Below are 57,341 nucleotides of genomic sequence, written 5' to 3' on the forward strand. Positions count from 1 at the left end.
CCTGGTACCTGGTCGCCCGCGAGGACACCGACATCCGCTCCTACCGCGCGAGCCGCATCGTCTCGGCCACGCCTACCGGCGAATCCTTCACCCGCCCTGCGGATTTCGATCTCACCGCGCACTGGGCGGCGGCGGCGGACGAGTTCGCCCGCTCCATCCTGCGCGTTCATGCGCGGTGCCGCGTCTCGGCCGACCATCTGAGCCTGCTGCGCTTGATGAACGACGCGGCCGCAGTCCGCGACGCACTGGCGTCGGCGAGCCCGCCGGACGACACCGGCTGGGTCGACATCACCATCCCCGGCGAGTCCTACGACATCCTCGCCCACGCCCTCCTCCCCCTCGGCGAACACCTCGAAGTCCTCGCCCCACCCGAACTCCGCACCGCGCTGGCCACCACGGCGGCCGCCATGCACGCGCGCTACCAAGCATCGATCTGAGACCCTCGTCGCCCCCGCATCGGCCACCGAATCGCGCTGACGCGAAGCACCCGAGCGAAGAAGGAGCGTGCGCGCGACGACATGGCGCGCCGCCCGCCGAGACCGAGCGCAGTCGACGCCCCGCTGTCCACGTAGCGCCGTCCGAACTCGATCGGCCGACGGCCGTGCGGCCGATCACGGGTGGTCGGGCCGGTCAGCACGTCCAGTCGAGAATCTCGCCCATCGCCCGCAGCGAAACGGAGGCGGGCGTGAGCCGCAACGCGGTGTCTCGCAGCGCGACCACAGGCGCCGCCGAGAGCTGGGCGACGGTGCCGATGCGGGCGGAGCGGGCGGCGATCATCCGGGTCCGGGGGCGGCGCTCCCGGTCGTAGCGGGTCAGGCCGTCGGGTTCGCCGGCCAGACGGGCCAGCACCACCGCGTCCTCGAGTGCCTGGCAGCCGCCTTGGCCGAGGTTCGGCGTCATCGCGTGGGCCGCGTCGCCGATCAGGGCGATGCGACCCGCGGTGAATGCCGGGAGTGCGGGGATGTCGTAGATGTCGTTGTGCAGCACCGTGTCCGCGTCGGCGGCGGCCAGCAGCGCGGGGATCGGGTGATGCCAGTCGGCGAAGCGGGCACGAACCTCGGCAAAGGTGCCCGGCGCGTGTTCGGGCGCGTTGTAGACGGCGAAGCAGTAGACGCGACCGTCGGCGAGCGGAGCCATCCCGAACCGCGCTCCGCGACCCCAGGTCTCACCGAACTCGGTCAGCCGCTCCGGCAGGTCGACCACGGCGCGCCAGGCGGTGTACCCGGCGTACCGGGCCCGCACCTCACCACAGACCGCGTGCCGGACCACGCTGTGGATACCGTCCGCGCCGACGACCAGATCCGCGCGCGACACCCCCGCGGAGTGGACCACCGTTCCGCCGGGCTCGGCCGCCGACACCGAGACGCCCGTCCGCACGGCGTCCCCGGGCAGCGCGTCGCGCAGGATGTCGAGCAGTGCGGCGCGGTGGATCATCACCGGAGCGCCGAAACGCTCGCGCAGGGTCGCCGCGTCGGTGCGCGAGAGCCGGCGGCCCCGCGCATCGCGAATTCCGGCCGAGACGTCCCCGATCGCCTGCGCCCGCACGACCGACCCGATGCCGAGCGCGTCGAGCGCGCGCAAAGCGTTGGACCACAACGAGATTCCCGAGCCGACCTCGGCGATCTCCGGCGCGCGTTCCAGCACCTCCACCGACCAGCCCCGCCGCGTCAACGCCAGCGCGGTGGCCAGTCCCCCGATTCCACCCCCGACGACGATTGCCGTGGACATCGCCTTCTCCCCTCGTTGCAGGTACCGGATCACCGTACTACTGCCGTAGTGACTTCGACTACCGATGTAGTGTTCATCACTACGGGTGTAGTCTCTCCGGGTGGCCACGAAACGCGAACAGATACTCGACGCCGCGATCGAGGTGCTGGGGACCCGGGGGCCGCGAGCACTCACCCACCGCGCGGCCGACGAAGCGGCGGGCGTCCCCAGCGGATCGGCGTCGAACTACTTCCGCACCCGCGAAGCGCTGCTGGTCGGGGTCGCCGAACGGCTCGAGGAACGCGACCGCACCGACTGGACGACGCTGAACCGCCTGCTCGGCCCCGCCACGATCGAGCACCTCGTCGAGGGCCTCGCCCTGTTCATCCTGCACGCCACCGGCCCCGATCGGACCCGCACCCTGGCCAGGTTCGCACTGTTCGGCGAGGCGCAGACGATGCCCGCACTGCACGCATCACTGCAGCGCGGGCATCACCGGCTCCGGGAATGGGCGATCGGGATGGCGGCGCAGGTCGGGATCGACCCCGGGGACACGTCGATCCTGGTCGACTATCTCGACGGAGTCGTCGTGCACCGGCTCGGCGGCGCGGGAACCGAGACCGATCCCCGCGCCGCGCTGCGCCGACTGGTCGGCGCCCTGACCGTCAGCTGACGACGGCGAACAGCACCGCCGCCACCGCGAAACTCACCACCGAGAGGATGGTCTCGAGGACGGTCCAGGTCTGCAACGTCTGCTTCACGGTCATGTTGAAGTACTTCGAGATGATCCAGAAGCCGCCGTCGTTGACGTGGCTGGCGATGATCGAGCCCGCCGCGATCGCCATGGCGATCAACGCGATCGACATCTGCGAGTAGCCCTGCTCGGTCACCAGGGGCGCGACGATGCCACCGGTGGTGACGATCGCGACCGTCGCCGACCCCTGGGCGATCCGCAGACCGCAGCTGATCAGGTAGGACAGCACGATCACCGGCAACCCGGCCGCGGACATGGTGTCGGCGAGCGCGGTGCCGATCCCGGTGGCGGAGATGACCTTGCCGAAGAAGGCGCCCGCGCCGACCACCAGCAGCACCATGCCCACCGGCTTGAGCGATTCGGCGGTGATGGTGCTCAGTTCCTGCACGGTCGAGCCGCGCCGGATACCGAGCAGATAGAACGCCACCAGCACGGTGATGAGCAGCGCGACCGCCGGCGTGCCGAAGAAGGTGAGGACCTGCAGCAGCGCCGAATCCTTGTCCAGCAGTTGGTAACCGAAGGTGGCGCCGAGGATCAGTACCAGCGGGATCGCGATGATCGACCCGATCAGGGCGACCGAGGGCGGCGACTTGGTCAGCACGGCCGTGCCGCCGGATCCGCCGACGGAATCGGCGCCGATGGCACCGTCGGCACCGTCGCCGGTGCCCGCGCCGGGCGGCTCGAGCGGCAGGAACTCGGCGGGCACGTCGACCTGCACGCGCTTTCCGATCCAGGTGCCCCACACGATGCCGGCGGCGAGGAAACCCGGGATGCCACAGACGAATCCCATCACGATCAGCCAGCCCAGGCTCACCCCGAGCAGACCGCCCAGCGCGACCGGACCGGGGTGCGGCGGCAGAAAGGCGTGCGTCATCGACAGACCGGCCAGCATCGGCATGGCGTAGAGCACCAGCGAGCGCCCGCCACGCTTGGCGGCGACGTAGACCAGCGGCGCGAGCACGAAGATGCCGATGTCGAAGAAGACGGGGATGCCGAAGATGAGGCCGAGCAGACCCATCGCGACGGGAGCGCCCTTCTCGCCGAAGGTCTTCAGCAGCTTGTCGGTGAGCACGTCGGCGCCACCGGATCGTTCGAGGATCGCGCCGAGCACGGTGCCCAGACCGATGATGACGGCGATGTGCCCGAGGATGCCGCCGAAGCCGGTTTCCAGCAGTGACTCACCGGCTTTCAGCGGTGTGCCGACGATCTGGGAAACCGGGAGTCCGGCGGCCAGTGCCAGCAACAGACCGGTCAGCAGCAGCGCGACGAACGGCTCCAGTTTGACCTTGATGATGGCGATGAGTAGCACGGCGATCGCGAGACCGCACAGCACCAGCAACCCGGGGGTGGTGGTGCGCAACCAGTCGACAGTGGCGCCCATGGGGATACCTCTCAATCAAGCGAATGGACGAAGCGAGCGGCCTTGGAGCCGATGTGGGACCAGCGCGAACTCGCGACGTCCAGCGGGGCGACCACTTCGGTGCCCGCGGTGACGGCGATCGCTCCCGCCCGCAGGAAATCGCGGGCGTTGTGGGAGTTGACGCCACCGGAGGGGATCAGGAACACGTGCGGGAACGGACCGAGCAGATCCTTCAGATAGGCGGGGCCGAGCGCGCGTGCCGGGAAGATCTTGACCGCGGCCGCACCCATCTCGACGGCCGCGAGCACCTCCGACGGGGTGAACGCACCCATCACGACCGGAATGCCGTGCGCGATGGCGACCTCGGCCACCTCGGGGCGCAGCGCGGGCGTCACCAGGAACTTCGCCCCCACCTCGATCGCGGCTTCGGCCTGATCGCGGGTGGTCACGGTGCCGACGCCGATCACGGCGGCGCTCACCGCCGAGGCCTTGCGCACGGCGTCGAGCACACCGAGGGTGGTGAAGGTGAGCTCGACCGCGCGGATGCCCGCACCGGCCAGGGCTTCGGCGAGCGCGACCGGGTCGGGGATGGCCGGTGCGCGCACCACGGTGAGCGCGCGGTCGGCGCGGATCACCGCCAGCGCTTCGGACGACGAGCTCTGCAGCGGGTTCATCGGGTCTCCTCTCGGGTGGCGTCCATCCGCAGCGCGCGACCGGCACGCACTCCGGTCGCGCTGCCGTTCTCCAGCGCGAATTCGCCGTTGACCAGCACATGCTGGATGCCACGTGCCTGTTGTCGGGGATGGTCGAAGGTCGCAGTGTCGTGGATCGTCGCCGGGTCGAAGACGACCAGGTCGGCGGCGTGCCCGGGACGGATCAGCCCGCGTTCGGCCAGTCGCAGCCGGGCGGCGGGCCTGCCGGTGAGGTGGTGCACACACTCCTCCAGCCCGAGCACGCCGAGCTCGCGGACGTAGCGGGACAGGTAGCGCGGGAAGGTACCCCAGGCGCGCGGGTGCGGCCGGGCGCCGACGAGCAGGCCGTCGCTGCCGCCCATGTGGCCCGCGTCGACCATGATCGCGCGCACGTTCTCCTCGTGGCCGACGTGCTGCAGGATCGTGGTCGCCAGCTGGTCGCGGCGCAACAGATCGAAGAAGACCTCGACCGGCGCCCGGTTCTCGTCGGCGGCGATCCGGTCGACGGTGCGTCCGACGTAGGCCGACAGCGCGTCGTCGCCGACGCCGCTGATCTGGATGGTCTCCCATTCGACGGTGACGCCGTGGCATCCGTCGGACCCGTGGACGTTCACGTCCGCGGTGATCCTCGCGCGTTCGGCGGGGTCGTCGAGCCGGGCCAGCGCGGCATCCGGCCCGCCCGACATCGCCCAGCTCGGCAGCAGCGCCGACAGCGTGGTCGAGCCGGGCAGGTAGGGATAGGTGTCGAGGGTGACGTCGCAGCCGTCGGCCCGGGCCCGGGCGACCAGCGCGAGGAATTCCGGTGCGCGGCCGCGGTTCACGCCGAAGTTCATCGTGGCGTGGGTCAGGTGCAGCGCGCAGCCGGTGGCCTTCGCCAGTCCCATCATCTCCGCGTAGGCCTCCAGCGCGCCGGCGCCGTAGGAGCGGGTGTGCGGGGCGTAGAAGCCGCCGTAGGAGGCGACGACCGCGCACAGCGCGGCGAGTTCGCCGGTGTCGGCGTACATGCCGGGGGTGTAGGTGAGCCCGCTGGACATGCCGACCGCGCCCTCGTCGAGGCTCTGGGCCAGCAGCGCGCACATCCGGTCGATCTCGGCGGTGGTGGCCGGACGCCGGTCGCTGCCGACGACGAGCAGGCGCAGCGTGCCCTGCGGCACCAGGTAGGCGGCATTGGGCGTGATGCCCTGATCGAGCCGGTCCAGGTACTCCCCGACCGTGCGCCAGGAGAAATCGAAGTCGGCTGGGTTGCCGTTCCACCCGGCGATCTGCTTGCGCACCACCGCGAGCGCGGCGTCGTCGATCGGGGCGTAGGACAGGCCGTCCTGGCCGATCACCTCGGTGGTGACGCCCTGGGTGATCTTCGGGAAGTGCTCGGGGTGGGTCAGCAGGTAGAGGTCCGAATGCGCGTGCATGTCGATGAATCCGGGGCTCAGCACCGAGCCAGGCCGCACCGCGATCACTCGCGCGGTGGTGGCATCGATCGATCCCGGCGCCGCCACCTCGGCGATGCGCCCGGCCCGGACCAGGACGTCGCCGCGGCGGTGCGGGTCGCCGGTGCCGTCGACGATGTCGATGTCGCGAAACAGCAAGTCGGTCATGGTCATCGGTCAGAAGAAGGTACGGATCAGGTCGACCACACGCGGGCGCTGCGCGGCGGCGTCGTCGATCACCGGGATGAGCCGCCACTTGTCGAACGCGGTGCACGGATGCGACAGCCCGAGCCGCACGATGCTGCCGACCGGCAGATCGGCGGCATCGGCGCCGGGCAGGCGCAGGAAGGTGTGCTGATCGTTGAGCGCGCTGACGTGCGCGCCCGCGGGCAGCGCCCCGCCGACCACCAGCTGCGGGACCGGCAGGCCCTCGTCGAAGGGGAAGTCGCGTTTGCCGCCGTCGAGCAGCGCCAGTTCCGGTTCCGGCCGGGAGACCACGCGGGCCCAGCCGTGCATCGCGGCCCGCAGGCCGGGGTCGACGGCGGGCGCGGCCAGCGGGGAGATGCCGGCGTAGAAGCCGTCGTCGTGGACGAGGTAGGCGCCGCTGCGCAGGACGACCGTGGTGGTCGCGTCGGCCAGTCCGGCCAGTTCCTCGACGACGAGTTCGGGATAGGCGCTGCCACCCGCGGTCACGATCGCCGGGCCGGGGTAGGCCCCGGCGGCGACGAGTTCGGTGTGCAGGGCGGCCAGTTCGCCGAGATAGCCGCGCACGGCGGCGATGCCCGCACTGCTGCGATCGTGGGCCAGCGCGCCCTCGTATCCCCCGACGCCGGCGAGCGCGAGCCGGTCACTGGCCCGCAGCGCGGCCGCGACGGCGTGCGCTTCGGCACGGGACCGCGCGCCGGTGCGCCCGTGCGGGCCGCCGAGTTCGACCAGCACCCGGACCCGCGGGCTGGGCGGGGTGTCGCGCAGGAGCTTGTCCATCAGTTCGACGGTGGCGACACTGTCGGCCCAGCAGTAGAACTCGAACCCGGCATCGCGCGCGGATTCGGCGGCGACCCAGGTCAGGGCGGCCGGATCGACGAGCGCGTTGGCCAGCATGATCCTCCCGACCCCGAACGAGCGCGCGAGCTGAGCCTGCCAGCCGGTGGCCAGCGTGATCGCCCAGGATCCCGCTGTGAGCTGGGCGCGCCAGAGCTGGGGCGCCATCGTGGTCTTGCCGTGCGGCGCCAGCGCGACGCCCGCGGCCGCGGTCCAGCGCGCCATCAGCGCGATGTTGTCCGCCAGCAGACCGCGGTCGAGGGTGAGCAGTGGCGTTTCCCAACGATCCAGTTCCGGTGCGTCCGCGAGGTATTCGCGCACGGTCCGACCCCAGGCCGCGGGCGGCACGCTCTTGTCGCGCGGGCCGATCGCCTCGTCGGCGAGCGCGTCCACGACGGCGTTGTCGATCGTCACAGCATCCCTTTCCGTCGATCGCCCGCGGGTTTCCCGGCCGGCCGGTCATATCGGGTAGACATTGCATAATGCGCAACGCTGGTTGCACTGAATGTTTCCGCTCGTTATTGTGCATCCCAGAGGCAGTGACCGCAACCACGGAAGGGCAGAAAAGGTGACCCAGGCAACATCAGCGCCACCCAGGGCGGTCACCGTGGGCGAGGGGTTGGCCGTGCTCGTGGCCCGGCCCGGCCCGCTGGAGCAGTCCCCGTCTTTCGACCGGAGCGCCGGCGGCGCCGAGGCCAATGTGGCCACCGTGCTCACCCAGCTCGGGGTCGCGGCGGCGTGGCTCTCGCGCGTGGGTGACGACGGCTTCGGCCGCTATCTGGTCGCGCAGCTGGCGAGCCAGGGGGTCGATGTCGGCGCGGTCGCCGTCGATCCGGGCCGGCCGACCGGCCTCTACGTCAAGGAGCGCGGCAGCGGGTCGGGCGCCACCCACGACCTGCCCGCCCACGCCAGCCGGATGCACTACTACCGCGCTGGGTCCGCCGCCAGCGCCCTGTCCCCCGCCGATCTCGCGACCCGGGCGGCGGCCGGCCTGCTCGACAGCACCGACCTGGTGCACTTCACCGGCATCACCCCGGCGCTGTCGGAGTCGGCGAACCAGTTGACCCGCACGTTGATCGCGCTGCCCCGGCGCGGGCGGCTGGTGAGCTTCGACCTGAATTACCGCCCGGCGCTGTGGGGTTCGCGGATCGCCGAGGCCGCCGACGAACTCGCCGCGCACGTCCGCGGCGCCGACGTGGCGCTGCTCGGCGCCGACGAGGCCGAGGAGATCTTCGGCACCGGCGATCCGGGCGCACTGCGCGCGCTGTTTCCCGAACCGGCCCAGCTGATCGTCAAGAACGACAAGCACACCGTCACCGGATTCGACGGCGACGCCGTCGTCGAGGTACCCGCGCTGGCACTCGAGATCACCGAGAGAATCGGCGCCGGTGACGCTTTCGCCGGCGGCTACCTCGCCGCGCTCCTGCACGAGGCGGATCTGCGCACCCGGCTGCGCTACGGCCACCTGTGTGCCGCCGCCGCCCTCACCGCCACCGGTGACGCGGCGAAAATTCCTCCGGTACACGACATTCGGCGACTCGCGCAGCTGCCGGCGGCGGCGTGGGCCGGGCTGCGCTATCCGGACGCACTGGATGGGACGATCAGGCCATGAGTCAAAGCGTGTCGCGGGCCCTGTCCATTCTCATCGCCCTCGGCGAGGACTCGCAGTCCCTCGACGAGCTGGCCGGGCGGCTCGGCGTGCACAAGTCCACGGTGCTGCGACTGCTCCAGACGATGCAGGCCGAGCGCTTCGTCGTGCGCGACAACGCCCACCGGTACTCGCTCGGCACCCGCATGTTCGAACTGGCCAGTCACGCGCTGGAGAACCGCGATGTCCGCACCGTGGCCCGGCCGCATCTGAGCGCGCTCGGCGCCGCCACCGGACAGACCGTCCACCTGGCCGCCTACGAATCCGGTGACGCCGTCTACATCGACAAGGTCGACGCCGAACAGGCCGTCCGGATGTACTCCCGGATCGGCCGACCCGCGCCGCTGCACTGCACGGCGGTCGGCAAGGTCCTGGTCGCGGCCCTGCCCCGGGCCGAGTGGCGCGCCGTCGCCGCGCGGCTGGACTACCACCCCTTCACCACCCGCACCCTGCGCACGCCCGAGCAGTATCTGGCCGAGCTGGAACTGGTCGCCGCGCAGGGCTATGCCGAGGACCACGAGGAACACGAGAGCTTCGTCAATTGCATCGGCGTGCCGGTGCGCGACGGAATCGGCGCGGTGGTGGCCGCCGTGTCGGTCTCGGTACCCGACGTGCTGCTCGACCACGATCAGGTGCTGGCGCTGTTGCCGCAGGTCAGGGCGACCGCCGACGCCATCTCCACCGAACTCGGCTGGGCCCCCCACCGAGACGTCACCGCGAGGAAAGGCTGAACTGCCATGGGTACCGACAAGTCCGAGAAGATCGCCGTGCGCACCGCCGACGCCCCCGCGCCCGCGCACACCTTCTCCCAGGGTGTCCGCAAGGGCCCGTTCGTGCAGGTCTCGGGCCAGGGACCCGTCGACCCGGAGACCAACGAGTACCTGCACCCCGGCGACGTCGCCGCCCAGACCACCCGCACGCTGATGAACGTCAAGGCCATCGTCGATGCCTCCGGCGCCACCTTCGACGACGTGGTGATGCTGCGCGTCTACCTCACCCGAAGGGAGGATTTCGCCGTCATGAACCAGGCGTATGGTGAATTCGTCACCAAGCACACGACCGGTGACGTGCTGCCGGCGCGGACCACCGTCTTCACCGGCTTGCCGCGGGCGGAGATGCTGGTCGAGATCGACGCCATCGCCGTCGTAACAGACTGAGCCACAGCGTTTCCGGTGATGTCTCCGACATCACGCAGCACCCCGTGTTGAGATGGGGCGGCCCCTGCGGGGGCTGTTCCGCCCGTTCTACCCGAGGATCCGCCATGTTCGCCAAGATCGCCCGCCCGCTCGCTGTCGCCGCACTCGCCCTGTCCGTGATCACCGTCGGCGCTGGTACCGCCTCGGCCGCCGCCGCCGAGCCCGTCGTCGGCTCGGTCGCCGTCTGCGTCGGTATCCCGGTCGGCCCGGTCACCGTCACCGTCTGCCTCTAGCGGCTAGCCCGAGTTGCGCAAGGCGGTGGCCAGTCCGTTCATGGTGAGCAGGATGCCCCGCTTCACCAGTTCGGAATCGTCACCGCCGCGCAGCCTGCGCAACAGATCCACCTGGAGCTGATTGAGCGGTTCCAGGTAGGGGAAGCGATTGTGGATCGATTCCGCCAGTGACGGGTTGTCGCTGAGCAGTTCCTCGTGGCCGGTCACGGCCAGGTACATGCGGATGGTGCGGGCGTGCTCGTCGCGGATCATCCCGAAGATCTGCGCGCGCAGCGCCGGATCCTCGACCAGGTCGGCGTAGCGGGCGGCGATGTCGAGATCGCTCTTGGCCATCACCTGCGCCAGGTTCGACAGCACCGTCCGGAAGAACGGCCAGCGCCGGTAGAGATCGGTGAGCCGGGCCAGCCGCTGCGGGTCCTCGCCGACCCAGTCCGCGAGCGCGGTGCCCGTGCCGTACCAGCCCGGCAGCATGACGCGCGCCTGGCTCCAGGCCATCACCCACGGGATCGCGCGCAGATCGGCCACCGAGTTGGTGGGTTTGCGCGAGGCCGGGCGGCTGCCGATATTGAGGTCGCCGACCTCGGCGACCGGGGTGGACTGCCGGAAGTACTCGACGAAGCCCGGCGTGTCGTGCACCAGCCGCCCGTAGGCGGCGCGGGCCCGGGCCGCCAGATCGTCGAGCAGTTCGTAGGCAGGCTCGGCGTCCTCGCCGAGGCCCTCCACGTCCAGCAGGGTCGATTCCAGGGTGCCGGCGATCAGCGACTCCAGATTGCGGTGGGCCGCGCCCTGTTCGGAGTACTTCGCGGCGATCACCTCGCCCTGTTCGGTCAGCCGCAGCGAGCCCTGCACCGCGCCAGCGGGCTGGGCCAGGATGGCGTCGTAACTGCGGCCGCCACCTCGGCCGACGGTGCCGCCGCGACCGTGGAACAGCCGCAAGCGGATGCCCGACTTGCGCGCCACCTCCACCAGATCCAGCTCCGCCCGGTACAGCGCCCAGTTCGCGGCCAGGTAGCCGCCGTCCTTGTTCGAATCCGAGTACCCGAGCATCACCTCCTGCCGCATCCCCGCCGCGGCGACCAGCTCGCGATACACCGGAACGTCCAGCACCGCCGCCAACGTCGCCGCGCCCGCGCCCAGGTCCTCGATGGTCTCGAACAGCGGGACGATGCCGACCGGGCTGCTCGGTGTGCCCTCGGCGGTGCCCGGATCCAGGATGCCCGCTTCCTTGAGCAACAGCGCCGCCTCGAGCATGTCGCTGACCGAGGTGCACATGCTGATGATGTAGTTCGGGATGGCGGCGGCGCCGAAGGTATCGATCACCTCTTTGCCCGCGCGCAGCACGCCCAGTTCCTTGGCGGCGAGCTCGCTCAGCTGCGCGTGCGGGCCGAGCAGCGGTCGGCGGGTGCGCAATTCGTTCGACAGCAGCTCCACGCGCTGCGCCTCGGACAGACTCGGGTAGTCGGCGTGCACGCCCGACCAGGCCAGCAGCTCGGTGACGACCTGCTCGTGCACCTCGGAGTTCTGCCGCAGGTCCAGGGCTTGCAGATGGAAGCCGAAGGTCTCGACGGCGTGGCGCAGCGCGGCGAGGCGGTCGTCGGCGAGCAGGGCGTCACCGCCGGCGCGCAGCGAGAGGTCGACCGCGTCGAGGTCGTCGAGGACCGCCTGCGGGGTGACGTACGGCGGGGCACCCGCGGCCAGACCGTTGTCGGGCAGCGTGCCCAGCGCCAGCTCGGCGGTGGCACTGAGCCGGGCCCGGATCGCGTGCAGCGCACGGCGGTACGGCTCGTCGGCGAAGACGGCCGGGTCGGGGTAGCCGGCCTCGGCGAGCGCGGCGACCGCCGGGCTCACCTGGACCAGCCGGGCCGACAGCGACAGCGTCTTCTCCAGTTCGACCAGCTCGTCCAGGTACCGGCCGAAGGCGTAGGCGGCGGCCTGCTGGGCCGCGGTGTGCACGACTTCCGCTGTCACGAACGGGTTTCCGTCCCGGTCGCCGCCGATCCACGAGCCGGGGCGCAGGATCGGGCGGGGCAGCAGGTCGGCCTCGGGCCAGCGCGAGCGCAGCGCGGCACGCACCTGCGCGTTGATCGCCGGGATGACGTCGTAGAGGGTCAGGTCGTAGTAGCGCAGGCCGACCGAGATCTCGTCCTGGATTCGCAGGCGCGCCAGGCGGATCAGCGCCGTGCGCCACAGCGTGAGGACTTCGCGACGGATCCGCAGTTCGGAATCGTCGAAGCCGGGGTCGCCGGGTTCGAGCCTGCGCCGCAGCCGCATCAGTTCGGTGATCTTGGCCTGCACGTCGAAGACGGTGCGCCTGCGGGTCTCGGTCGGATGCGCGGTGATCACCGGGGAGACCAGCGCGTCGGTGAGCAGCTCGGCCACCGTCGTGCCGTCGAGCGCGGCCGCGTCGAGCTTGGCGTAGGTGGCCGCCAGCGAGGAGTCCTGCGGCGGCTCGCCCGCCGAGACGTGCGCGGCGCGGCGCCGGTCGCGCTGGATGTCCTCGGCGAGATTGGCCAGCAGCACGAAGTAGCTGAATGCCCGGATCAGCGGAATCGCGGTCTCGGTGGGCGTGCCGTCGAGCATGTCGGCGACCGCGCTGCGTTCGACCTCCTCGCGACGCACCCGGAACGCCTCGGTGCGCACCCGCTCGATCAGGTCGAACACCTCCGGCCCTTCGTGGTCGCGGATGGTGTCACCCAGGATGCCGCCGAGAAACCGGATGTCCTCGCGCAGCGGCCGGGTGGCTTCCTGCTCCTGCACGATTCGCGATTCGCCCATGGAAAGACAGTATTGCCGCCGTCGCCGTCTCGCGACCCGGCGACGCGCCCCGCCCGGCCACGACGCCCGTGGTGCTCGGCCGCGCCGAGCACCACGCGGCCTCGATCAGCCCTTCCGGCGACCGGTGAAGCGGATCTGGTTGCCCCAGGGGTCGACGAAGGCGCAGTCGCGGCCGTACTGCTGGTCGACCGGGGGCTGGGCGACGGTGCCGCCGAGGTCTCGGATCCGGGTGAAGGTGGCGTCGACGTCGTCGGTGGCGAAGATGATCGTCGACTGCATCCCGCCGTCGAGCCGGGCCCCAGCGGCGGCGCGGCGGGCCTCGTCGGGCGCCATCTGCGGAACCTCGAGGACGAATTCGATGGTGGGCTGGCCGACCGGACCCACCGACAGCCAGCGCGCGTCGTCGACGAACGGCATATCGGTGCGGACCTCGAGGCCGATCACGTCCTCATAGAACGTCTTGGCCTCGTCCTGGTCGCCGACCAGCAGCATGACGTGGGTGAGCGCGAGATCTTCTCCGTGGCGCATGGGTGTCTCCTTCGATGCCGAGATCGTGTGCGTGCGGTTCAGCGTATCCAGCACCCCTACAGCGACCGGATGACCCGCGCCGGATTGCCCGCCGCGAACACCCGGTCGGGCAGGTCCCGGGTGACCACGCTGCCCGCGCCGACCACGACGTCGTCACCGATGGTCACCCCGGGGCACACGATCACCCCGCCGCCGAACCACGCGTTGTCACCGATCCGGATCGGTGCCGCGGATTCCCAACGCTGCCTGCGTTTTTCGTGGTCGTCCATCGGGTGCAGGGCGGTCAGCAGCTGACAGCGCGGCCCGATCGAGCAGTCGTCGCCGATGACGATCGGCGCGCAGTCGAGCAGGATCGCGTCGTAGTTGAGGAAGCTGTTCGAGCCGATCTCGACGAGATAGCCGTAGTCGCACTGGAACCGGGGCATGATCCACGATCCCTCGCCCAGTTTGCCCAGCAGGTCACCCAGCAACCGGGTGCGGCGCTCGGTCTCGTCGGGTCCGGTCCGGTTGAACTCGTCGCACAGCCGCTGCGCCCGCTGCCGTTCGCCCACCAGTTCCGGATCGCTGTCCTTGTACCACTGCCCGCTCAGCATCCGTTGCTTCTGCTCGCCCATGGCGGCGAGTGTAGGTGTGGTCGGTGTCGTGCCATTGCCTGCCGGGAGCCGGATCGTTAGCGTTGATCAGCATGGTGTCGATGACGCATCTCGCGTCCTTCGCGGGGTTGGCCTTGCTGCTCGTCGTGGTTCCGGGGCCGAGTGTGCTGTTCACGATCAGCCGGGCCCTCACGGTCGGCAGGCGGGCGGCGATACTGACCGTGGTCGGCAATTCGGCCGGGGTGTACGTGCAGGTCGTAGCGGTCGCGGTCGGGCTCGGCGCACTCGTGGCGACCTCGGTGGCGGTGTTCACGGCCGTCAAACTGGTCGGCGCGCTGTATCTGGTCTATCTGGGAATCCAGGCGATCCGGCACCGGAGCGACCTGGCCAGGGCGCTACAGCCCGGCCAGGCCGGGCCCGGCTATTCCACCGTCGCGGTGCTGCGTGACGGGTTCGTCGTCGGCTTCGCCAATCCGAAGACCATCGTGTTCCTGGCGGCGCTGCTGCCGCAGTTCGTCGATACCGCCCGCGGTGGCGTCCCGCAGCAGATGCTGGTGCTCGGCATCTGCATCCCGTTGTTCGGGCTGATCTTCGACACGCTGTGGGCGCTCGCGGCGGATTCCGTGCGCGGCTGGCTGGCCCGCACGCCGCGCCGGCTGGCCGCGGTCGGCGGCACCAGCGGGCTGATGATGATCGGACTCGGCACCTCGCTGGCCTTCACGGGGCGCAAGGACTGACCTCCGTGGATGCCGCGGCGTCGCCGCGAACGTAGGGTCGATGTCGTGACGACAGCGCGCACCCGACACAACTACACCGGTACCTCGGTCGCCGAGCGGCAGATCGAGCGCCGCGCGCTGTTCATCGAGGCGGGGCTGACCGTGTTCGCGGAGAAGTCGTACGCCAACAGTTCGCTGACCGACGTGTGCGCGGCGGCCGGACTGTCGCGGCGGCAGTTCTACGAGCAGTTCGCCGGACGCGAGGAACTCCTCGTCGCGGTCTACGACTCGGTGCAGGGCAAGGCCAGGGACGCGGTCGCCGCGGCGCTGGCCGCGGCCGACACCGACGACCTGCGCGCGCTCATCGACGCCGCCGTGCGCGCCTACACGAAGGCGATCACCGACGATATCCGCTGCGTCACCGTGGCTTTCGTGGAGATCGTCGGGGTGAGCCCCGCGATCGAGGCCCATCGCGCGCAGGTCCGCGACCAGTGGGGCGAGGTGGTCGCCGCGATCGCGCAGGGACGCGACGGGGTGCGGATACCGCCGGGTGGCTGGCGCGTCGCGATGGCCGCGTTCATCGGCGCCGTCAACGGCGCGGTGCATCAGTGGAGTCTGGACGACCCGCGCCCACCCGTGGACGAGCTCGTCGACGTGTTCTCCACGCTGCTCAATGCCTTGACCGCGGCCTAGTCACCCGACCGCTGATTGCGATCTACGCCACACCCGTGCCATAGTAGCCGTCATTGAGACGAAGGCGTCTCAATTCACGTGAGGACTGTGCACGATGAGATCTCCCTTCGCTCTGCGATGGATGGCCCTGGCCACGGGCGTACTCGCGGCCGCCACGGTCGTGGTGGCCGGACCGGTCGCGGCCGAACCGGCCGCCGTGGCCCCCGCCCCGGTGATTCCGCTCCCGCCCGAACTGGATCCGGGCTTCTACCTGCCGCCCGCCGAGGTCGTGGCGGCCACGGCGCCGGGCGCGATCATCGCCGCCCGGCAGGTGCGCATCGCCGATTTCGGCGTGCTGCCGATCGACGTCGACGCCTGGCAGGTGTCCTACCGCTCCAACAACAGCCGCGACGAGGCGATCCCCGCGGTCGCCACCGTGATCAAGCCGCGCGGCCAGGCGCCGCAACCGCGCAAGCTGCTCTCGGTGCAGCTCGCCGAGGACTCGACCGCGGGCTACTGCGCGCCCTCCTATGCGCTGCAACATCTTTCGGTGGCCCCACTGGCGGGCCAGATCGTCGTGCCCGCCGAGTTCCTGTTCGCCCAGGCCGCGCTGGCGCAGGGCTGGGCCGTCGTCGTTCCCGACCACCAGGGCCCGAATTCGGCGTACGCGGCCGGACCACTGGCCGGGCGGATCACCCTCGACGGCATTCGCGCGGCGACCTCCTTCGCACCGCTCGAGGTGGGGCCGACCGCACCGGTCGGGCTCTACGGCTACTCCGGCGGCTCGATCGCGACCGGTCACGCCGCCGAACTGAAGGCCACCTATGCCCCCGAACTGAACATCGTGGGCGCGGCCGAGGGCGGGGTGGGCGCCGATCTGGGCGCCGCGCTGAGCATGGCGAACAACCAGCTCACCTCGGGCCTGGTCTTCGCCGCGGTCCTCGGCCTCACCCGCGAGTACCCGGACTTCGCCGCCTATCTCGAGCAGCGGCTCGATCCACTCGGCAGGGGCCTGTCCGCGATCAAGTCGCCGCTGTGCGTGCAGTACCAGTCGGCGCTGCTGCCGTTCCTCAACCTGACCGGCATGATCGGCTCCGACGGCAACCCGCTGGACGACCCGCCGGTCGCGACGATGCTCGAGGCCACCCGCATGGGCAAGTCCACCCCCGATATGCCGATGTTCCTGTGGCACTCCGCGTGGGACGAGATCCTGCCGCTGGGCGCGACCGACACCTTGGTCGACACGTACTGCCGGGACCCGAAGGCCTCGGTCACCTACACCCGCGACCACGCCAGCGAGCACATCGTCGCCGAGGTGGTCGGCGGCCCCGCAGCGCTGCTGTGGCTGCGCGAGCGACTCGACGGCATCCCCGCCACCACCGGCTGCACCACCTCCGACGCGGGCACCATGGCCGCCACACCGGGCGCGCTCGACTTCCTCGGCGACACCCTCGCGGCGAAGTTCGCCACCCTCTTCGGCACGCCACTGGGCAGCCGCTGAACACCCGCCGGGGTGCGGCCGAGACCCGCACCCCGGCGAAACCTCTTGCGGCGAAGGAACCTTCGCCGACACTCCGCCCACCGACCAACTCGGCGATACATATTGACGTTCGATGTTGATTTGTATCATACTCGCCGAATTCGTCGCTCATGAGCAGGAGGTGCCCGGTGACCGACAACGCACGGGCCGCGCTGGAGATACTCCGCGATGCGGGTCAGTTCACGTGGTATGTCATTCCGCTCTTGCTGATGGTCATCTACATCTACGCGGTCGAGGTCGAGCGCCGGAACTGGAACGTACTGTTCGCCGGGCTGGCGCTGTGGGGCATGGACTGGTTCAACGAGATCTGGAACTCGCTGGTCTTCCACCTCACCGACCGTGCGCCGGTCTGGGGCGCGAGCGGGCCGACGGCGTATCAGATCCTGATCGGGCTCAATATCGAGATCTGCTTCATGTTCGCGATCATGGGCGTCGCGGCAGCGAAGATGCTGCCGCCCAGGCAGACCCGGATCTTCGGGCTGCCGAACCGGCCGGTGCTCATCGCGGTGAACTCCGCCGCCGCGGTCGGCGTCGAGGTGCTGCTGAACAAGGCGGGTGTGCTCACCTGGGATTGGTCGTGGTGGCAGCCGGGCTTCCCGTTCCTCATCTGGATCATCGGCTACGTGCCGTTCTTCGCCGTCTGCTTCTCCGTGTACGACCTGCCCAACGTGCGGACCAAGGCGCTGGTGGTCGGCACCATCTTCGGCATCGACGCGATCGCCCTGATCGCCTTCGGCGCGGCGGGGTGGCTGTGAGGCGCGGGCGCGCCGTCCGGCGTGGTGTGCTGCTCGCGACGGCCGGACTGGTATTCGCCGGGGTGACGACCCCCTCGGCGACGGTCGCCGATCCGGGCTGTCTGCCGGTCGGCACGGTCGGCACACCGGAGGTGACGGTCGACGAATCCACCGCCGGCCTGGCCGATCTCGCCCCCGCGACGGTCGCCCTGCCCGAGCAGGTGCACCTGCGCTCGACCACCGAGTCGTTCAACCGGCGCTGGAGCTTCGCCACCCGCGACGGCAACGTCTACGTGAAAGAGGCCACGGCCCTGGGTGGCTGGCGCACCGTGGCGCTGCCGGGCTGCCTGGCGGGCACGATCGCCGGCGTCTCGGCCGACGACGACGAGGTGATGCTGATCGACCACGACGGCCGGTTCATCACCATGGATCACGCGCTCAGCGCGCCCAGGGACTGGAATTGGAGCAGCCGCTACGGCACGCCACTGTGGACCGGGCCGGGCAACACCCTGCCGCCGGGGACGCTGACCTGGTCGTGGTCGGTGTTGTCCCCCACCGAGGACCACGTCTGGACCGACACGGCGGGCAACCAACATCCGGTCGGCGGGGCGAAGGTGTCGCACGTGTTCGCGCTGACCCACGGTGGTCAGCGGATCCAGTACGTCGATCCGTGGCTGCCGGTGGATCACAGCTACGAGATGGGCACGCCACTGGGCGGGCGCTTCCAGGCGGTGGCCCTGTCGACCAGCGCGTCGACCTCGCTGGTCGTCAACCGGTTCGGCGACTTCTACACGCGCCTCTACGATTTCGACATCTCCGGCGCGGACAAGGTGTTCTTCCGCTACTCCTACCAGGATCAGCGCGGGCTGCCCGAAGCGCCGGACATGCCGGCCGAACGTGTCGACAGCCGCTACGCCGCTATCCAGCTGCCCGCACCGGACTGGGTCGCCCAGCCGAAGGTGCCCGGCGAGATCACCGACCGCATCTCGGTGCACCGGACCGCGCCCGGGTCGGCCGCCCGCGAGCTGCGGGTCGAGGGGCGCGACGGCGGGCGCACCGGCTACTGGCGCAAGATGCTCAGCGATCCCGCGTGGAGCTTCGTGCCCACCGATCAGCCACTCGCCGGTGCGGCACTGCAGAACTCACCGGCGAATCGGTCCGGGGAGACACTGGGACCGCCGTCGCCGTACGACTATCAGGGCGCGTCCGCGCTGGGCTGGACCGCCCGGGTGCGCTCCTTCGACCAGGCCGTCTCCGCCACTCCCCTGCGCATCGACTTCGCCGACGGCACCGGGCTCGACCTCGTCCTGCACACCGTCGACGGGTTGCGTCAGACCCCGCAGCAGCCCGGCATCACCGGCCAACCGCGCGTCTTCGACGGCACCGTCGAGGTACCCCAGCGGCTGCTCGACACCCTCGACGCCCAGCCGGTCGCGGTGCGCGAGTTCGTCGGCAACGCCCTCGGCGGCCATCGCTTCACCGACACCTCGGTCGACGTCACCGACAGCCGATTCCACGTCGCGATGTGGGACCTCACCCTGCATCGACGCTGATGTCGCGGCACCGGGCGGCGGGTTCAGCTCACCTCCCGGTGCCGGGGCTGGACGCGATGCAGCAGGACCTGTTCGAGCAGGGCCACCAGGACGTCGCGCACGGAGTCGCGGTCGCGGGCGTCGCAGTCCAGGACCGGGATCCAGTCGTCGAGGCCCAGGGCCTCGCGGACCTCGGCGAGATCGAAATGGGTGGCGTCGTCGAAGCGGTTGACCACGACGACGAACGGGGTGTTGTGCTCCTCGAAGTAGTCCAGCACCGGGTAACAGTCCTCGACGCGGCCGGTGTCGACGACGATGACCGCGCCGAGCGCACCGTCGACCAGGTCGTCCCACAGGAACACGAAACGGTCCTGGCCCGGGGTGCCGAACAGGTAGAGGATCAGCGACTGGTCCAGCGTGATCCGGCCGAAGTCCAGCGCGACCGTGGTGGCGGTCTTGTCGGCGCGACGGCCCGGGTCGTCGACGCCGATCGACACCTCGGTCATCGACGCCTCGGTGACCAGCGGCTCGATCTCGGAGATCGCGCCGATGAAGGTGGTCTTGCCGACGCCGAAGCCGCCGCTGACCACGATCTTCACCGACGACGGCATCGCCGGTGCGGCGGTGCGGAATTCAGAGTGCCCGAACAAGATCCCTGATCCTCTCGATGGCGGCGGTCGACAGTTCCGGGGCGTCGCGGACCGACACGTGGCCCGCCGCGGCCAGGTCGCTGACGATCACCTTGGCGATGCCTACCGGAACCCGCAGGGCGGCACCGATTTCGGCGATGGAGTGCGGTCGCAGGCACAACTGCACGACGGTGCGTTCCTCGAACCGCAGCGGTGCCGACAGCGCGGACGGCGGTGCCTGAACGAGGGTTTCGATGCGCAGCCCGTCCAGCACCGGGACAGTGCGGCCCGCGGTGACCACGAACGGACGGACGAAGCGGTCGTCGACGTCGTCGCTGTCGGTGGGCGTCACCGGGACCGGCGGCGGCAACTGATCGCGCCAGCCGATGGGACGGTTCATCGGGATCATGCGCGGGTCGGGCAGCCGGGGACGATCGGGATCTCTCATCTGCGCAACGTCTCTCGCAGTTCACCGATGAGCCGTGGGTCGAGCAGCACGCCCGCGCGTTCGGCCAGCACCGCCATCTCGTAGCCGACCAGGCCCACGTCGCAGCCGCCGTCGGCGATCACGCCGAGGCAGCTGCCGTCGCCGAGCGCCGAGACCAGCAGGAAGCCGCGCTTCATCTCGATCATGATCAGCTTCAGGCCGTCGAAGTCGTAACTGCGCGAAGCACTGCGGGCGAGGCTGGCCAGGCCCGACACCATGGCCGCGAGCCGGTCGGCGCCGGTGCGGTCCAGGCCGTCGGACATGGCGATGAGCAGCCCGTCGGAGGACACGGCGACGGTGTCGCGCACCCCGTCGGTGTTGTGGACGAAGTTGCCGAGCAGCCAGTTGAAGGTGTGCGGGTCGGCGGTCGGTAGATGGGTGGTCACCGGGAGCTCCTGTGGTCGGGTCCGAACGGTCAGTGGGTCGGATCGTGCGGGGTGGGGCCGGGTCGGGTGTCGCCACCGCGTTCGTGGCCGGTGCGGAACGACGACAGCATGTTGCGCGTCTGGTCGGGGGTCCGGTCGGCGACCGGCGGCCGGTCCTGGCGGGTCACCGGTTCGCGGCGCGGACGGTCGGGCGAGCCGGTGATCTTGGCACGCTTGCTGCGCTTCACCAGTCCGTTGCGGGTGCGTTCGACGGCGGCGGGGCCGGTCGGGTCGACGGCCGACAGATCGTGCGCGGTCGGCGACGCGGTGTGCGCGGTCGCCGCGGAATCACCGTGGGCCGCGCCGTTTCGGCCGCGGTCGACGGTGGGTGTTTCCGGTGGGGTGCCGTTGCGGACCGGGTGCACGCCGGGCACCGGCGCCCGGCCGTTGCGCGCGCGGTCGGCGCCGGCCGATGGCGGTGCCACGCCGTTGCGCGCGCCGTTCGTGTCGGCCGGTGCCACGCCGTTGCGAGGGTGATCACCCGCCCCGGAGATCGCCGGGGCCGGATCGTTCGGCGAGCCGTGGCAGGCGATGGCATTGGTGGTGCTGCTGAGGAACTGCGCGTAGACCGAATCGCCGGGCGCGGCGGGAACGGAGTCGTCGGCCGCAGCGGATTCGGGGTCCCGGGTGTGCCGCGCCCGGCCGGGTGCGTCGAACTGCCGCGGCGCCGTCGCTCCGCTCATCGACTGTGCTCCGGAATCATCGTGTACGACAACGGCTCTGGCGACGTCGAGCGCGACCGCGGTGCCGTTGCGGCCGGGTGCCGCTCGGCCGGGCTCCGGCGCGGCGGAGCGGTTCCTGGCCTCGGCCGGTTCGGCCGGTCGGGCGCTGTCGTCGACGATAATGCTCGCGGGCAGCAGCAGACGGGCGACGATGCCGCTGACCGGGGAGGTGTTGAGTTCCACGTCGATGCCGAGGCGGCCCGCGAGCCGGCCGACCACGTAGTGACCGAGGTAGCGGGTGGAGGCGACGATGAAGTCCTGCTCCCCGCGCAGGCGCGCGTTGGCCTCGGCGAGCTGGTCGGCGGGCATGCCGACGCCGTGGTCGACGACCGCGAGCAGATACCCACCGGCCACCTTGCGGCCGTAGACCTCGACCTCGAGGTCGGGCGGGGAGAAGGCCAGCCCGTTCTCGATGAGTTCGGCCAGCACGTGGGCGAGTTCGCTGACCACCGCGCCGGCGATGGCGATGTCGTCGACCCGGCGCAACACCACGCGGCGATAGTCGTCGACCTCCGACAGGCCGGCCCGGATGACATCGGTGAGCGCGATCGGCTCGGCCCACCGGCGCGGGCTCGCCTCGCCGACGAGCACCAGCAGGCTTTCGGCGTTGCGCCGCATGCGGGTCGCGAGATGGTCGAGTTCGAACAGGTTCGACAGCGCCTTCGGATCGAGTTCCTCGCGCTCGAACTCGCTGATCAGCCCGAGCTGCCTGCGCACGAGGTTCTGATTGCGGCGAGCCAGATTGGCCATCGACTCGGTGGTGTTGCGCCGCACCAGGGCCTGTTCGGACGCCAGGTCGAAGGCGGTGGTCTGCACCCGGTCCAGCGCCCCGGCGACCGCGCCGATCTCGACGCCGGCGCCCGGCGGCGTGCGCACGGGCGCGGGTGGCTCGGGGCGCCTGTCGGCGGCACCGCGCCAGGCGGCGATCACCTCGGGCAGCCGACTCGACGCGACGTCGTCGGCCTCGGCGGCGAGCCGGGCCAGCGGCCGGACGATGGCCCGGATGCTCGCGAACACCAGCGCCACCTCGGCGGCGATCGCCAGCAGCGCGGCCAGCGCGAACCCGGCGAGGATCAGCGCGGCGTCGCGGCGCAGGTCCGCGGCGCGGGCGCGCACATCGTCGCCCACCGTCTGCTGCACGGCGCGCTGTGCGTCGATCACCTCGGTCATCCGCGACCACCAGACCGCCGGGTCGACGGGCTCGACCAGCGGACCCGCCGTCGAGGCGATCGCGACATTCTCCGATTCGGCTGCCCGCGTGGCGCTCTCCCCGGCCAGGACCGCGTCGAGCCGATCCCGCTGGACCGGGGTGGCGTCGCGGTCGAACTGGGTCAGCGCGGCGTTGCGGGCCGCGCGGATGTCGAGGAACTGCACGTACTCCCCCGCCGCGAACTCCCCGGCGGCGAACACCCCGTTGAGGAAGCCGCGTTCCCGCGCCGTGAACTCCTTCGCGTCACCGAGGGCGTAGAGCGCCTGCAGACCGTGGCGCACCGCCGGATCGCGGGCCTGGTCCAGACCCAGCGCCAGCCGGTTCATCGCGTCGATGCTGTCGGAGTAGAACTGGAAGGCCGCCTGCCGCGAGACCGTGCGGGTGTCGATCTGCGAGCGGACGCCGGGCAGTCCGGCCAGATGCCCCAGCGCCGAGCGCACCTCGCCCGCGCCGGGCGGATCGGCCTCGACGATGCCCGCCAGGTTCCGCAGGGCCGCGTCGGTGCCGGCCCGCTGGTCGGTGACCGGCTGCACGAGCCGCTGATCGCCGCCGAGCAGGCCGTTGCTCAGGCCACGTTCGCGCTGCACCTGATGCACCAGATCCTGGGCCGCCAACGCCACCGCGACCGCGTCCACCGTCTCGCCACTGCGCCGGTAGGCGCTGATCTGCCCGGCCATCGTCAGCCCGAGCAGGGCGAGCACCAGCACCAGCGAGACCGCCAGGATCCGGGCGAGCTGACCGGAGATGGTGCGCGGCCGGATCAGCCTGCCGCCCGCGGCCTGCCGACGGGAATGTGAACGCACCACCTGCTCCTTTGAAACACCGGCGGGTGGAATTCCCGGCGGCCCAGCGAAAGTCAGGTGCCAACTTGCACTGCCCGGCGAGCACGGTCAATCCGGGACGGCGTAAGAACGTGTTTCGTGCACTGATCTCAACATGCCGGAAATCAACGGGGCTTTCTGTGTCCGAAAGCTCACAGCCCCCACGGCAATTGCGTGACCGATCCGTCGAACGCGCGACACAGAGCGAGAAATTGCGGACGTGACGTCGCCCACAATCTTTCGGCGGCGCGAATTCCGAATGCGACACCGGCGAACGCGCGCGAGTCAACCGATCCGAAATGAACGATAGCGAGACGATGCGCGAATTCCCGGGATATTCGGGTAATTCGAAACCGAACGGTGATTACTCGCCGGCGAGAATGCCGAGCACCTGCTCGGAGTAGAAGAACGGCTCTAGCCGCTCCCGGATCAGCCCGGCCAGCACGCCGTTGCGCTTGGCCGCCTCGATGACGGCGGGACCGTAGCGCAGGATCTCGGTGCTGATGTCCTCGGCGGTCAGGCCGAGTTCGGGCAGCATGGCCGAGAGCGTGTGCTTGCCGTACTTGGCGTAGAACACCTCGACGCACTCGCGCACGAGCATCCCGAAGTATTCCTTCTCCCTGGTCGTCACGGCGATCTCGTAGCAGATCTGGACCAGTTCGTTGAGGTCCTTCTGGGTCAGGTACTCACGCAGCCCTGCCACCGGCTCGTCGGCGTGCAGGTCCCAGAACTCCATGGCCGCCGAGTGCACCGGGGCGTCGCGCAGCATGTCGCGGATGGCGTTGTTGGTGCGCTTGAGCGCGAACAGCGCGCCCTTGCCCGCGAGGTCGCCGACAAAGGTGCTGTCGGCGACCTTCTTGGCACGGTTGGCGGCCGACTGACCCAGCGACATCAGCGAGGAGACACCGGGGATCTTCTCGGCGCGCTCGCGATTGGCCTGCATGAAGTCGCCGATCAGCTTGTCGACGAAGCGGGCCGCGACGGTGGCGACGAGCGGGCTCTCGGTGAGCCGGTCCAGGATGCGCTCCTGGGCCTGGTGCATGCCGAAGATCTTCTCCAGCAGCGCCTCCACCGGCTCCCGGTCGACGACGTCGCCGAGGGTGTATTCGGTGTTGGCGGCGATGTGGTCGTAGATCGCGTCGGAGAAGATGCCGACGGTGTCGGCGATGACCGGGCTGCCGCCGATGCGGTCGAAGACCGTGGCGACGGTCTCCGCACCCTGCTCGAGCGAGACGACGTCACCGAAGACGATGGTGTCGCCGACGGCGAGCACCGCGGCCACGTCGCGCGCGATCACCTCGGCGAACCGTTCGCCGGTCACCTCGGCGAGCAGGAACTCCACCTGCGCGTCGAGTAGTCGGTCGGCGATCTGGCGCGCCTGCGTCATCTGGGTCCACCCATCACGGTCGTTGCATCGGACGGGAGACCTTGCGGCTACTTGTCGTCGGCTCCGGAATCGTTGCGCTGCATCGATTTCCGGATCTGGTCCAGACGCTCGCGCGCGGCCTTCTCCCGCGCCTCCCATTGTTCGTCGGCACTGCGACCCGCGGGGGTCTGCCGGTCGAGCTCATCCCTACCCTGCGCGGTGCCGAAGCGCCGCTCGACCTTATCGCGAACCGCGTCGAAAGTCGGCACTCCGGAAGTGGAATAGCCGCCGGTCACAGTGGGTGCGGCCGTTCCGGACAGGCCATGCGGTACCGGCGGTACCGGCATGACGCCTCCGACCTGCTCGGATGCGACGGAGACCACATCGGCGTCCACGACCTCCGTGTCCAGAGTCACAGGCGAACCGGTGTCGGCATGACCGGCTTCGACCTGGGCGAGCACGGCGGCGACGGCACCGAGGCCGGGTCGTCCGGCGACGGCGGCCCGCAGCACCGACACCAGTTCGGCGTCCGGCAGCGCGGCCAGGTGGCCGAGGATCTCGCTCGTTTCGCTCATACCGCCAGGCTACGCAGACCGGGCCGACAGGCCCAGGAGATCAGCGCAGGAAGGTGTCGGTCCACTCGACGATGCGCCGCGGCCAGGCCGGCCCCAGCGCGTCGATGACGTCGTTGTGGCCTGCGCCGGGCACGACGACCAACTCCTTCGGCTCCCCGGCCGCGGCGAACAGGCGCTCGGCGTGGCGCAGCGGGAGCAGCTCGTCGCGGTCGCCGTGGAACATCAGCACCGGCACCCGGAGCCGGGCGATCCGGCGCAGGCTCGGGTAGGCGTTCGGGATCAGCGGTGCGGGCAGGAACGGATAGACCGACCGGGCCGCCGCGCGCATGCTGCTGAAGGTCGACATGAGCAGCATGCCCGCCGGCGGATACTCGGTGGCCAGCTCGAGCAGGACACCGCCGCCGAGCGACTTGCCCAGATACAGCACCCGCCGCGCGTCGACGCCGGGCTGGTCGAGCAGCGCGGTGCGCGCGGCTCGGGCATCGAGATAGGTGCCCTGCTCCCCCGGCCTGCCCGTGCTGTGGCCGAAACCGCGGTAGTCGAAGGCGAGCACGTCGAAACCGGCCTGGACCAGTAGCGCGATGATCGGCACCCGGTCGCCGACGGTGCCCGCGTTGCCGTGCGCGTAGAGGATGTGCCCGCGCGGGCGCTCGGCGCGCACGAACCAGCCGTGCAGGTCGACGCCGTCGGCGGTGCGCATCGTGAGGTCGCGGTAGTCGAGGCCGAAGGCGGCCGGGGTCTGGGCCACATGCTTGTCCGGGTGATAGACCAGCGCGTTCAGGACCCGGGTCGCGGGATGACGGATCACTTGCCGCGGCCCGCCTGGAAACCGAAGTCCCAGTGGTAGAGCCGGGCGATCTCGATGACACCGCCGCCCGGCCGGCCGGCCGGCGGCCGGACGAAGGTGCCCTCACGCCGGACCACCAGCTCACCGTCGACGTTCTCCAGGACGGCGAGCGCGGCGTCGCGGGAATTGTCGGTGCAGCCGTCGAGGGTCATCTCGATCGGGGCCGAGTTCACCGGATGCAGGGTGACGGTGGCGTGCACGCCACGGAAATCGCTCGCGCCGTCATAGATCGAGGCGAACACCAGAATGCGGCGGAAGGACTGGGTGTAGTCCAGGTTGATCGACAGGTTCTCGCCGGTGACGCCGGCGCCGGTGCGGTCGTCTCGGTCGAGGTGGACGAACGGCGGCTCGTACAGCGCGCCGAAGCGGCGATCCAGCGCCCGCACCGACCCGATCGCGCCGTTGACCAGCTCGAAGAAGCAGCACAGGTCGAGGTCGATGTTCTTGCCACGCAGTTTGCCGAACAAGCGGCCGGACGCCGCCATCGAGGTCCAGTTGAGATTCACCCGCATGACGCCCCCGGTGGCGCCGTGCTTGGTGAGCGAGACCGAGGGGGCGTCCTTGGTGAGCGAAACCTTGGCCGGGTTCACCGGGGGTTGGGCGGGCGGGGCCGCATTCTGGCCCTGCTGCGGCGGGGTCGGCGAGGAAGGCTGCGGCTGGTGCGGCTGACCCGCGAGGTTTGACTGTGGCTGATTCGGCTGTCCGACAGGCCCATACGGCTGCGGATAGCTAGATTGCCCACCGGGCGGAGTGGGTGGCGGCGCGTACGGCTGCGGCTGGATCTGCTCGGACGGAGCAGACGGCTGTGCCGGTGGCGGGTAGGACTGCTGCCGGCCTGGAATGGCCGCCGCAGGGGGCGGCGTGTACGCCTGCTGGTTCGGGTGCGGGGCCGAGGATTGAGTCGGCGGCGGTGGGTAGGAGTGTGGCGATTGCGGTGCCGGCGCGAATTGTGGTGCGGGCGAGGTGTGCTGGTGCGGCTGCGACGGTGGCGTGATGAGTTGCGACGGGGTGGCGGGTGCGTCGTCGACGGAGATCCCGAAGTCGGTGGCCAGGCCGGCGAGCCCGGAGTCGTAGCCCTGACCGACCGCGCGGAACTTCCACGCGCCCTGGCGGCGATACAGCTCGCCGAGGACGAGGGCGGTCTCGGTGGTGGCGCCGGTGCTGTCGAAGCGGGCGACCTCGGCGCCGGTGGCCGCGTCGAGCACCCGGATGTAGAGGCCGTGGAACTGGGCGAAAGTGCCCCCGTCGGCGGAGGCGGCGAGCACGATCGTCTCGATCTGCGGCTCCACCCGGACCAGATCCACCGACAACGTGTCGACGACGATCTGACCGTGCCGCTTTCCCTCGTGGCGGACCGTGCCCGAGGGGTGCACGGACTGGTTGTAGAAGACGAAGTCGTCATCGGAGCGCACCTTCGCGCCGGCCAGCAGCAGCGCGGACGCGTCGGCGTCGGGCACCCCCGCGCCTGATTGCCACCCCAGCTCGACTCGGACCGCGGCAGCAGGCACCGCGACATTGGCGCCTTTCATCATCGACACAGGTGCCAACCTATCCCGCCCGCGCACCGAGCCCAAGCCACGTCGCCCGTCGACATCGACCAGCTCACGCCCGCCGACATCGACCGAGTCACCTCGGTGAAGGCAGCCCGCCTCGCCGACGGAGCAGTCGGCACGATCGAGACGATGCTGCGGGCCGGAGCCCCGGCTGTACCGACCGCGATCGCTCTCGACGTGCCGTCGGCTGGATCGATCACGCCTTCGAAAGCTCGGCGGCGCGTTCGCCACCTTCCCGAGCACGCTCCTGGTGACGCCCCGGCGCCGATAGACGCGGCGGCACGATCGAGACGATGTTCGCCAGGGATGACCGGGGGCGTAGCTGGATCGCGCACGGCGTGCTGTCGGCCGAGAGGGTCGCCTGCGCCTTCGGCACACTGGGCGACACGGCGGCTCGACCGCTCGACGTCCCAGCTGCGAGAGTCCCCCTGCAGCTCAGCAGCTCGACCGCCAGACGGTCCAACGACTCAACGACTCTGCGGCCCAACGGCCCAACGGCTCAGCGGCTCAGCGGCTCAGCGGCTCAGCGGCTCAGCGGCTCAGCGGCTCAGCGGCTCAGCGGCTCAGCGGCTCAGCGGCGAGGATGCGTGGCGGGTGATGATCGGGGCGCAGTTCATGAACGTGGCACTGCATCCGAGGCAGGTCGATCACGCTGTGGAGCAACGGTATTCAGCACAGGGAAGAACAGTCGATCCCGGTGACCGGGTCGCGAGTCCTGGTGGGCGGTGCGCCGATCGGGAACCGGTGGATGGGCAGCGGCCCGGTTCTAGCGTCTCGCGGATGAGTAATTCACTTGTTTCGCGGAAGCGGAAGTCGCTGTTGTCGTTGGTGTCCGTCCCGCTGCTGGCTGTGGGGTTGGTGGCGGCGGGGTTGGCGGGCCCCGCCCAGGCCTTCCCCGGCACGGGCGGTCCCACCCGGATCGATCTGCAGGGCGCCGCCAATGTCCGGGACCTGGGCGGCTACGTCACCTACGACGGAGCGAAGGTCAAGTCGGGCAAGCTTGTTCGGGCCGACGCGCTCGCCAAGCTGACCGATGCCGACCTGCAGAAGCTGGCGGCGCTGAAGCTCCAGAAGGTGATCGACTTGCGGACCCCGGCCGAGGTGCAGTCGATGGGCGCGGACAAGCTGCCCGCGGGGGTTGCGCTGGTGGCGCGCCCGATCGACGACGGCGGCATGTTCGTGAAGATGTACCAGGCCATCTCGTCGAAAGATCCGGTGCAGCAGCAGAACATGCTGGGCGACGGCAAAGCCGAGCAGATCATGCAGAACGTGTACCTCAACTTCTTCACCCCCGACGCGCTGGGAAAGTTCGGCCAGTCGGTTCGGGATCTCGCGGACACCGCGAACGCCACCCTGTACCACTGCACCGCCGGGAAGGACCGGACGGGATGGCTGTCCTACGTGACGCTGCGGGCCGTCGGCGTGCCGGAGTCGGTGGCGCGACAGGACTACTTGCTGTCGAACCAGTATCGGGCGGCGGCCGATGCCGCCCTGCGGGCTCAGCTGCAGCAGGCGGGCATCATGCAGAACCCGGACCTGTTGATTCCCCTGCAGGAGGTGCGCGACGCCTATCTCGACGTGGCGCTACAGCAGATCGACGAGAAGTTCGGCGACTTCGGCAAATACCTCACCGACGGACTCGGGCTCGACGGCTGGACCCTGATGAAACTGCGCAAGAACCTGGTCTCCTGACCGCGGGTACGACGAAGGCCGCCCGGCACCATGCCGGGCGGCCTTCGGTCGGTAAATCAGCCGCGCAGTTCGGCGCCGACCGCGGTGCCCGCCGCGGCGACGGCGGCATCGCGCGCGGCGCTGGCCTCGTCCTCGGTGAGGGTGCGGTCGGTCGCGCGGAAGCGCAGCGCGTAGGTGAGGGACTTGCGGCCCGCACCGGCCTGGGCGCCCTCGTAGACGTCGAACAGCGCGATGTCCTCGAGCAGGTCGCCACCGCCGGTGCGCAGCGCCGATTCGACGCTCGCGGCGGGCACGGCCTTGTCGACGCTGATCGACACGTCCTGCAGGACGGCGGGGAACGCCGACACCGTGGGCGCCGGACGGGCCTCGGTCAGCGGCAGCGCGTCGAGGTCGAGCTCCAGCGCGCAGGTGCGCGGCGGCAGGCCGGCGCGCTCGAGCACGGCCGGGTGCAGCTCACCCGCGTGACCCACCACGACGCCGTCGACGACCAGTTCCGCGCAGCGGCCCGGATGCCACGGCAGGTGCACCGCGGCCCGGCGCTCGACGGTGACACCGGCGGCGTCGGCGACGGCGTCGACCAGGGCGAAGGTGTCGGCGGCCTCGGCCTGGCGACCGGGCCCCCAGGGTCCGCGCGGGTCCCGCTTGCCGCTGAGCACCGCGGCCACGTGCACCGGCTGCGCGGGCAGCGACGCGTTGAGCTCGGCGATCTGCTCGTCGGTGGGACGACGATCCACCGGCAGCGCCTGGACCGCGTGGGTCTCGGCGCCGGGCAGCACGACCTGGGCGATGCCGTAGATCGTGAGGTCACGGGCGCCGCGGGAGATGTTGCGGGCGGCCACTTCCAGCAGACCGGGCAGCAGCGTGGTCGCCAGCTCGGGACGCTCGGTGTCGAGCGGGTTCAGCACCCGGGTGGTGTGCCTGCGCGGATCGTCGGCGTCCAGACCCCACACGTCGAACACTCCGGCGGGCAGGAACACCGGCGCGGGCACCTCGACGCCACCGGCGAAGGCCAGGGCCCGGCTCACGGCCCGGCGGCGCTTCTGCGCGGCGGTCAGGCCGCGACCGGCGGGCGCGGACGGCAGCACCGACGGGATCTGCTCGAGACCCTCCAGGCGCAGCACCTCCTCGACCAGGTCGGCGGGCTGGGCCAGGTCGGGCCGCCAGCTCGGCGGCGTCACCAGCAGCTGGGTCTTGCCCGCGTCGTTGACCTCGATCTCGACCCCGGCGCCGATCTGGGCGAGCCTGCGCACGGCGGTACCCGCCGGGTAGGTGACGCCGGCGACGCGGTCGGGCAGGTCGATGTCCATCGCGATCGGCGCGACCGGCGCCAGCGGCACCCGGATGTCGGTGAGCGTGGATTCGATGGTGCCGCCGGTGATCTCGGCCAGCAGCGTCGCCGCCCGGTCGAGCGCGACGATATTGATCTCCGGATCGACGACGCGCTCGTAGCGCTTGCCCGCCTCCGAGACCAGCTTGTGCCTGCGCGCCGTGCGGTACACCCGCAGCGGGTTCCAGGTCGCCGCCTCGAGCACCACGTCGGTGGTCTCCGGGCCGACCTCGGTGCTCGCGCCGCCCATCACCCCGGCCAGCGAGACGACACCGGAATCGTCGGCGATCACCACGTCCTCGGCGTCGAGGGTGCGCTCGGTGTCGTCGAGGGTGCGCAGGGTCTCGCCGGTGTTGGCCGAGCGAACGACCAAGCCGCCGTGGAGTTTCGCCGCGTCGAACGCGTGCAGCGGCTGGCCCAGCTCGAGCATCACGTAGTTGGTGACGTCGACGGCGGGCGAGATCGGGCGCATGCCGGACAGCATCAGCCTGCGCTGCAGCCACAGCGGGCTCACCGCGTTCGGATCGATCCCGGTGACCCGCCGCGCGCCGAAGCGGGTGCACTCGGCGTCGGCCTCGAGCCGCACCGGCCACGCCACCGCGTCGCCGTCGGGCAGGGTCCGCACGGCGGGGTCGGCGTATTCGAGGTCGAAGCCGCAGGCCAGTTCGCGGGCCAGGCCGCGCACCGAGAAGCAATAGCCGCGGTCGGGGGTGATGTTGAGTTCGATGATCGTGTCGTCGGTGCCCAGCAGCACGTTCGCGTCGTCACCGGGCTGCGCCGAGCCGGGCTCGAGCACCAGGATGCCGTCGTGATCCTTGCCGATGCCGAGTTCGGCGACCGAGCAGATCATGCCGTTGGAGGTATGCCCGTAGGTCTTGCGCGACGAGATCTTGAACCCGCCGGGCAGCTCGCCACCGGGCAGCACGACCACCACGAGGTCGCCGACCGCGAAATTGCGGGCGCCGCAGACGATCTCCTGCAGCTCGGGGTTGCCGACATCGACCTTGCAGAAGCGGATCGGCTTCTTGAACTCGGTCAGTTCGGTGATCTCGGCGACCCGGCCGACGACCAGCGGCTTGTCGATGTCACCACCGATCGGCTCGAGCTTGTCGACCTCCTCGACCTCCAGGCCGACGCGGACGAAACCGGCATCGAGCTCTTCGGCGGACACCGACCATTCCGGGGTGGTGCGCTGCAGGATCTCGGTCAGCCAGGACTGCGCTACTCGCACGTGACTTTTCGCTCTCTCTCAGGACCGGATACCGAAGGGCAGGGTGAACCGCACGTCACCCTCGACGATGTCGCGCATGTCGGGGATGCCGTTGCGGAACTGCAGCGTGCGCTCCATACCCATGCCGAACGCGAACCCGGAATACACCTCGGGATCGATGCCGCTGGCGATCAGGACCTTCGGGTTGACCATGCCGCAGCCACCCCACTCGACCCAGCCCGCGCCGCCCTTCTTGTCCGGGAACCAGACGTCGACCTCGGCCGAGGGCTCGGTGAACGGGAAGTAGTTGGGGCGCATCCGGGTTCGGGTGTCGGGGCCGAACAGGGCGCGCGCGAACGCGTCCAGCGTGCCGCGCAGGTGGGCCATGGTCAGGCCCTTGTCGATGGCCAGTCCCTCCACCTGGGAGAACACCGGGGTGTGGGTGGCGTCGAGCTCGTCGGTGCGGAAGGTACGGCCCGGGCACACGACGTAGATCGGCAGCTCGCGTTCCAGCATCGAGCGCACCTGCACCGGGGAGGTGTGCGTGCGCAGCACCTGGCGCGAACCCTCCGGGGCGATGTGGAAGGTGTCCTGCATGGTGCGCGCCGGGTGGTCGGGCAGGAAGTTCAGCGCGTCGAAGTTGAAGTGCTCGGTCTCGACCTCGGGCCCCTCGGCGACCTCCCAGCCCATGCCGACGAAGACGTCGGCGATCTGCTCGGAGATGACGGTGATGGGGTGGCGGGCGCCGACCGGCTGACGGCGCGCGGGCAGGGTGACGTCGATCTTCTCGGCCACCAGCACGGCCTGATCGCGCTCTTCCAGCAGCGCGGCGCGGCGGGCCTCGAACGCGTCGGACACGCGCTTGCGGGCGACGTTGACCCGCTTGCCCGCGTCGGCCTTCTCCTCCTTGGGCAGCGTGCCCAGCCCGCGCTGAGCCAGCGCGATCGGCGACTTGCCGCCGATGTACTCGGTCTTGGCGACCGCCAGCGCATCCAGATCAGCCGCAGCGGCGAACGCCTTCTCGGCCTCCGCTGCCGCTGCCGCGAGTGCCTCCTCGGTCAGCAAGGCGTTCTGCTCGACTCCACTGTTGTCGTCGGCCACGATCGTTCGACTCTCCCCTGGGGATCGGTTCACGGGTGCGTCATTGCCTACCCGTATCGGTGCTGCATAAATCCTATGGGATCGGCTTCCCGCGATTCATCCGGATTACCGGCGGTGCGGTGGCGACCGTGCCAGCGCCCGCCGGAAGGTCCCGATCCGGACCGACAAGTCCAGGTCAGGCCGGTCTTCCCGACACGCGGACCACGATCGGCGCCACCCCCGAATTCGTGGGAACCGAAACGCCGTGAGTTCCGTCCAACCGTTCAAACACATCAGCGTGTTCGACTCGAGAACAGGACGACTCGATGCCGGAACAGACTTGCGATTCGACGCCGCCCCCCGGCCCTCGTACCCGCCGCACGGCCCCGGGTAGCGGCCTGGCCCTGTGCGGCCTTGGCATCCGGGGCCCTCGCCACCGTCCCTTCCCTCGCTCGGCGAGCCCCTGCTCGCATCGACCGGTCGAGCCACGGAAGACCGAGCCTGACCAGGACACCCCCCGACCGGAGGACATCAATTGACGCCACGATGCGCAGTCAGCGCGACCCTCGGGGTCGTCGCCGACGAGGTCGGTGCTTGTCGTAGAGCGGCAGGCAGGCAGGCGTCGAGTGACATCGAAAACGGCGCCGACAGTGCGATGGGGGCACCGAAATCACCTTCGACCGGATCCGGGTATGCGCCGGAATGCATCGTGGGAAGGGTCATGCGGTCGCTCCATTCGTGGAGACTGCCGTGCTCACCGATAGCGCGACCGGAGAGACGGACGAGGCGTCATCGTCTACGACGATCCACAACAGGTCGTGGCCGTGCCGGCCGGGTCGGCCGCCGCCGCTCAGCCGTGACCAGGCGGAAACGGCGATGGTCCGCGGACCGAGCGGCCCGCGGACGATCGCCTCCGGGATCAGGCCGCCGGTGCGGTGTGCCGGGGCAGGAAGGCCGCGATGACGGCGGCGACGGCGACCAGGCCCGCGCCGACCCAGACGGCGGGCACGAGACCGTCGACATAGGACTGGGGGTCGGTGTAGGCGCCGTAGGAGGCGAAGACCGAGGCCAGGACGGCGATGCCCATGGCGACGCCGACTTCGCGCACGGTGCTGTTGATGCCGGAGGCCATGCCCTGATCGTCCGGGGCGGCGCTGTCCATCACGATCGTGGAGGACGGGGCGAAGGTGAGGCCCATGCCGATGCCACCGAGGACGAAGGGCGCCACAAAATTGACGTAGGGCAGGTCGACGGTGATGATCAGCGCCATCCACGCCAGCGAGATCGCCAGGCAGACCTGCCCGGCGGCGATGAGCAGCCGCGGTCCGACCCGGTCGATCACCAGACCGGCCAGCGGCGCGACGACCATCGGCACCATCGTCCACGGCATGGTGCGCACGCCCGATTCCAGCGGCGAGTAGCCCTGGACCACCTGAAAGTACTGCGCCAGCAGGAAGATCGCGCCGAACACGCCTGCCGAGAACGCGAACGAGATCAGGTAGCTCAGACTCAGACCACGGGCGGCGAACATGTGCAGCGGGAGCATCGGGTCGGCGGTCCGGTTCTCCCAGACCACGAAGGCGGCCAGCAGCGCGCCGCCACCGATCAGGGCGGCGAGCACGGCCGGTGCGGTCCAGCCGTCGTCGGCGCCGTGGATGACGCCCCACACCAGCGCCAGCACACCGCCGGCCGAGAGCACCAGGCCGAGGAGATCGAGTTTGCGGGCGGCACCGAAGGATTCGCCGAGCATGCGGGCCGCGAACGGCAGCGCCAGCAGGCCGACCGGGACGTTCAGCCAGAAGATCCACTGCCAGTTCAGCCCGTCGACGACCGCGCCGCCGACCACCGGACCGACCGCGATACCGAGCCCGGCGATACCACCCCAGATGCCGATCGCGGCGCTGCGCATCCGCTCGGGCACCGCCGCGGCGAGCAGCGTCAGCGACAGCGGCATCACCGCAGCGCCACCCGCGCCCTGCACGGCACGTGCCGCGATGAGCATCCACGGTTCGGTAGCCATGGCGCACGCCGCCGAGGCGACGACGAACAGGGCGATACCGGCCAGGAAGACCCGGCGCCGCCCGATCCGATCGCCGAGCGCCGAGGCCGTCAGCAGCAGCGAGGCGAACGAGAGCGTGTAGGCGTTGACGAACCATTGCAGGTCCGAAAGCGACGCTCCCAGTTCGGCTTTGATCACCGGCAGTGCGTTCGTCACGACGAGGTTGTCCAGCGTGACCATGAACATCGGCACGGCGACCGCGGCGATGACCGCGCCGAGCGGCTTGGCCTTCGCGACTGTCTCGCGCGGCGTCTCGGCGGTCGAGGTACCACCTGGATCGAGTGTCTGCGTCATCTCCGAGCCCTTTGGTTGTTATTCACTGATAACTAGCAATCATCGTTATGCATCGGCTGATAACATGTCAAGTGAAAGGGGGCTGACCAGGAGGTGGACTACCGGATGGACGGCACGACCAGAACGCGCATGACCGCGTCGCAGCGCAGTGCCCAGGTGCTCGCGGCCGCCGTCCAAGCGTTTGCCGAATCTGGTTATGCCGCAACGAAAACCGATGAGATCGCCCGGCTGGCCGGAGTGTCCCAACCCTATGTGATCCGGCTGTTCGGCACCAAGCAGCAGCTGTTCGTCGCGGTCCTGCACGAGGTGTGCGCCCGCATCGAGCAGGTCTTCCGCAGCGCCGAGATCGAGCCCGGCGCCGACACCGCCGCGGCCCTGCAGGCACTCGGCAAGGCCTACGAGGTCTTCCTGGCGGAGCGCGAGCTCCCGCTCAACCTGTTGCACGGCGCCGCCGCGAGCGCCGATCCGGCGATCGGCGACCACATGCGGGAACGCTTCGGCCGGATCTACCGACTGGTCGGCGAGCTCACCGGCGCGGATACGACGGAATCACGCCGCTTCGTCGCCAGCGGCATGCTGCTGACGATCATGACGGCCATGCAGGTGGCGGGCGCGGCGGCGATCCCGCTCCCCTGGGCCACCGAAATCCTCGACGACCTGCGCAACAGCGTCGATCCGCACTGCTGAGGCGGCGCTAGCGCGCGTGCTGGACGCGCGCGCTCGCGTAGAGGCAGATCGCCGCGGCGGCAGCGAGATTCAGGCTTTCGGCACGGCCGTGGATGGGGATCCGGATGCGATGGTCGGCCCGCGCCGCGACGGCGGGGTCGAGTCCGTGGGCCTCGTTACCGAACAGCCAGGCGACCGGGCCCGCCAGGATCTCGTCGGCGGAATCGAGGTCGACCTCGCCGTTCGCGGCGGTGGCCAGGATGGTCACGCCCGCCGCGGAGAGGGCGTCCAGGGTCGCGCCGACATCGCGGCTGCGCGCGATCGGCACGTGGAACAGGCTGCCCGCGCTGGCGCGGACACACTTGCCGTTGTGCGGGTCGACGGTCTCGCCCGCCAGCACCACACCGTCGGCGCCGACCGCGTCGGCGACCCGGATCAGGGTGCCCGCATTGCCGGGTTCGGCGATCTCGACCGGCACGGCGAGCATCCGCGGCCCGCGCTCGAGGATGTCGGGCAGCGGCACGTCGACCAGCTCGCACACGGCGACCAGGCCGGGCGCGGTGACGGTCTCGCCGAGATGCTCGGCGGCGCGATCGCTGACCAGGGTGGTGCGCACGCCGTCGGCGGCGGCACCGGCGATCAGCGCGGTCTCGCGACTCGCGGCCGCGACCGAATAGAACAGTTCACGGACGCGGCCGGTCTCCAGCGCGGCGGTCACGGCATTGGCGCCCTCGGCCAGGAACTGGCCGGACTTGCGGCGCTGCGCGGCGCGCTGGAGCTTGACAGCCGAAACGACCCGCGGATTGCGCTCGGAGAGCGCGTCCACGGGTCGTTCCGACAGATCGCTGTGTGTCGTCAAGCTCAGGCAGCGGTGGCCGGGGCGTTGACGTCGGCGGGCAGCGCGGCCTTGGCGACCGCGACGAGGCCGGCGAAGGCCTCGGCGTCGGAGACGGCGAGCTCGGCCAGGATCTTGCGGTCCACCTCGACACCGGCGGCCTTGAGGCCCTGGATGAAGCGGTTGTAGGTGATGTCGTTCAGACGCGCGGCGGCGTTGATACGAGCGATCCACAGCTTGCGGAAGTCACCCTTACGCGCCTTGCGGTCGCGGTAGGCGTAGGTCAGCGAGTGGAGCTGCTGTTCCTTGGCCTTGCGGTACAGGCGCGAGCGCTGGCCCCGGTAGCCCTTGGAGGCCTCGAGGATGGAACGGCGCTTCTTCTGAGCGTTGACAGCCCTTTTGACGCGTGCCACTTTTCAGTCCTTGATCATCTGGGGGGCGCGGCGGCGCCCGAGTTCGGTAGTTGTCGGCGTCCGGTTATCCCGGCCGCGGAATCGTCAGGGTGCGACGGTCTGTGGTGCCTGAGAAATCAGGCGAGACCGAGCAGCCGCTTCACGCGGGGGGCGTCGACGGCAGCGACGGACTCCGTGCCTTCCAGACGACGAGTCCGGCGGGTGGCCTTGTGCTCCAGGAGGTGGCGACGGTTCGCCTGCTCGCGAAGCAGCTTGCCACTGCCGGTCACCTTGAATCGCTTCTTGGCGCCGCTGTGGGTCTTGTTCTTCGGCATGGATTCCTCTATCTGTGTCGTTGAAATCGGTGTTACTGCGGGTCGGCCTGCGCGGCCTGCTCGGCGGGCGCCGGCGTGTCGACCAGCGCAGCCGGTTCGGCACTCGCGGGACCGGTCGGCAACGGACGCGCTGCCGGAGCCGATTCCTGCTGTGCCTTCACCCGCGTCTTCGCGCCCTTGTGGGGAGCGAGGACCATGGTCATGTTGCGGCCGTCCTGCTTGGCCGAGGTCTCGACGAAACCGAGTTCGGCGACGTCGGAGGCCAGACGCTGAAGCAGCCGGAAACCGAGCTCGGGTCGCGACTGCTCACGACCACGGAACATGATCGTGACCTTGACCTTGGACCCGGCCTCGAGGAAGCGAACGACGTTGCGCTTCTTGGTCTCGTAGTCGTGGTCGTCGATCTTCGGGCGGAGCTTCTGCTCCTTGATCACGGTCTGGACCTGGTTCTTCCGGGACTCGCGCGCCTTCTGCGCCGTCTCGTACTTGAACTTGCCGTAGTCCATGATCTTGCAGACCGGCGGACGGGCATCGGGTGCCACCTCGACCAGGTCGAGATCGGCTTCGAGCGCGACGCGTAGTGCATCTTCAACACGCACGATCCCAACCTGTTCGCCGCCGGGTCCGATGAGTCGAACCTCGGGAACACGGATGCGATCGTTGATGCGGGTCTCAGTGCTGATGGGGCCTCCTAGGTCAAGCGGTGTCGTCATAACGACCGCATGCAATAACTGCAACCCCTGTTTCAACACGAAAGCCCCGCTGCGGTATTTCTCCGCGACGGGGCCCGATGTCGACCGATCGCCCACAGTCGATGCCCTCACGAGCTCGCTGTCGACCCCTGCGTGCCAGGCACACAGGAAACCCGCCACATCGGGCGGGTGACCGGGACCGTTTGTCCAGTACGATCGCTCGCCGGTAACGGTGGGAGTCGGGCTCCACTTATCTGCCCCAGAGCTGCATGACACAACCAGGGGCGGTCGTCAGCGGAAAGTCTAGCATCGCATTCCGCTATCGCCGAATCGGCCTGGCGCGGACGAGCCCCACCGGGGCCGCTATAGCCTTGTCGGCATGACTGACGAGCTCGATCCCCCCGTGCGCGACCTGGCCGACATCCCCGCCGTCGAAGTTATCAGCCGGGCCGCCGTGATGCTGATGAGTTCGGCCGCGGAGAAGCTGGGGCTCGCCGCCGACGACCCGGACTCCGGGGCGCACGTCGATCTCGACGAGGCCCGCCGGGTGATCACCGCGCTGGCCGGCCTGGTCACCGCGTCGGTGGAGTACCTCGGCCCGCACGCCGGTCCGATCCGCGACGGCCTGCAGGCGCTGCAGCGCGCGTTCCGCGAGGCCTCCTCGGCGCCGGACGCGCCGGGCGCGGGGCCGGGCGAGAAGTACACCGGCCCCGTGTACTGAGCCGTCCGGGAACAGCGCAACGAAAAGATCCGCCGGCGCGGGTGCGCCGGCGGATCTTCGTCTACAGAGGCTTACGAGGTCGCGCTCAGACCGTGGGGGTCGGAGCGGGCGGCGTGCCCGGGGTCACGGCGATGGCCGAGCCCGAGGCGATCGCGTTGGCGAGAGCGGTGAAGATGCTGGCGAGGCCTGCGCTTCCGGTTTCCATGCTCAGTGGTTCCTTTCGATTCCGCCCGACTCAGGCAGTCGGCTTGGTGGGCGTGTAGGCCAGCGAGGACCCGCCACTGAGGAAAGACAGAATCTGGCCGATGAGCGCCGTGGTGGCTTCATCCATGGGGACGTTCCTTTCGTACTGCACGACACCCGCGATCGCGCCGCCCACGGGCGCGAGACACCACTGGATGCCGGTTCGACTGACCGTTACTGTCCGGTATTCCGGCAACGGTGAGGCGAATGCTACCCACAGGTGTTTCACTTTGTCGCGTTTTCGGAAAGTCCCCGCGCGCGAGGATATCCGGCCTCAGCGCAGGGCGGCCGCCTTTCGCGCCAGACGCTTGGCCGCGGCGGTCTCGGCGGGGGCCTTCTTCGCGGCGGGAGCCGCCTTCTTGGCCGCCGCCTTCTTCGCCGCGGGCTTGGCCGGTGCCGGCGCCGCGAGCACCTCCTTGAGGAACTGCCCGGTGTAGCTGCCCGAGACCTGCGCCACGTCCTCCGGCGTGCCCGTCGCGACCACGGTGCCACCACCGGAACCGCCCTCGGGACCCATGTCGACGACCCAGTCCGAGGTCTTGATGACATCGAGGTTGTGCTCGATGACGATCACCGTGTTGCCCTTGTCGACCAGCCCGTTGATCACCTTGAGCAGCTTGCGGATGTCCTCGAAGTGCAGGCCGGTGGTCGGCTCGTCGAGGATGTAGACCGTGCGCCCGGTCGAGCGCTTCTGCAGTTCGGCGGCCAGCTTCACGCGCTGGGCCTCGCCGCCGGACAGGGTCGGCGCGCTCTGGCCGAGCCGCACGTACCCGAGCCCGACCTCGACCAGGGTCTTGAGATACCGGTGGATCGAGGTGACCGGCTCGAAGAACTCCGCCGCCTCGTCGATCGGCATGTCCAGCACCTCGGCGATGGTCTTGCCCTTGTAGTGCACCTCGAGGGTCTCGCGGTTGTAGCGGGCGCCGTGGCACACCTCGCACGGGACGTAGACGTCCGGCAGGAAGTTCATCTCGATCTTGAGGGTGCCGTCGCCCGAGCACGCCTCGCAGCGGCCGCCCTTGACATTGAAGGAGAACCGGCCCGGCTGGTACCCGCGGACCTTGGCCTCGGTGGTCGAGGCGAACAGGGTGCGGATCTTGTCGAAGACACCGGTGTAGGTGGCCGGGTTCGAGCGCGGGGTGCGCCCGATCGGCGACTGGTCGACCTGCACCAGCTTGTCCAGGTGGTCCAGGCCGTTGATCCTGGTGTGCCTGCCGGGCACCTGGCGGGCGCCGTTGAGCTTGTTCGCCAGCACCGTCGCCAGGATGTCGTTGACCAGGGTCGACTTGCCCGAGCCGGAGACACCGGTGACCGCGGTGAGCACGCCCAGCGGGAACGCCACGTCGATCCCGGTCAGATTGTGCTCGGTGGCGCCGACGACGGTGAGCCTGCGCTTCTTGTCGATCGGGCGGCGCACCATCGGCACCTCGATCTGCTCCCGGCCGGAAAGGTAAGCGCCGGTGAGTGATTCGGGTTCGGTGAGCAGGTCGGTGTAGGGACCGCTGTGCACCACCCGGCCACCGTGCTCACCGGCCAGCGGGCCGATGTCGACGACCCAGTCCGAGGCACGGATCGTGTCCTCGTCGTGCTCGACGACGATCAGGGTGTTGCCCAGGTTCTTCAGCCGCAGCAGCGTCTCGATGAGCCTGCGGTTGTCGCGCTGGTGCAGACCGATCGACGGCTCGTCGAGCACGTAGAGCACGCCGACCAGGCCGGAGCCGATCTGGGTGGCCAGGCGGATGCGCTGGGCCTCGCCGCCGGACAGCGTCGCCGCGGCGCGCGAGAGCGTGAGGTACTCCAGACCGACGTCGAGCAGGAAGCCCAGGCGCGCCTGGATCTCCTTGAGCACCTGACCGGCGATCGCGGCCTCGCGCTCCCCCAGCGTCAGCGAGTTCAGGAAGTGCGCGCACTCGCCGATCGACAGATCGCTGACATCGGCGATCGACTTGTCGGTGCCGTCGGCGGCCAGCGTGACGGCCAGGATCTCCGGGCGCAGGCGGGCGCCGTGGCACACCGGGCACGGCACATCGCGCATGTAGCCGTCGTAGTGCTCCTTCATCTGCTCGGACTCGGTGTTGTCCATCCGCCGGTGCAGGAACGGCATCACGCCTTCGAAGTCGGCGTAGTAGGAGCGCTTGCGGCCGTAGCGGTTGACGTAGGACACGTGCACCTGGTCGGAGCTGCCCTCGAGCACCGCCTTGCGGGCCTTGGCGGGCAGGTCCTGCCACGGGGTGTCCATCGAGAAGCCGATCGACTCGGCCAGGCCCGACAGCAGCCGGTTGAAGTACTCGGCGGTCTGCCCGCGCGACCACGGCGCGATGGCGCCGTCGGCCAGACTCAGCTCCGGATCGGGCACCACCAGCTCCGGGTCGACCTCCTTGCGGATGCCCAGGCCGGTGCAGTCGGGGCAGGCGCCGTAGGGCGAGTTGAAGGAGAACGAGCGCGGCTCGAGGTCCTCGATGTCGAGCGCGTGGCCGTTCGGGCAGGCCAGACGCTCGGAGAAGCGGCGCTCCCGGTCGTGCGCGTGCTCGTCGCGGTCGACGAAGTCGAGCACCACGATGCCGTCGGCCAGCCGCAGCGCCGTCTCGATCGAGTCGGTGAGGCGCTGCTTGGACGCGGTCTTGACCGCGAGCCGGTCGACGACGACCTCGACGTCGTGCTTCTCCTGCTTCTTCAGCTTCGGCGGATCGGTCAGCGGATAGACCACGCCGTCGACCCGCACCCGCGAGTAGCCCTGGGTCTTGAGCTGGTCGAACAGGTCGACGAACTCGCCCTTGCGGGTCCGCACCACCGGCGCGAGGACCTGGAACTTGAGCCCCTCCTCCATCGCCAGCACCTGGTCGACGATCTGCTGCGGGGTCTGCTTGGCGATCAGCTCGCCACACACCGGGCAGTGCGGGGTGCCCGCGCGGGCGTAGAGCAGGCGCAGGTAGTCGTAGACCTCGGTGATGGTGCCGACCGTCGACCGCGGATTGCGGTTGGTCGACTTCTGGTCGATCGACACCGCGGGCGAGAGGCCTTCGATGAAGTCGACATCGGGCTTGTCCATCTGTCCGAGGAACTGCCGCGCGTAGGCCGACAACGACTCGACGTAGCGACGCTGCCCCTCGGCGAAGATCGTGTCGAACGCCAAGCTCGACTTCCCGGAACCGGACAGACCGGTGAACACGATCAGGCTGTCACGAGGCAGATCGAGGTCGACACCTTTCAGGTTGTGTTCCCGAGCTCCGCGCACAGTGAGGCGTTCCGCCACCTGGTGAATCCCTTCTCCATCGTCATCCGCCGACCGGACATGAACCCCCGCTCGCCATGCTAGGCGGACCCACCGACAGAAACTTTGGAGCGCTGGCGCGCTCGAGGTCGCGGCCCCTCCTGTCCCGCCGATCGGGCGCCGTTGCTTGCTCCTTCGTCGCTTGCGCAACGGCGCCCGATCGGCGGGACGGCCGCGACGGCCGCTGCGCGGCCTGCCCCTCCTCGGGGTCGGGGCGTGGTGGTCGAGTTCCCGGTCTGCGCCCACTATTTCGGCATACGGATTATGTTTGACGGCAGGGGTGGGGCGATCGACATGATGAAGGAGCCGGCGTGCTCGAGGTTTTCCTGGTCGACGACCATGAGATCGTCCGGCGCGGGCTGATCGATCTGCTCGAGGGTGATCCAGAACTCAGGGTGATCGGGCAGGCCGGTGGCGTGGCCGAGGCGATGGCGCGCATTCGCGAGGCGCGGCCGGACGTGGCGGTGCTCGATGTCCGCCTGCCCGACGGCAACGGCATCGAGCTGTGCCGCAATCTGCTCGCCGAGTTCGAGGACCTGCGCTGCCTGATCCTCACCTCGTTCTCCGACGAGCACGCCATGCTCGACGCGATCCTGGCCGGTGCCAGCGGCTATGTGGTGAAGAACATCGACGGGATGAAGCTGGCCGACGCGATCAAACAGGTCGGCGCCGGCCACTCGCTGCTCGACACCCGCGCGGCCGACGCCCTGCGCGCCCGGCTGCGCCGCAGCACCGAGCCCTCCGGCGCGCTGGCCGGGCTCACCGAGCAGGAACGCCGATTACTCGAGCTGCTCGGCGAGGGGCTCACCAACCGGCAGATCGCCGCGCGGATGTTCCTGGCCGAGAAGACGGTGAAGAACTACGTCTCCCGGCTGCTGGCCAAGCTCGGCGTCGAACGCCGCACCCAGGCCGCCGTGCTGGCGACCAAGCTGCGCGAACCGTAAGAAATCAGGAGGGGACGACGATCGTCAGGTCGCCGTCGTAGCGGCGGTAGAGCAGGTTGCCGCGGCCGGTGTGGCTGTCGGTGAAGAACAGGTACGGTAGGCCGCCGGTGCACAGCACGTCGGAGGCTTCGTCCTCGGCGTAGACCGGCGCGGCGTCCTGGACGACGCGGACCGGCATGGCGCTGGCGGTCAGCGGCAGCTCGGCCGACTCCCCCGCCGCGGCCGTGTGCCGCTGCCTGGCCAGGCTGACGCCGTGCGGATCGGCCCAGGTGACGATCGCGTCCTCGCCCGTCTGGGCGTCGGTGAACAGGTAGGCGTCGTAATCCATCGCGTCCAGCACGGTGCTGGCTTCCAGCGGCGTGCCCGTCATCAGCGCACAGTCCTTGCGGCGGATGATCGGACGGGTCTCGGTGATCTGAGCCAGCGGGCGCCGGGCCGGATCCGGCCACGCGCCGCGGGATTCCTTGCCCGCGCGCCGGGCCAGCTGACGATCCAGCCGCTCGGCGGCGAAGGTGACGGCGAAGCCGCCGGGACCGGTGACCTGCACGCGCGTGAGCGTGTCGTTGGTTCGGATGTTGGCCTGCACCAGCGTCGGCTCGTCGGAACCCTGCGGCGCGGTGACGCGCACGCGGGCCGGACTGTCGAGGTGATGCCTGCGCATCACGCGGGTGATGGCGCGGACAGCGCGGGTGACGTCCTGGGGTGGTACCTCGCCGCAGGTGGTCACCGCGAGCTCCGGGTCCGCGGCGGTCGTCCAGTGCTGGGTAGTCGACAACGAATTCATCTCTTGCCCCACTTCTCGATCCCTTTTCCCGGTGCCCTATGCCACCATGGGGGCCCTTGTGGGTGAAGGGCCGAAAGTCCCCACCTTGCGGACTAGACTTTGCGTTCGACGGTTGGGGTGGCGCGGCGAACGGATACGGCGATGACGAATGACGGTCGGGGTGGCCGCTATTCGGTGGGCCGGACGGTCTCCCAGCAGCGATTGCGCGCACTGCTCGGCGAGGTGGCCGATCGCGTCGAGGTGATGATCGGTTCCCGCGACCGGATGGACGGCCTGGTCGAGGCCATGTTGACGGTCACCGCGGGCCTGGATCTCGACGAGACCCTGCGCACGATCGTGCGCACCGCGATGAACCTGGTCGACGCCCGCTACGGCGCGCTCGCGGTCCGCGGCCACGACCAGCAGGTCTCGCAGTTCATCGACGAGGGCATGCCGGACCAGATCCGGGACCGGATCGGGCGATTACCCGCGGGCCACGGCGTGCTCGGCGCGGTGTTCGCCGAGAAGGCGCCACTGCGCCTGGACGATCTCACCGAACATTCCTCCTCGATCGGCTTCCCGGCGGGTCATCCGCCGATGCACACGTTTCTCGGTGTGCCGGTGCGTATCCGGGACGAGGTCTTCGGCAGTCTCTATCTGACCGAGAAGTCCGACGGCCAGCCGTTCACCGAGGAGGACGAGGTCCTGGTGCTGGCGCTGGCGGCCGCGGCGGGCATCGCGGTCGACAACGCCCGGCTCTACGAACAGGCGCGGACCCGGCAGGCCTGGATCGAAGCGACCCGCGACATCGCCACCGAGTTCCTCGCCGGCACCGAATCCGACCGCGTGCTGGCGCATGTCGTCGACCACGCCCGGGGCCTCACCGGCTCGCATCAGGCATTCCTGGCCTCGGTGCCGGTGCCGGACGAACTACCCGGCGAGATCTCGGAATTGGTGATCACCCAGTGGACCGGCCCCGACGCCGGGCAGGACTGGCAGACCGTCCCGATCGCCGGCACCGCCCTGGGCGACGCGTTCAGCAGGCGCACGCCCCTGCGCTTCGACGACGTCTCGACGGTGACCCTGGGCGTCGAGTTCCCCGGCGCCGAATTGCCCGGCGCCGGACCGGCACTCGTGCTGCCTCTGTGCACCCCCGATGCCACGCTCGGTGTGCTGGTGACGATCCGCCCGCCCGGCTTCGCCCCCTATTCCGACGAGATGCTGGAACTGACCGCGGCCTTCTGCGATCAGGCCGCGCTGGCGGTCCGGCTGGCCGACGCGCAGCGCCGGATGCGCGAACTCGACATCGTCGCCGACCGCGACCGCATCGCCCGCGACCTGCACGACCACGTGATCCAGCGACTGTTCGCCATCGGCCTGACCGTGCAGGCCACCCTGCCCAAGGCAGTGGTTCCCGAAGTGCGGCAACGTCTTTCGACGGTGATCATGGACCTGCAGGAAGTCGTGCAGGAGATCAGGACCTCCATCTTCGACCTGCACGCCAGCGGCCCCGACCACAGCGCGGGCCTGCAGCAGCGGCTCGAGGTGGCGATCCGGCGCCAGACCGCCGACATCGCGTTGCGGGCCACCATCCAGGTGTCGGGTCCATTGTCGGTCCTGGACCCGCAGCTGGCCGATCACGCCGAGGCGGTGGTGCGCGAGGCGGTGAGCAACGCGGTCCGCCATTCCGGCGCCGACACCGTCGCGATCGTCATCGACGTCGCCGACGACCTGACGATCACCGTCACCGACAACGGCTGGGGCATCCCCAACCACGTCATCCGCAGCGGGCTGCGCAATCTCGAGCAGCGCGCGCAGGAGGCGAGCGGGCACTTCGAGATCGGGCCCGCCAAGCGCCCGGACGCCGACGGCAACCACCCCGAGATGCCGGGTACCCAGCTGCGCTGGGCGGTCCCGCTGCCGCAGGACGCACCGACCACCGGCGGCTACGCGCTGGCAGGCGGCCCGGAGGCGGGCGAGAGCGACTGAGCGCGACCGCTCAGGCCGGTCCGAGCACGACGGCGGCGTTGTTGCCGCCCATCCCCATCGACAGTTTCACCGTCGGACCGTCGGTCATCGGGGCCGGGCCGTCCAGCAGCCGCGGGTGCGCGGGCGCCACGATCGGCGCCGAGGCCGCGATGCCGCGTTCATAGGACAGCGCGATGGTGGCGACTTCGACGGCGGCGGCCGCGCCCTGGCAGTGCCCGGTGAGCGGTTTGAGCGCGGTGATCGCGGGGCGGTCGGCGAACACGGAGGTCAGCACGTGGCGTTCGGCGGCGTCGCACTGGCCGGTGCCGGTGCCGTGGACGTTGACGTAGGCCACATCGGTCGCCGTGACCCCGGACGCGGTCAGCGCGCGCTCGGTGCAGTCGATCAGCTGGGTGTGGTCGGGGTCGACGGAGACGACGTGGAACGCGTCGTTGGTCATCGCGCCGCCGAGGACCCGGGCGTACGGGGCGTCGACGGCATCGGTGAGCAGCAGCGCGACCGACGCCTCGGCCATGGTGAAACCGATCGATCCCTCCTGCAACGGCCGGCACGCGGTGAACGGGTCGGCGTGGCCGACCGCGGCGCCGAGCCGGACGAAGTGTTCGAGCATCTCCGGCGTCGCCGAGAGGTCGGTGGCGACGCACAGCACGTCGTCGACCAGGCCGGCCTCGCGCCACATCTTCGCGGTGAGCAGCGCCGCCGCGCCGGTGCTGCAGGCCGCCGAGACGTTCATCGCGGGGCCGTGGAAACCGAATTCCTGCATGATCACCGAGATCGGGGTCGAGGGCAGCATCCGCAGGTAGTCGCGCGAGCGCCGGTGGCCGTGGTCGGTGAGATAGAACTCGCGCCAGTCGGCGACGTCACCGAGGGTGAATCCGTGCACGAGACCGACCGTGCGCCCCGCCGCGCGCCACCCGCGCGCTTCGGCGTCGGCGACGGCCTCGGCGGCCGCCGCGTGCACGGCGCGCCCGAACAGACCGGCTCCGTGGGCGAGATCACCCCCGTCGGGAATCCGGCCGACCCAGGCGTGCTGGTCCCGCTCGGGACCGTATCCGGGGTACAGCCGGGCCGACGGTTTACCCCCCAGAACTCCCTGCCACAGCTGCTCACGGCCCCAGCCGAAGGCGGAGACGACACCGATGCCCGCGATCGACATAGAATCGGGGCGGTGGACCATGCCGCCGGGACGCACGTCCGGTTTCACATCGCTCCTCGCGGATCTCATCGAGGGTCCCCACAATAGTCCTGTTCGCCGTCGCCAGACCAGGTCGAGATCGGGGGTATCGCAGTGGGAGAAACCAATACCGACGCGGCGAGCGCCGAACAGCTCGCCCAGCGATACCGCTCGCTCGTCGAACACACGCCCGACGCGATCTGCGTGCACGAGGCGGGAATCGTGGTCTTCGCCAATCCCGCGATGGTCCGGCTGCTCGGCGCCCGCACCCCCGATGACCTGCTCGGATTGCCTATCACCCGGTTCGTGCATCCCGAGTCGATCCCGGCGATGCTCGACCGGATCGACCAGCTCACCGCCGAGGGCGCCGCGTCCCCACCCACCGAGATGGACCTGGTGCGCTTCGACGGCCGGACGGTGCCGGTGCAGACCGTGTCGGTTCTCACAGCGTGGCAGGACGCGCTGGCCTACCAGGTGGTCGTGCACGACCTGACCGCGCAGCGGGCCGCGGAGGCCTCGGCACGCCGGGCGGAGGCGCACTTCACCACCGTGGTCTCGCAGCTGGAGGAGGGCGTGCTCGTCGTCGATCCGCGCGGACGCGTCGAGTCGATCAATCCGGCGGGCAGGCGGATCCTCGGCATCGACGACGCGACACCGGTGATCGGGCACGCCATCGACGAACTGCCGCTGCGCCTGATCGACCGCAACGGGCAGCCGATGCCGACGAACCGGCATCCGATGGCGCACACCCTGGCGACCGGCGAGGCCGTCACCCAGTTCATCTTCGGCGTGGAGCGCACCGACGGGCAGCAGGTGTGGCTGTCGTGCAACTGCCGGCTGCTCAACCCCGACACCCCGCACTCCTCGGGAGTGTCCTCCTTCGCCGACATCACCGAGTTCCGGGCCAGCAGGCGCCAGCTCGAGTACCAGGCCACCCACGACGCGCTGACCGGGCTGGCCAACCGCTCGCTGATCCTGTCCCAGCTCTCGGCCGCGCTGGCCGACGAGGGCGGCAGCCTGGTCACCACGGTGCTGTTCATCGATCTCGACGGGTTCAAGGCGATCAACGACACCCTCGGTCATGCGATCGGCGACACGGTGCTGCAGATCGTCGCCCAGCGGTTGCAGCGCGCGCTGCGGGCCGAGGACCTGGTGGGCAGGCTCGGCGGCGACGAGTTCCTGGTCCTGCTCGCCGGGCATCCGCACAGCACCGATCTGCCCGGTCTGATCGAGCGGTTGCGCGCCACGATGGCCGAGCCGATCATCGCCCGCGGGCACCGGCTGGAGGTGAGCGCCTCGATCGGCATCACCGAGCTCGGACCGCACGAACACCGCACCCCGGAGGCCGTCCTGCACGACGCCGACCTGGCGATGTACCGCGACAAGCCGTCGGGTCATCGTGACCTCGGTCTCGGTCAGAATCGTCGATCGAACAACACTCACGCCTCCTGACAGACTGGTCGGCGTGATCATCGAACACGCGGTGCTGCCCGTTCGCGCAGGTCTGGCCGAGGACTTCGAGGCCGCGTTCGCCGAGGCCGCGCCGATCATCGCGTCGATGCCGGGTTTCGGTGGGTTGTCGCTGTCGCGGTGCGTCGAACGTCCGGACAGCTATCTGCTGCTGGTGCGCTGGGAACGGCTGACCGACCACACCGCGGGTTTCCGCGGATCGCCGGAATATCAACGCTGGCGGGCGCTGTTGCACCACTTCTACGACCCGTTTCCCGTGGTCGAGCACTTCACGCCGATCGTCGGTGGCGATCTGTTCGCCGAGTAGACTCGACAACTCTGTTCTCGCCGGTGACAAAGGAGTCCTGTTTTGCCCGACCGCCTCGCCGATGATCGCGCCGCGGAACAGCAGTACCTCTCGGTGCTCTACGACCGGCTCGACGGCATGCGCGACTACGCGCAGAACCGGCTCAAGACCGTGCTGCTGGAGTCCGGCGGCACCCCGCAGGCACGCAGTGAGCGCGAGTCGTTCACCCAGCTCTACAGCGAGGACCTGGCCAAATACGACGCCGCCGAGCACGGTCTGTGCTTCGGCCGGATCGATCTGGACGGCGACGAGCCCGAGGCCCGCTACATCGGCAGGCTCGGCATCCTCGACGAGGACAACGACTACGAGCCGCTGCTGCTGGACTGGCGCGCTCCCCTGGCCCGCCCGTTCTACCTGGCGACCACCGCCAATCCCGAGGACGTGGTCCGGCGCAGGCACATCCGCTCGCGCAACCGGGCGGTCACCGCGATCACCGACGAGTACCTGGACCTGCGGGCCGCCGAGCGCGACGGCGCGGTCGGCACCGACGACGGGGTCGGCGGCGAGAGCGCGCTGCTGTCGGCGCTCAACGCCGCTCGCACCGGCCACATGAACGACATCGTCGAGACCATCCAGAGCGAGCAGGACGCGATCATCCGCTCCGAGCACAAGAGCGTGCTGGTGGTCCAGGGCGGGCCGGGTACCGGCAAGACCGCGGTCGCGCTGCACCGCGCCGCCTACCTGCTGTACACCTACCGGCAGCAGCTGGCCAAGAGCGGCGTGCTGATCATCGGCCCGAACGCGACCTTCCTCGACTACATCGGCCAGGTGCTGCCCTCGCTCGGTGAGACCGGCGTGCTGCTGTCGACCATCGGCGACCTGTACCCCGGGGTGAAGGCCGTGCGCGAGGACACCCTGCGCGCCGGCGAGATCAAGGGCTCCCTCGACATGCTCGAGGTGCTCAAGCAGGCGGTGCGCGATCGCCAGGAGGTGCCGGCCGAACCCGTACGACTCACCTTCGACGGCTATCCGGTGACGCTGGATCGCAAGATCGCGACCAAGGCCAGGGGCCGGGCCAGGTCCTCGCGCCGCCCGCACAACCTGGCCAGGCCGATCTTCGCGTCCTCGGTGATCGACGCGCTCACCGATCAGCTGGCCGCGACGATGGGCGCCGACCTGTCCGGCGGGACCAGCCTGCTCAGCTCGGCCGACCTCACCGAGATCGGCGACGAGATGCGCGCCGACCCGCAGGTCCAGGCCGCGATCAGCGCGCTCTGGCCGATCCTGTCCCCGCAGGAGGTGCTGGCCGACCTGCTGGCCGACCCGGCCCGGCTCGACCGCGCCGCCAAGACTCTCAGCGCCGAGGACCGGGCCGAGCTGGTCCGCAACGACGACGGCACGTTCGGCGCCGCCGACGCCCCGCTGCTCGACGAACTCGCCGAGCTGCTCGGCGTGGACGACACCGAGGAACGCGAACGCGCCCGCCGCCGCTGGCGCGCCCAGCTGGCCGAGGCGCAGGACGCCCTCGACATCCTCACCGGCTCCGCGCCCCAGGACATCGAGGACGAACTCGACCCCGAGATCCTCATGGCCTACGACCTCATCGACGCCTCCCAGCTGGCCCAGCGCCAGGAGTTCGGCAACCGGCAGACCACCGCCGAGCGCGCGGCGGGCGACCGCACCTGGACCTACGGTCACGTGATCGTCGACGAGGCGCAGGAACTGTCGCAGATGGCCTGGCGCATGGTGATGCGGCGCATTCCGAACCGGTGGATCACCGTGGTCGGCGACGTCGCCCAGACCGGCGATCCGGCGGGCGCGTCGTCGTGGCAGCGGGTGCTGGAACCGTATGTGGCGCAACGCTGGAAGCTCACCGAGCTGACCGTCAACTACCGCACCCCCGCCGAGATCATGGCCGTGGCCGCCGATGTGCTGGCCGCGATCGACCCCGGCGTGCGGGTGCCGCGTTCGGTCCGCGAGACCGGCAATCCGCCCCGTGCCTACCGGGTTCGGCCCGCCGAGCTGGCCGGCGAGGTGGCGCGGCTGCTCGAGGCCGAGCACGGTCCCGGCACCAGCGCGGTCCTCGCGCCGGCCGCGCTCGTCCCCGAGCTGTCCACGCTGGCCGGGGAATCGGTGCAGGTTCTGACCGTGCACGATGCCAAGGGTCTCGAGTTCGACCGGGTGTATCTGGTGGAACCGCAGGCGATCCTGGACGAGTCGCCGCGCGGGCTCAACGACCTCTACGTGGCGCTGACCCGTGCGACCCAGCGCCTGGCGGTCGTGCACGCCGACAAGCTGCCCGAGGTGCTGTCCGCGCTCGGCTAGGCGCGCCCCTCAGTCGCGATCGGCCTCGGCCAGCAGGCCGGTGACCAGCGCGTCCAGCCCGGTCGCGTAGGTGCTCACGGCGTCGAATTCGGTCCAGCGGGAACCGACTTCGGCCAGTCGCGGCATCGCGTCGGGGTCGAGGTTCGCGAAGACCTCGGCGCGATAGGTGGGGCCCTGCGCGGCGCGGCGGGCCGAGCGGCCGGTGACGATCAGATCGCCCGCGGTGTAGTGCCAGATGGCGCGGTAGGCGGCCACCGCGCGGTCGATGTTCAGCCCCGCGGCGATGGCGGCGTCGATGATCGTCTCGGGTACCCACAGGGCCGAGCGGCCGAACAGATCGCCGTTCACCAGCACCTCCACGATCCAGGCGTGCGCCGCGAGCGCGTCGTACATCGCGGTGGCGGCCACCAGGATCCGCTGCCGGGGATCGTCGGGCAGCGCGGGCCAGGTGATGCCGTCGGCGTAGTCGTCGAGGAGCAGGCGCAGCAGCTCGTCCTTGTCGCGGACGTGGTGGTAGAGGGCCATCGGGGTGCACTCCAGCGCACCGGCGAGCCTGCGCATGGTCAGTTTCTCGACGCCGTCGGTCTCGATCACCGCGTGCGCGGCGGCGACGATGTCGCCACGGGTCAGGCGCGCCGGTCTGCCGGTACGTGCGGGCTGCGAGGACGGTGTCGGCATGGGTCCATCTTGACCCATCCGACGGCGGGGGTATGGACACGGGGCCGCCGGTGCGGTTAGTTTTTATACATGTATAAAAACTCGTCGCCGCCGCATCCCCGCGCCGTACTCACCGCCGTGGGCGTCGCGCAGTTCATGGTCGCCCTCGACATGGCCGTGATGAACGTCGCGCTGCCCGCCATCGGGGACGCGCTCGGCTTCGCCCCACTGGACCTGGCCTGGGTGGTGCACATCTACGCCCTGACCTTCGGCGGCTTCCTCCTGCTCGGCGGCAAGGCGAGCGATCTGTACGGCCGCCGCCGACTGTTCACGGCGGGGCTGGTCGCCTTCGGCATCGCCTCGCTGGCGGGCGGGCTCGCGCAGGCGCCGTGGCAGCTGGTGGCCGCGCGCGCCGCGCAGGGCATCGCGGCGGCCGCGGTGGCGCCCGCCGCCCTGGCCACGCTCACCACGGCGTTCCCCGAGGGGCCCGCCCGCGTCCGCGCGCTGGGCGTGTGGGGCGGGGTGAACGCGGCGGGCGGAGCACTGGGCGTCCTCGTCGGCGGCGTGCTCACCGAGTACGCCGACTGGCGCTGGGTGATGCTGATCAATCTGCCGATCGTCGCGGTCGCGCTGCTGGCCACCGCCGCGGGTGTGCCCGCCGACCGGCCGTCGACCGGCGCAGGCCGACTCGACCTCCTCGGCGCCGCGCTGGCCACCGGCGGCGTCGGCGTGCTCATCACCGGCATCGTCCGCACCGATCGGCACGGGTGGATCTCGGCCGACACCGGCGCGACGCTGGCGGTGGCCGCGGCCCTGCTGATCGGCTTCGCCCTCGCGGAAAGGCAGGTTCGCCACCCACTGCTCCGGTTCGGACTGCTGCGCAACCGCTGGGTACTCGGCGGCAACCTGTTCGTCCTGTGCGCCGCCGCGGGCCAGTTCTCGGCGTTCTACCTCGTGTCGCTGTACATGCAGCGTGTCCTGCGGATGAGCGCGGGCGCCACCGGCGCGGCCTTCGTCCCGTTCTCGCTGTGTGTCATCGTCGGCACGCTGGTCGCGACCCGGGTCGGCGCCCACCGATCGCCGCGCCCGCTTCTGATCGGCGGCGCGCTGCTGACCGCCACCGGGATCGGCTGGTTCGCCGCGATCAGTCCCGACGGCAGTTTCCTCGCCGACGTGCTCGGCCCCTCGATCGTGGGCGGTTTCGGACTCGGCCTGTGCCTGGCCCCGGTCGCCGCGGCCGCCGTCACCGCCGTCGCGCCGGGCGATGCCGGGATGGCCTCCGGGGTGTTCAACAGCGCCCGCCAACTCGGTGGCAGCGTCGGCGTCGCGGCGCTGGCTACCTTCGCCGCCGCCAGGTCCGGCGCGGGCACCGACGCGGCGGCACTCAACAGCGGCTACGCCTTCGCGCTCGGGATCGCCGCCCTGCTCTTCGTCGCGGCCGCGGCGATCGCCGTCCTCGTTCTCCCCGGCCCCGACCGCACGAAAACCACTGTCCGCGAGGACCTTCCCGCGGCAGCACAGTGAAAGGAAAGCCGATGTCCCCCATCGACCTGTTCGACCGCGCCCTGCGATTGCGGCCCGACGGCACCGTCGAAGCCGGCGAGCGCCGCATGGCCGCCGACGACGGCGGCTGGCAGCTGGCCGCCTTCCACGTCGACTCCGATGCCGACGTCCACGCCGATCACTGGGAGATGCATCCCGCCGGCGACGAGGCGGTGTGCTGCCTGCGCGGCGCGCTGCGCCTGTATCTGCGCCCCGAGTCGCCGGGCGCACCGGAGACCGCCGTGCGGCTGACGGCCGGCACCGCGTTCCTGGTGCCGCGGCACCGCTGGCACCGGATCGAACTCGACGAACCGTCCGACATCGTGTCGATCGGATTGCGTGGCGGCACAAGGCAGGAGCCGGTCGAACGCTGACCGCTCCGCCGGAAAACACTCGAGGGCGCTGCCGAAGCAGCGCCCTCGAGGTCGTGATCGAACGAAATCAGCGAACGGTGTGCACGATCAGCACGTCCGAGCGCGACTTGCGGGCCACGTCCGAGGGCACCGAGCCCAGCAGGCGGCCGGTCAGGGTGTTCAGGCCCCGGTTGCCGACGACCAGCAGATCGGCCTTGGTCTCGTTGACCAGGTCGAGCAGCGAATCGACCGGCTCGCCGACGATGGCGCGCTCGACGATGTTCTTCGCCCCGGCGGCCACCGCCTTCTCCCGGGCTACGTGCAGGATCTCGTTGGTCGGCGCCGAGCCACGCACCTGGTAGGCCTCGTCCTTGAGCACGTCGGCCGCGGCGGCGACGTCGCGATCGTCGGTCGGGAAGTAGGCACAGGCCAGCACGAGAGTCGCGTCCGCGTCGCCGGCGAGCGCTGCGGCCTTCTCCACGGCGACGTACGACGAATCCGAGCCATCAGTACCGACGACAATGGTCCGGTAGGCGGTCATCTCTCCTCCAACTTGGTCGGTGCCAGCACCGATCAAACCCGGGAATCGAGCGTCAGCGCGGCAATTGGGTCGACCCTAACGCCAAAACAGGCCGATTTATCGACAAATCGCAACAGATCACATCGGGAGTGTTGACACCGGTCGGCACCCTGCCGGTGCTCTTCGCGACAGTCGCGAAGATTCACCTGCGACAACCAGACCGCGACTCGCGGAAACTGTGGCCTATCACAACACAATCAACGCGCCTGCGCGGCTGGGACTTTGCTCACATCAGCCGGAAAAACTGGGCAGTCCGCAGGCGGCGCTTCCGGTACCGGTCGAGGGCGCGACGGTCACCGTGGTCGGCACGATCCACCGAGTGCTGATGCCGACGACTTTCGCGGTCAGTTCGTGCTGCCCGGCGGTGGCGGGCCGCCAGGACGTGGCGGTGGTGCCGATGGCGGGCACCTCCACGGTGCCGATCACCGCGCCGTTGTCGTAGAACGTCACGTCGGCACCGGAGTCGCCACTGCTGTAGCCGACGACGTTGACCGCGGTGACCGTGTACGAGCAGCCGGCTTGCTGATCGGAGCCCTCGACCGCGACGCGCTGGGTCGAGTCGGCGTGCGCGAACGGCGCGACCAGCGCGGCCGTCGCCAGGACCGTGGCGAGACCGGAGCCGGCCAGACCCAGCCGGGTACTCGGGCGAAAAGATGTTGTCACCGTCGATGTCCTCACTCTCCCGCAGCAGCGACCGCTGCGAATGCGCTGAGACTATCCACGGACACCGCCGTTCCCCGCCGAAACGACAATATTTCAGATACCCGATTTCTGGGGTCTCGACAGCGCGTCAGCCCAGCGTGGGTACCGCACTCGCCTGCGCTTTACGCGCGTATTCCCACGGTGACATCCCGATCTCGGCGGTGAATTCCCTACTGAAATGGGCCTGATCGAAATAGCCGAGGTCGGCGGCCAGACTCGCCAGATCGGGTCTGTCGCCGCGCGCGAGCAGATCCGCGGCGTCCTGCAACCGGAATCGGCACAGCACCCATTTCGGCCCGGCCCCGACATACCGGCGGAACAGCCGCTGCAACGTCCGGATGGGGACCGCGAAGCGATCGGTCACCTGGTCGACCCGGGTGAGCGCGGGATCGGCCGCCATCGCGGCGACGATCCGCGACACCAGCGCGTAGTGCGGGTCGTCGGCGCGACCCCGCCCGGCGAAGAAGTCCTCGACGATCGCCACCCGCGCCGCGTCGGAGGACTCCGCCAGCACGAGGTCGGCCAGTCCCGCCGCGGCGGGCAACACCTCGGCCAGGGGGGCCGAATCATCACGCAGCGCACCGACATCCATGCCGGTGAAGGCACCGAACCCACCGGGCCGGAACCGGAGGCCGAAGGTCTCCCCCTCGCCGTCGAGTTCGCGCACGTATTTCCTGGTACTCACCCCGTTGACGAAGCCGCCCGTGCGCGTGGTGCTGCGCTCGAAGGTGACGTTCACGCACGGGAACGACAGCACCTCGGCGCGATACGCGGGCTTACCCCGCAGATCCCAGCGCACGATCCAGTACCGGTCGGCGAACCCGGCCAGCGCGGGCCCGACCGCCAGCCGGTCCAGCGATCGATGCCTGGCCTGCTCCCCCGGATGCAGAATGCCCTTCATATCGGCGGGATCCGGCCGCGTCATCGGATCTGTCGCTTTCTTACAAGATCGGCGGCCACCGGCCGACCAGGATCGAAGACATGACCGATCCCGTTGCGCCCGTTCCGGAGGGCTACCACTCCATCACCTGTTTCCTGGCCGTGCCCGACGGCAACGCCGCCATCGCCTTCTACACCGAGGTCTTCGGCGCGAAGGTGCTCAGCCGGGCCGATCTGCCCGACGGGCAGCCCGCGCACGCCGAACTGCTGATCGGCGATTCCACGCTGCAACTGGGTATGCCCATGCCCGACAACAACGTTCGCGCACCCGAGGACTGGGTGCACACCTCGATCGTGCACTACTGCCCCGATGTCGATGCCGTGATCGCCCGCGCGGTCGCCCACGGTGCCCGCACCGCCGAACAGCCGCAGACCTTCGTCAACGGCGAGCGGTTCGGCGTGGTCATCGACCCGTTCGGCCACCGGTGGGCGGTGATCACCCGCATCGAGGAGATGACGCGGGAGGAAGCCGACCGCCGCATCGCCGCCTGGATGGCGGAATCGAGTTAGCGGTCGGCGTCGCCGGGGTGGCGCGGTGGGCATGATCAGCTCAGGCCCGCGGCGTCCATGCCGCGTAGTTCCTTCTTCAGGTCGGCGATCTCGTCGCGCAGGCGGCCCGCGAGCTCGAATTGCAGTTCGCGGGCGGCGTTCATCATCTGGTCGGTGAGGGAGGCGACCAGGTCGGCCAGCTCGGCGCGCGGCATGGACTTCACGTCGCGTTCGGCGTAGATGCCCGCGCTGACGGCCCGGCCGGGCTCGCCCTGGGCGCGCCTGCCGCGGCTGACATTGCGACCCGATCCGCCGACGGCGACCTCGTCGTCGGCCTCCAGGTACACCTGATCCAGGATGTCGGCGATCTTCTTGCGCAGCGGCTGCGGGTCGATGCCGTTGGCCTCGTTGTAGGCGACCTGCTTGGCGCGGCGGCGATCGGTCTCGTCGATCGCGTGCCGCATCGAATCGGTGATCTTGTCCGCGTACATGTGCACTTCACCGGAGACGTTGCGCGCCGCGCGGCCG

The 57,341-nt window shown here is 70.1% G+C and carries 53 protein-coding genes (2 of these 53 running past the window's edge); 22 read left to right on the forward strand and 31 right to left on the reverse strand.

The window, feature by feature from the left end:
• On the forward strand, positions 1–437 hold the end of the coding sequence (locus ACIO52_RS28680; RefSeq protein WP_402648203.1) for a helix-turn-helix transcriptional regulator. It extends 538 nt beyond the left edge of the window; only the last 437 of its 975 coding nucleotides appear in the window; its start codon lies off the left edge, out of view; its stop codon occupies positions 435–437.
• A 193-nt stretch (positions 438–630) separates the two neighbouring features.
• On the opposite strand, the gene ACIO52_RS28685 is transcribed toward ACIO52_RS28680, so the two are convergent.
• Positions 631–1,728, reverse strand: a complete 1,098-nt coding sequence (locus ACIO52_RS28685) for an FAD-dependent oxidoreductase (protein ID WP_316574105.1) — start codon at positions 1,726–1,728, stop codon at positions 631–633.
• Positions 1,729–1,828: 100 nt separating this feature from the next.
• Between ACIO52_RS28685 and ACIO52_RS28690 the strand changes: the two genes are divergently transcribed.
• Positions 1,829–2,380 (forward strand): TetR/AcrR family transcriptional regulator, encoded by a 552-nt coding sequence (locus tag ACIO52_RS28690; protein WP_218718179.1) that lies wholly within the window; start codon positions 1,829–1,831, stop codon positions 2,378–2,380.
• Here the strand turns inward: ACIO52_RS28690 and ACIO52_RS28695 are convergent.
• Genes ACIO52_RS28695 through ACIO52_RS28710 form a run of 4 tightly spaced genes read right to left on the reverse strand, consistent with a single transcriptional unit; the run spans position 2,373 to position 7,395 of the window.
• Positions 2,373–3,842, reverse strand: a complete 1,470-nt coding sequence (locus tag ACIO52_RS28695) for a GntP family permease (protein WP_218718180.1) — start codon at positions 3,840–3,842, stop codon at positions 2,373–2,375. The two genes, ACIO52_RS28690 and ACIO52_RS28695, sit on opposite strands and share 8 nt — an antisense overlap.
• Positions 3,843–3,853: 11 nt before the next feature.
• Positions 3,854–4,495 carry a bifunctional 4-hydroxy-2-oxoglutarate aldolase/2-dehydro-3-deoxy-phosphogluconate aldolase gene (locus ACIO52_RS28700; RefSeq protein WP_218718181.1) on the reverse strand — a complete coding sequence of 214 codons (642 nt, stop codon included), beginning with the start codon at positions 4,493–4,495 and terminating at the stop codon, positions 3,854–3,856.
• Positions 4,492–6,108, reverse strand: coding sequence for an amidohydrolase family protein (locus tag ACIO52_RS28705; RefSeq protein ID WP_218718201.1), 1,617 nt, complete (start codon positions 6,106–6,108; stop codon positions 4,492–4,494). Before ACIO52_RS28705 ends, ACIO52_RS28700 begins: the two co-directional genes overlap by 4 nt.
• A gap of 9 nt (positions 6,109–6,117) precedes the next feature.
• Positions 6,118–7,395 (reverse strand): amino acid deaminase, encoded by a 1,278-nt coding sequence (locus ACIO52_RS28710; protein WP_402648209.1) that lies wholly within the window; start codon positions 7,393–7,395, stop codon positions 6,118–6,120.
• Between the two features lie 193 nt (positions 7,396–7,588).
• On the opposite strand from ACIO52_RS28710, the gene ACIO52_RS28715 reads away from it, so the two are divergent.
• The 4 genes from ACIO52_RS28715 to ACIO52_RS28730 all read left to right on the forward strand — a co-directional run bounded on the left by ACIO52_RS28715 (position 7,589) and on the right by ACIO52_RS28730 (position 10,058).
• A complete protein-coding gene (locus ACIO52_RS28715; RefSeq protein ID WP_402648212.1) occupies positions 7,589–8,593 on the forward strand; it encodes a sugar kinase in 1,005 nt (334 codons plus the stop codon).
• Positions 8,590–9,360: an IclR family transcriptional regulator gene (locus ACIO52_RS28720; RefSeq protein WP_218718184.1), complete on the forward strand. Its 771-nt coding sequence runs from the start codon at positions 8,590–8,592 to the stop codon at positions 9,358–9,360. The genes ACIO52_RS28715 and ACIO52_RS28720 overlap by 4 nt, the downstream gene beginning before the upstream one ends.
• 6 nt (positions 9,361–9,366) lie before the next feature.
• The gene (locus ACIO52_RS28725) at positions 9,367–9,786 is read left to right on the forward strand and encodes a RidA family protein (protein ID WP_218718185.1); all 420 of its coding nucleotides are present in this window, start codon (positions 9,367–9,369) and stop codon (positions 9,784–9,786) included.
• Between the two features lie 104 nt (positions 9,787–9,890).
• A complete protein-coding gene (locus tag ACIO52_RS28730; protein WP_218718186.1) occupies positions 9,891–10,058 on the forward strand; it encodes a hypothetical protein in 168 nt (55 codons plus the stop codon).
• A 3-nt stretch (positions 10,059–10,061) separates the two neighbouring features.
• On the opposite strand, the gene ppc is transcribed toward ACIO52_RS28730, so the two are convergent.
• The 3 genes from ppc to ACIO52_RS28745 all read right to left on the reverse strand — a co-directional run bounded on the left by ppc (position 10,062) and on the right by ACIO52_RS28745 (position 13,975).
• Positions 10,062–12,833, reverse strand: coding sequence for a phosphoenolpyruvate carboxylase (ppc, locus tag ACIO52_RS28735; RefSeq protein ID WP_402648216.1), 2,772 nt, complete (start codon positions 12,831–12,833; stop codon positions 10,062–10,064).
• Between the two features lie 105 nt (positions 12,834–12,938).
• Entirely contained in the window at positions 12,939–13,361 is a 423-nt protein-coding gene (locus ACIO52_RS28740) for a VOC family protein (RefSeq protein WP_402648219.1), read from the reverse strand.
• A 56-nt stretch (positions 13,362–13,417) separates the two neighbouring features.
• Positions 13,418–13,975: a sugar O-acetyltransferase gene (locus tag ACIO52_RS28745; RefSeq protein ID WP_218718189.1), complete on the reverse strand. Its 558-nt coding sequence runs from the start codon at positions 13,973–13,975 to the stop codon at positions 13,418–13,420.
• A gap of 62 nt (positions 13,976–14,037) precedes the next feature.
• On the opposite strand from ACIO52_RS28745, the gene ACIO52_RS28750 reads away from it, so the two are divergent.
• The 5 genes from ACIO52_RS28750 to ACIO52_RS28770 all read left to right on the forward strand — a co-directional run bounded on the left by ACIO52_RS28750 (position 14,038) and on the right by ACIO52_RS28770 (position 19,169).
• On the forward strand, positions 14,038–14,691 hold the full coding sequence (locus ACIO52_RS28750; protein WP_218718190.1) for a LysE family translocator: 654 nt from the start codon (positions 14,038–14,040) through the stop codon (positions 14,689–14,691).
• A gap of 45 nt (positions 14,692–14,736) precedes the next feature.
• On the forward strand, positions 14,737–15,363 hold the full coding sequence (locus tag ACIO52_RS28755; RefSeq protein WP_218718191.1) for a TetR/AcrR family transcriptional regulator: 627 nt from the start codon (positions 14,737–14,739) through the stop codon (positions 15,361–15,363).
• A gap of 94 nt (positions 15,364–15,457) precedes the next feature.
• Positions 15,458–16,843 (forward strand): lipase family protein, encoded by a 1,386-nt coding sequence (locus ACIO52_RS28760; protein ID WP_374104849.1) that lies wholly within the window; start codon positions 15,458–15,460, stop codon positions 16,841–16,843.
• A gap of 167 nt (positions 16,844–17,010) precedes the next feature.
• A complete protein-coding gene (locus ACIO52_RS28765; protein WP_402648224.1) occupies positions 17,011–17,637 on the forward strand; it encodes a hypothetical protein in 627 nt (208 codons plus the stop codon).
• Positions 17,634–19,169, forward strand: a complete 1,536-nt coding sequence (locus ACIO52_RS28770) for a hypothetical protein (RefSeq protein WP_402648227.1) — start codon at positions 17,634–17,636, stop codon at positions 19,167–19,169. Before ACIO52_RS28765 ends, ACIO52_RS28770 begins: the two co-directional genes overlap by 4 nt.
• A gap of 23 nt (positions 19,170–19,192) precedes the next feature.
• On the opposite strand, the gene ACIO52_RS28775 is transcribed toward ACIO52_RS28770, so the two are convergent.
• The 8 genes from ACIO52_RS28775 to ACIO52_RS28810 all read right to left on the reverse strand — a co-directional run bounded on the left by ACIO52_RS28775 (position 19,193) and on the right by ACIO52_RS28810 (position 27,762).
• Positions 19,193–19,738, reverse strand: a complete 546-nt coding sequence (locus tag ACIO52_RS28775) for an ATP/GTP-binding protein (protein WP_374104851.1) — start codon at positions 19,736–19,738, stop codon at positions 19,193–19,195.
• Positions 19,739–19,781: 43 nt separating this feature from the next.
• On the reverse strand, positions 19,782–20,225 hold the full coding sequence (locus ACIO52_RS28780; protein ID WP_255587641.1) for a DUF742 domain-containing protein: 444 nt from the start codon (positions 20,223–20,225) through the stop codon (positions 19,782–19,784).
• Positions 20,222–20,650: a roadblock/LC7 domain-containing protein gene (locus ACIO52_RS28785; protein WP_402648231.1), complete on the reverse strand. Its 429-nt coding sequence runs from the start codon at positions 20,648–20,650 to the stop codon at positions 20,222–20,224. Before ACIO52_RS28785 ends, ACIO52_RS28780 begins: the two co-directional genes overlap by 4 nt.
• 29 nt (positions 20,651–20,679) lie before the next feature.
• Positions 20,680–23,424: a nitrate- and nitrite sensing domain-containing protein gene (locus ACIO52_RS28790; RefSeq protein WP_402648234.1), complete on the reverse strand. Its 2,745-nt coding sequence runs from the start codon at positions 23,422–23,424 to the stop codon at positions 20,680–20,682.
• A gap of 382 nt (positions 23,425–23,806) precedes the next feature.
• Positions 23,807–24,829 carry a hypothetical protein gene (locus ACIO52_RS28795; protein ID WP_218716552.1) on the reverse strand — a complete coding sequence of 341 codons (1,023 nt, stop codon included), beginning with the start codon at positions 24,827–24,829 and terminating at the stop codon, positions 23,807–23,809.
• 47 nt (positions 24,830–24,876) lie between these two features.
• Complete coding sequence (locus ACIO52_RS28800; RefSeq protein ID WP_402648237.1) at positions 24,877–25,383, reverse strand: hypothetical protein; 507 nt, start codon at positions 25,381–25,383, stop codon at positions 24,877–24,879.
• Between the two features lie 40 nt (positions 25,384–25,423).
• Complete coding sequence (locus ACIO52_RS28805; protein ID WP_316574095.1) at positions 25,424–26,191, reverse strand: alpha/beta hydrolase; 768 nt, start codon at positions 26,189–26,191, stop codon at positions 25,424–25,426.
• Entirely contained in the window at positions 26,188–27,762 is a 1,575-nt protein-coding gene (locus tag ACIO52_RS28810) for a TerD family protein (RefSeq protein WP_402648327.1), read from the reverse strand. The genes ACIO52_RS28805 and ACIO52_RS28810 overlap by 4 nt, the downstream gene beginning before the upstream one ends.
• Before the next feature lie 801 nt (positions 27,763–28,563).
• On the opposite strand from ACIO52_RS28810, the gene ACIO52_RS28815 reads away from it, so the two are divergent.
• Complete coding sequence (locus ACIO52_RS28815; protein ID WP_402648241.1) at positions 28,564–29,475, forward strand: tyrosine-protein phosphatase; 912 nt, start codon at positions 28,564–28,566, stop codon at positions 29,473–29,475.
• A 56-nt stretch (positions 29,476–29,531) separates the two neighbouring features.
• Here ACIO52_RS28815 and pheT read toward each other — a convergent pair whose 3' ends face one another.
• The 3 genes from pheT to ACIO52_RS28830 form a co-directional block, all read right to left on the reverse strand.
• Positions 29,532–32,033: a phenylalanine--tRNA ligase subunit beta gene (pheT, locus tag ACIO52_RS28820; protein ID WP_402648243.1), complete on the reverse strand. Its 2,502-nt coding sequence runs from the start codon at positions 32,031–32,033 to the stop codon at positions 29,532–29,534.
• An 18-nt stretch (positions 32,034–32,051) separates the two neighbouring features.
• Positions 32,052–33,113, reverse strand: coding sequence for a phenylalanine--tRNA ligase subunit alpha (pheS, locus tag ACIO52_RS28825; protein ID WP_218716549.1), 1,062 nt, complete (start codon positions 33,111–33,113; stop codon positions 32,052–32,054).
• Positions 33,114–34,011: 898 nt separating this feature from the next.
• Positions 34,012–35,445, reverse strand: a complete 1,434-nt coding sequence (locus tag ACIO52_RS28830) for an MFS transporter (RefSeq protein WP_255586940.1) — start codon at positions 35,443–35,445, stop codon at positions 34,012–34,014.
• A 129-nt stretch (positions 35,446–35,574) separates the two neighbouring features.
• Here ACIO52_RS28830 and ACIO52_RS28835 point away from each other — a divergent pair, with 129 nt between their 5' ends.
• Entirely contained in the window at positions 35,575–36,132 is a 558-nt protein-coding gene (locus tag ACIO52_RS28835; protein WP_255586939.1) for a TetR/AcrR family transcriptional regulator, read from the forward strand.
• A 7-nt stretch (positions 36,133–36,139) separates the two neighbouring features.
• On the opposite strand, the gene ACIO52_RS28840 is transcribed toward ACIO52_RS28835, so the two are convergent.
• The 4 genes from ACIO52_RS28840 to infC form a co-directional block, all read right to left on the reverse strand.
• Entirely contained in the window at positions 36,140–36,937 is a 798-nt protein-coding gene (locus ACIO52_RS28840) for an RNA methyltransferase (RefSeq protein WP_316574092.1), read from the reverse strand.
• A gap of 35 nt (positions 36,938–36,972) precedes the next feature.
• Positions 36,973–37,359, reverse strand: a complete 387-nt coding sequence (gene rplT / locus ACIO52_RS28845; RefSeq protein ID WP_019046423.1) for a 50S ribosomal protein L20 — start codon at positions 37,357–37,359, stop codon at positions 36,973–36,975.
• Positions 37,360–37,475: 116 nt separating this feature from the next.
• On the reverse strand, positions 37,476–37,673 hold the full coding sequence (rpmI, locus tag ACIO52_RS28850; protein WP_218716546.1) for a 50S ribosomal protein L35: 198 nt from the start codon (positions 37,671–37,673) through the stop codon (positions 37,476–37,478).
• Positions 37,674–37,705: 32 nt separating this feature from the next.
• A complete protein-coding gene (gene infC / locus ACIO52_RS28855) occupies positions 37,706–38,386 on the reverse strand; it encodes a translation initiation factor IF-3 (RefSeq protein WP_218716554.1) in 681 nt (226 codons plus the stop codon).
• A gap of 358 nt (positions 38,387–38,744) precedes the next feature.
• Here infC and ACIO52_RS28860 point away from each other — a divergent pair, with 358 nt between their 5' ends.
• Complete coding sequence (locus tag ACIO52_RS28860; protein ID WP_402648249.1) at positions 38,745–39,086, forward strand: DUF1844 domain-containing protein; 342 nt, start codon at positions 38,745–38,747, stop codon at positions 39,084–39,086.
• Positions 39,087–39,603: 517 nt separating this feature from the next.
• Here ACIO52_RS28860 and uvrA read toward each other — a convergent pair.
• Positions 39,604–42,582, reverse strand: a complete 2,979-nt coding sequence (gene uvrA, locus ACIO52_RS28865; protein WP_402648251.1) for an excinuclease ABC subunit UvrA — start codon at positions 42,580–42,582, stop codon at positions 39,604–39,606.
• 329 nt (positions 42,583–42,911) lie between these two features.
• On the opposite strand from uvrA, the gene ACIO52_RS28870 reads away from it, so the two are divergent.
• Positions 42,912–43,544: a response regulator transcription factor gene (locus ACIO52_RS28870; RefSeq protein WP_218716543.1), complete on the forward strand. Its 633-nt coding sequence runs from the start codon at positions 42,912–42,914 to the stop codon at positions 43,542–43,544.
• A gap of 4 nt (positions 43,545–43,548) precedes the next feature.
• Here the strand turns inward: ACIO52_RS28870 and ACIO52_RS28875 are convergent, their stop codons facing one another.
• Positions 43,549–44,328 (reverse strand): sigma 54 modulation/S30EA ribosomal C-terminal domain-containing protein, encoded by a 780-nt coding sequence (locus ACIO52_RS28875; protein WP_316574090.1) that lies wholly within the window; start codon positions 44,326–44,328, stop codon positions 43,549–43,551.
• A gap of 141 nt (positions 44,329–44,469) precedes the next feature.
• On the opposite strand from ACIO52_RS28875, the gene ACIO52_RS28880 reads away from it, so the two are divergent.
• Positions 44,470–46,296: a GAF domain-containing protein gene (locus ACIO52_RS28880; RefSeq protein ID WP_218716541.1), complete on the forward strand. Its 1,827-nt coding sequence runs from the start codon at positions 44,470–44,472 to the stop codon at positions 46,294–46,296.
• 10 nt (positions 46,297–46,306) lie between these two features.
• On the opposite strand, the gene ACIO52_RS28885 is transcribed toward ACIO52_RS28880, so the two are convergent.
• A complete protein-coding gene (locus tag ACIO52_RS28885; RefSeq protein WP_402648256.1) occupies positions 46,307–47,452 on the reverse strand; it encodes a beta-ketoacyl synthase N-terminal-like domain-containing protein in 1,146 nt (381 codons plus the stop codon).
• A gap of 132 nt (positions 47,453–47,584) precedes the next feature.
• On the opposite strand from ACIO52_RS28885, the gene ACIO52_RS28890 reads away from it, so the two are divergent.
• From ACIO52_RS28890 to ACIO52_RS28900, 3 genes are read left to right on the forward strand one after another with little or no spacing between them, the layout of a single operon-like run.
• Positions 47,585–48,922 carry a diguanylate cyclase domain-containing protein gene (locus ACIO52_RS28890; RefSeq protein WP_402648259.1) on the forward strand — a complete coding sequence of 446 codons (1,338 nt, stop codon included), beginning with the start codon at positions 47,585–47,587 and terminating at the stop codon, positions 48,920–48,922.
• 13 nt (positions 48,923–48,935) lie between these two features.
• Complete coding sequence (locus ACIO52_RS28895) at positions 48,936–49,247, forward strand: antibiotic biosynthesis monooxygenase (RefSeq protein WP_218716539.1); 312 nt, start codon at positions 48,936–48,938, stop codon at positions 49,245–49,247.
• A 42-nt stretch (positions 49,248–49,289) separates the two neighbouring features.
• Positions 49,290–51,551, forward strand: a complete 2,262-nt coding sequence (locus ACIO52_RS28900) for a 3'-5' exonuclease (protein ID WP_218716538.1) — start codon at positions 49,290–49,292, stop codon at positions 51,549–51,551.
• A 9-nt stretch (positions 51,552–51,560) separates the two neighbouring features.
• Here ACIO52_RS28900 and ACIO52_RS28905 read toward each other — a convergent pair whose 3' ends face one another.
• Entirely contained in the window at positions 51,561–52,229 is a 669-nt protein-coding gene (locus ACIO52_RS28905) for a TetR/AcrR family transcriptional regulator (protein WP_218716537.1), read from the reverse strand.
• Positions 52,230–52,298: 69 nt separating this feature from the next.
• Here ACIO52_RS28905 and ACIO52_RS28910 point away from each other — a divergent pair, with 69 nt between their 5' ends.
• A complete protein-coding gene (locus ACIO52_RS28910) occupies positions 52,299–53,732 on the forward strand; it encodes an MFS transporter (protein WP_402648262.1) in 1,434 nt (477 codons plus the stop codon).
• A gap of 11 nt (positions 53,733–53,743) precedes the next feature.
• Positions 53,744–54,124, forward strand: coding sequence for a cupin domain-containing protein (locus ACIO52_RS28915; protein ID WP_218716687.1), 381 nt, complete (start codon positions 53,744–53,746; stop codon positions 54,122–54,124).
• A gap of 67 nt (positions 54,125–54,191) precedes the next feature.
• Here ACIO52_RS28915 and ACIO52_RS28920 read toward each other — a convergent pair whose 3' ends face one another.
• The 3 genes from ACIO52_RS28920 to ACIO52_RS28930 form a co-directional block, all read right to left on the reverse strand.
• Positions 54,192–54,644, reverse strand: a complete 453-nt coding sequence (locus tag ACIO52_RS28920; protein WP_218716686.1) for a universal stress protein — start codon at positions 54,642–54,644, stop codon at positions 54,192–54,194.
• Positions 54,645–54,914: 270 nt separating this feature from the next.
• Entirely contained in the window at positions 54,915–55,346 is a 432-nt protein-coding gene (locus ACIO52_RS28925; RefSeq protein ID WP_218716685.1) for a hypothetical protein, read from the reverse strand.
• A gap of 127 nt (positions 55,347–55,473) precedes the next feature.
• Positions 55,474–56,310 carry a DUF6597 domain-containing transcriptional factor gene (locus tag ACIO52_RS28930; protein ID WP_402648267.1) on the reverse strand — a complete coding sequence of 279 codons (837 nt, stop codon included), beginning with the start codon at positions 56,308–56,310 and terminating at the stop codon, positions 55,474–55,476.
• A 56-nt stretch (positions 56,311–56,366) separates the two neighbouring features.
• On the opposite strand from ACIO52_RS28930, the gene ACIO52_RS28935 reads away from it, so the two are divergent.
• Positions 56,367–56,834, forward strand: a complete 468-nt coding sequence (locus ACIO52_RS28935) for a VOC family protein (RefSeq protein ID WP_218716683.1) — start codon at positions 56,367–56,369, stop codon at positions 56,832–56,834.
• A gap of 35 nt (positions 56,835–56,869) precedes the next feature.
• Here ACIO52_RS28935 and uvrB read toward each other — a convergent pair whose 3' ends face one another.
• Positions 56,870–57,341 carry the final stretch of an excinuclease ABC subunit UvrB gene (gene uvrB / locus ACIO52_RS28940; protein WP_255587015.1) on the reverse strand. It continues 1,709 nt past the right edge of the window, so the window shows 472 of its 2,181 coding nt (coding positions 1,710–2,181); the start codon falls outside the window, past its right edge; it ends in the stop codon at positions 56,870–56,872.

The sequence above is a fragment of the Nocardia sp. NPDC087230 genome, assembly GCF_044744725.1.
Lineage (GTDB): Bacteria > Actinomycetota > Actinomycetes > Mycobacteriales > Mycobacteriaceae > Nocardia > Nocardia canadensis.

Bases quoted from the DNA above. Each gene is read 5' to 3' on its own strand.
- ACIO52_RS28685 (WP_316574105.1), bottom strand. From the start codon at position 1,728: ATGTCCACGGCAATCGTCGTCGGGGGTGGAATCGGGGGACTGGCCACC.
- ACIO52_RS28695 (WP_218718180.1), bottom strand. From the start codon at position 3,842: ATGGGCGCCACTGTCGACTGGTTGCGCACCACCACCCCCGGGTTGCTG.
- ACIO52_RS28700 (WP_218718181.1), bottom strand. From the start codon at position 4,495: ATGAACCCGCTGCAGAGCTCGTCGTCCGAAGCGCTGGCGGTGATCCGC.
- ACIO52_RS28705 (WP_218718201.1), bottom strand. From the start codon at position 6,108: ATGACCGACTTGCTGTTTCGCGACATCGACATCGTCGACGGCACCGGC.
- ACIO52_RS28720 (WP_218718184.1), top strand. From the start codon at position 8,590: ATGAGTCAAAGCGTGTCGCGGGCCCTGTCCATTCTCATCGCCCTCGGC.
- ACIO52_RS28725 (WP_218718185.1), top strand. From the start codon at position 9,367: ATGGGTACCGACAAGTCCGAGAAGATCGCCGTGCGCACCGCCGACGCC.
- ACIO52_RS28730 (WP_218718186.1), top strand. From the start codon at position 9,891: ATGTTCGCCAAGATCGCCCGCCCGCTCGCTGTCGCCGCACTCGCCCTG.
- ppc (WP_402648216.1), bottom strand. From the start codon at position 12,833: ATGGGCGAATCGCGAATCGTGCAGGAGCAGGAAGCCACCCGGCCGCTG.
- ACIO52_RS28740 (WP_402648219.1), bottom strand. From the start codon at position 13,361: ATGCGCCACGGAGAAGATCTCGCGCTCACCCACGTCATGCTGCTGGTC.
- ACIO52_RS28745 (WP_218718189.1), bottom strand. From the start codon at position 13,975: ATGGGCGAGCAGAAGCAACGGATGCTGAGCGGGCAGTGGTACAAGGAC.
- ACIO52_RS28760 (WP_374104849.1), top strand. From the start codon at position 15,458: ATGAGATCTCCCTTCGCTCTGCGATGGATGGCCCTGGCCACGGGCGTA.
- ACIO52_RS28780 (WP_255587641.1), bottom strand. From the start codon at position 20,225: ATGAGAGATCCCGATCGTCCCCGGCTGCCCGACCCGCGCATGATCCCG.
- ACIO52_RS28795 (WP_218716552.1), bottom strand. From the start codon at position 24,829: ATGACGCAGGCGCGCCAGATCGCCGACCGACTACTCGACGCGCAGGTG.
- ACIO52_RS28800 (WP_402648237.1), bottom strand. From the start codon at position 25,383: ATGAGCGAAACGAGCGAGATCCTCGGCCACCTGGCCGCGCTGCCGGAC.
- ACIO52_RS28810 (WP_402648327.1), bottom strand. From the start codon at position 27,762: ATGATGAAAGGCGCCAATGTCGCGGTGCCTGCTGCCGCGGTCCGAGTC.
- ACIO52_RS28815 (WP_402648241.1), top strand. From the start codon at position 28,564: ATGAGTAATTCACTTGTTTCGCGGAAGCGGAAGTCGCTGTTGTCGTTG.
- ACIO52_RS28830 (WP_255586940.1), bottom strand. From the start codon at position 35,445: ATGACGCAGACACTCGATCCAGGTGGTACCTCGACCGCCGAGACGCCG.
- ACIO52_RS28835 (WP_255586939.1), top strand. From the start codon at position 35,575: ATGACCGCGTCGCAGCGCAGTGCCCAGGTGCTCGCGGCCGCCGTCCAA.
- rpmI (WP_218716546.1), bottom strand. From the start codon at position 37,673: ATGCCGAAGAACAAGACCCACAGCGGCGCCAAGAAGCGATTCAAGGTG.
- infC (WP_218716554.1), bottom strand. From the start codon at position 38,386: ATGACGACACCGCTTGACCTAGGAGGCCCCATCAGCACTGAGACCCGC.
- ACIO52_RS28860 (WP_402648249.1), top strand. From the start codon at position 38,745: ATGACTGACGAGCTCGATCCCCCCGTGCGCGACCTGGCCGACATCCCC.
- ACIO52_RS28875 (WP_316574090.1), bottom strand. From the start codon at position 44,328: ATGAATTCGTTGTCGACTACCCAGCACTGGACGACCGCCGCGGACCCG.
- ACIO52_RS28880 (WP_218716541.1), top strand. From the start codon at position 44,470: ATGACGAATGACGGTCGGGGTGGCCGCTATTCGGTGGGCCGGACGGTC.
- ACIO52_RS28885 (WP_402648256.1), bottom strand. From the start codon at position 47,452: ATGTCGATCGCGGGCATCGGTGTCGTCTCCGCCTTCGGCTGGGGCCGT.
- ACIO52_RS28905 (WP_218716537.1), bottom strand. From the start codon at position 52,229: ATGCCGACACCGTCCTCGCAGCCCGCACGTACCGGCAGACCGGCGCGC.
- ACIO52_RS28910 (WP_402648262.1), top strand. From the start codon at position 52,299: ATGTATAAAAACTCGTCGCCGCCGCATCCCCGCGCCGTACTCACCGCC.
- ACIO52_RS28915 (WP_218716687.1), top strand. From the start codon at position 53,744: ATGTCCCCCATCGACCTGTTCGACCGCGCCCTGCGATTGCGGCCCGAC.
- ACIO52_RS28920 (WP_218716686.1), bottom strand. From the start codon at position 54,644: ATGACCGCCTACCGGACCATTGTCGTCGGTACTGATGGCTCGGATTCG.
- ACIO52_RS28930 (WP_402648267.1), bottom strand. From the start codon at position 56,310: ATGACGCGGCCGGATCCCGCCGATATGAAGGGCATTCTGCATCCGGGG.
- ACIO52_RS28935 (WP_218716683.1), top strand. From the start codon at position 56,367: ATGACCGATCCCGTTGCGCCCGTTCCGGAGGGCTACCACTCCATCACC.